This window comes from Kineococcus gypseus (assembly GCF_050871305.1).
Taxonomy (GTDB): Bacteria; Actinomycetota; Actinomycetes; order Actinomycetales; family Kineococcaceae; genus Kineococcus; species Kineococcus gypseus.
The window spans coordinates 1-57671 of record NZ_JBJLRD010000023.1 but is presented as its reverse complement, the minus strand read 5'-3'; the positions used below and the strand labels follow the sequence as shown (position 1 = coordinate 57671).

The window sequence follows — 57671 nt, the reverse complement described above, 5'->3', positions numbered from 1 at the left end:
CCAAGGGGGTCCCGGAGGACCCGGTGACCGGGGCGGCGCACTGCGCCCTGGCGCCGTTCTGGGCCGCGCGCACGGGCCGGACCACCCTGTTCGCCCACCAGGCGTCGCCGCGCGGCGGGGAGCTGACCTGCCGGCTGGTCGGCGACCGGGTGCACCTGGTGGGCTCGTGCGTGCCCTACCTGGAGGGTCACGCCGAGCTCTGACGGGCCTCCACCGGCTCCCCCGGGTCCACGGGCAGTCTGCGCCAGCCGCGCAGCACCCGGGTGGTGGTGCGCCGCGCCCCCGTCCGCAGCCGCAGGCCGGGGAAGCGCTCGAAGAGCGCGCGCAGGCCCACCTCGCCCTCCAGGCGGGCCAGCGCCGCCCCGAGGCAGAAGTGCCGGCCGGCGGAGAAGGCGAGGTGCTCGCGGGCGTTGGGCCTGCGCACGTCGAAGCGGGCCGGGTCGTCGAAGACGAGGGGGTCGCGGCCGGCGGCGCCGAGCAGCAGCACGACCCGCCGGCCGGCCGGCACGGGCCGCCCGGCGACGGTGGTCGCGCGCAGCGCGCGGCGCGAGGTCAGCTGCACGGGCGCCTCCAGGCGCAGCGACTCCTCCACGACCCCCGGCCACAGGGCGGGGTCGGCGCGGACCAGCGCCAGCTGGTCGGGGTGCTCCAGCAGCAGGTGGGTGGCCGAGCCGAGCAGGTTGACCGTCGTCTCGAACCCGGCGGCCAGCAGCAGCCCGGCGGTGGCGCGCAGTTCGCGCTCGGACAGCCGCCCGCCGCCCTCGTCGTCGGTGGCGGCGACCAGGCCGCTGAGCAGGTCCGGGCCCGGCTGGCGGCGCAGCTGCTCCAGGTGCCGGGCGATCCAGGCGTCGAAGCCGCGCAGCGCCACCTCGACGGCGCGGTGCTCGCGCCAGCCGGCGGCGACCTCCAGGGTGCCGGCCAGGCCCGCCTCGAAGGCGCGCAGTTCCTCGCGCCGGTGCGCGGGCACGCCCAGCAGCTCGGCGATGACGGCCACCGGCAGCCGCAGCGCGTAGTCGCGCACCGCGTCGGCCCCCGGCCCGCGCGCGGCGAGCTCGTCGAGCAGCTGCGCGGCGATCCCCTCCACCCGCGGGCGCAGCCCCTCCACCGCCCGGGCGGTGAACACCTTCGAGACCAGGCGCCGGTAGCGGGTGTGCTCGGGCGGGTCCACCGCGAGCATGGAGGGCGGCTCGACCGGGTGCACGGGCCGGTCGCGCTCGGTCCAGGCGGCCAGCGGCCGCAGCTGCGGCACCGGCACGTCGTGCACGGCGCTGACGCCGAAGTCCGGGCTGCCGAGCACCTCCCGCACCGCCGCGTGCGAGGCGCTCATGCTGGTGAAGGCCCCGTCGAGCAGCGGCCCGGCCGCGCGGACGCGCTCGTGGAACGCGTACGGCTCGCGCCAGGTGGCCGGGTCGGCCAGCAGCAGCGACTGCAGGTCCCCCTCGCGCGCCCCGCGCCGAACCGCCACGCGCGGCAGGCCGTGCTGCAGCCCCCAGCGCAGCGCCGAGCGCACCTCGCGCCCCACGACCGTGCCCACCGCGCTCCCCCGCCCGCTCAGGCCGGCCCGGTGCCGGGGGCGCCCGACGTGCCGGGGGCGTCGGGGGCGTCGACGGCGCCGCCGTAGCGGCGCTCGCGCCCGGCGTAGGTCTCGATCGCCGCCCACAGCGCGCGCCGGTCCACGTCGGGCCAGAGCACGTCGGAGAAGACCATCTCGGCGTAGGTGGACTGCCACGGCAGGAACCCGGAGGTGCGCTGCTCACCGGAGGAGCGCCAGAACAGGTCCACGTCGGGCATGTCGGGCTCGTCGAGGAAGCGCGCCACGGTGCGCTCGTCGACGCGCTCGGGGTCCAGCCGGCCGGCGGCGGCCTCGCGGGCGATGGCGCGCGCGGCGTCGGCGATCTCGGCGCGCCCGCCGTAGTTGACGCACATCGTCAGGGTGCACACGGTGTTGTCGCGGGTCAGCTCCTCGGCGGCCTCCAGCTCGCTGACGACGCTGCGCCACAGGCGCGGGCGGCGCCCGGCCCAGCGCACCCGCACGCCCCAGGAGTGCATCTCGTCGCGGCGGCGGCGGATGACGTCGCGGTTGAAGCCCATGAGGAAGCGCACCTCGTCGGGGCTGCGCTTCCAGTTCTCCGTGGAGAAGGCCCACGCGGACACGTGGGTCACCCCGACCTCGATGGCCCCGGCGACGACGTCGAGCAGGGACGCCTCCCCGCGCTTGTGGCCCTCGTTGCGCGGCAGGCCGCGCTGGTTGGCCCAGCGGCCGTTGCCGTCCATGACGATCGCGACGTGGCGGGGCACCAGCTCCGGCGGCAGCTGCGGCGCCCGGGCCCCGGAGGGGTGCGGCGGCGGCGCCACGACGGTGCGGGGCTGCGCCGCGGCGGCGCGGCGGGCGGCGGTGCGTCGGCCCAGGGTGCTCACGGGCCCCGAGCTTGGCACGGCGGCGCTGGGGACGGGGCGGCGGGCGGGGCGGGCGCGGTGGCGGGTGGGGCGGGGTGGCGGGTGGGGTGGCGCTCAGACGCGCTCGACGTGCCGCAGCGAGCGGATGCCGCGCTCGAGGTGCCACTGCAGGAACGCGGCCACCAGGCCGCTGGCCTCGTCGCGGCAGCGCCCGTCGGCGGTGTCGGCCGCGGCCCAGTCGCCCGTGAGCAGCGCGGAGAGCAGCTGCAGCGTGCGCGGGTCGGGGGCGGCCGAGCCCGGGGGGCGGCACACCGGGCACACCGCGCCGCCGGCGGGCACGGAGAAGGCGCGGTGCGGGCCGGGGGCGCCACAGCGGGCGCAGTCGGCGAAGCTGGCCGCGTAGCCGGCCACGGCCAGGGAGCGCAGCAGGAAGGCGTCCAGGACCATCGGGGCGGCGTGCTCGCGCCGGGCCAGGGTGCGCAGCGCCCCCACCAGCAGCAGGTACTGCTGGGTGCTGCTCTCCCCCTCGACCTCGGTGAAGCGCTCGGCGGTCTCCAGCACGGCGTGCCCGGCGGTGTAGAGGCCGTAGTCGGCGGCGAGCACCGCGCCCAGCGGGGCCAGGACGTCGACCTGTGTGACGACGTCGAGGCTGCGCCCGCGGTGCAGCTGCACGTCCACGCACGTGAACGGCTCCAGCCGGGCGCCGAAGCGCGAGGAGGTGCGCCGCACGCCCTTGGCCACGGCCCGCACGCGCCCGTGGTGGCGGGTCAGCAGCGTGATGACGCGGTCCGCCTCGCCGAAGGTGGTGGTGCGCAGCACGACCGCCTCGTCGCGGTAGCTGCGCGGTCCCCCGATCCCACCCACGCCGCCACCCTAGGCGCCACCACCGACACCGGCGCCGCGCAGCGCCGGGCGGCTCAGGCCAGCTCGAGGCGGTCGCCGCCGGCGCGGCGGGCGCGCGCGCAGGCCGCGTCGGCCGCGGCCAGCGCCTCGGCCGCCGGGGCGGGGCCCGCCGCGCCCAGCGAGGCCGTCACCCGCAGGCCGGTGGCCAGCCCCCCCCACGGCTCCTCGCGCACGGCCGCCAGCAGGCGCGCGGCCACGGCGGGCGCCTGCGGGTCGGCGCCGTCGGCGCCGTCGGCGGGCAGCAGGACGACGAACTCGTCGCCGCCGTAGCGCACCAGCACGTCGTCCTCGCGCGAGCCGGCCCGCAGCAGGGCCGCCACCCGGCGCAGCACGGCGTCGCCGACGTCCGGGCCGCGCTCCTCGTTGACCGCGCGCAGCCCGTCCAGGTCCACCAGGACGGCGCCGAAGCGCTGGTCGGGGCGCTCCAGCAGCTGCTGCAGGCGCCGGCGGTTGCCCAGGCCCGTCATGGGGTCCTCGAGCGCGGCGCGGCCCTGCCGCTCGACCTGCTCGGCCATCGCGTGCTGGCGGATGCGGTCCTGCAGCGCCTCGAAGCGGCTCTCGCGGTCCTCCCACAGCCGCGACAGGGAGATGCGCGCCAGCTCGCCCAGGGCGTCGACGGCGTCGTGGCCGCCGTGGTGGCGCACGGCGGTCTCGGCGCGCACCTTCAGGGCCGTCAGCCCCCACACGTCCAGCTGGGTGCTGGAGGAGGTGCGCTGCACGGCGGCGAGCAGCTCGCGCGCGCCCTCGTCGTCGCCGGCGCGCGAGCGCGACAGGGCCAGGCCCACGCGCGCGATCTGCGTCTCGACCAGCTCCTCGCGCTGGCGGAAGGCGGCGGCCGCGGCGCGCAGGCGGGCGCCGGCCAGGTCCGGCTCGCCGGTGCGGTGCAGCACGAAGCCCTCCACGGCGTCGGCGCGCGCGCGCATCTCCGGGTAGCCGACGCGGTCGGCCAGCTCGCGCATGCGCGCGGCGTGCTCCAGGGCGCGCGCGTAGCGCGGGCCGCTCTCGCCCCCGCGGCCGACCACGTCGAGCATCGCGCCCCAGGAGACCTCCAGCACGGCGGCCTCCTGCACGACGTTCAGCTGCACGCGCGGGGGCGGGAAGGACAGCCCGAGCATCAGGTGCATCAGCTCGTCGGCGGGTTCGAACAGCGCCAGCGCCCGCAGCGCCAGGGCCACGGACATGGTGGCCGAGAGGTGGTCGTAGGTGCGCACCGGCTGGGCGGTGACGATCAGCTGCGCCTCGGCGAGGTGGTCCATCGCCAGCGCGGTCATGCCCAGGTCCACGCGCGCCTCGGCCAGCAGCGACAGGGCCTTGGCGCGCCAGACGGGGTCGGCGCGCGGGCCCAGGCGGTGCAGCAGGTGCCCGGCCTCCTCGGCGGCCTCGGCGGCCCGGCCGAGCTGGTGCAGGGCGACGCAGCAGATGAACTGCAGGTACCGGGCGGTGCGCTCGTCGCCGGCGGCCTCGCACAGCACCAGGCCCTCGCGGGCGGCGTGCACGGCGCGCTCGCCGTAGCCGTCGAGGTAGAGCCGGTGCGCGGCCTCCGCGAGCGCGTCGAAGGGGCCGAAGGGGCCGAAGGGCTCCAGCTCGCCCCCGGCCGCCCGCACGGCGGGTCCAGCGCTGCCCACGTCGATCGCCCTCCTGTTCCGTGCGCGGTCGAGCACGGATGGTGACTGATCTTAACCGCGCCGGGGGCCCGCGCAGCCGGAACACCGGGTGCGTGCGTGTTCAACGGCCCGCGGGCGCCCCGCCGCCCCCGGTGGAGCGGGCGGCGGGGCGGAGCCGTCAGCGCAGGGCGCGGTTGACGGCGGAGACGATCGCCTTGAGCGAGGCGGTGGTGATGTTGGCGTCCACGCCCACGCCCCACAGGACGCGCTCGCCCACGGCGCACTCGACGTAGGCGGCCGCGCGCGCGTCGCCGCCCGCGGAGAGGGCGTGCTCGGCGTAGTCGAGCACGCGCACGTCCACCGGCGCCGCGGCCAGCGAGGCCAGCGCCGCGCAGAAGGCGGCGATGGGGCCGTTGCCCGTGCCGGAGACCGTGCTGACGGCGCCGGCGTCGAGCAGGTCGACCTCGAGGGCGTCCAGGCCGTCGACCTCGCTGACCGAGCGGGTCGCGCGCAGCGCGAAGCGGCCCCAGTCGGGGGTGCCCGAGGGCGAGGACGAGGGCAGGTACTCGTCGGCGAAGATGGCGTAGATCTCCGCCGCGGAGACCTCCCCGCCCTGCGCGTCGGTGCGCTCCTGCACCACGCGGCTGAACTCGATCTGCAGCCGACGCGGCAGGTCCAGCTGGTGCTCGCTCTTGAGCAGGTAGGCGACCCCGCCCTTGCCGGACTGGGAGTTCACCCGGATCACGGCCTCGTAGCTGCGCCCGACGTCCTTGGGGTCGACGGGCAGGTACGGCACCGCCCACTCCACCTCGTCCACGCCGCGCCCGGCGGCGGCGGCGTCGCGCTCCATCGCCTCCAGGCCCTTCTTGATGGCGTCCTGGTGCGAGCCGGAGAAGGCGGTGAAGACGAGGTCGCCGCCGTAGGGGACGCGCTCGCCCACCGGCAGCTGGTTGCAGTGCTCGACGGTGCGGCGGATCCGGTCGATGTCGGAGAAGTCGATCTGCGGGTCGACGCCCTGGCTGAAGAGGTTCAGCCCCAGGGTGACCAGGTCGACGTTGCCGGTGCGCTCGCCGTTGCCGAACAGGCAGCCCTCGATGCGGTCCGCGCCCGCCAGGTAGCCCAGCTCGGCCGCCGCGACGCCGGTGCCGCGGTCGTTGTGCGGGTGCAGCGAGATCAGCAGGTCCTCGCGCCGGGCCAGGTTGCGCGACATCCACTCGATGGAGTCCGCGTACACGTTGGGCGTCGTCATCTCCACCGTGGCCGGCAGGTTGACGATGACCTTGCGGTCGGGCGCGGGCTCGAAGACGTCCACGACGGCGTCGCAGATGCGCCGGGCGAACTCCAGCTCGGTGCCGGTGTACGACTCCGGGGAGTACTCGTAGTAGACGGTGGTGCCCGGGACCGTCTCCTCGTACTTGCGGCACAGCCGCGCCCCCTGCAGGGCCAGGTCGACGATGCCGTCCTGGTCCATCCCGAACACCACGCGCCGCTGCAGCACCGAGGTGGAGTTGTACAGGTGCACGATGGCCTGCTTCGCCCCGCGCAGGGACTCGTAGGTGCGCTCGATGAGGTGCTCGCGCGCCTGGGTCAGCACCTGGATCCGCACGTCGTCGGGGATCAGGTCCTGCTCGATGAGGGTGCGCACGAAGTCGAAGTCGGTGCGGCTGGCCGAGGGGAAGCCCACCTCGACGTCCTTGTAGCCCATCTCGACCAGCAGCTTGAACATCCGCAGCTTGCGCTCGGCGTTCATCGGGTCGATGAGGGCCTGGTTGCCGTCGCGCAGGTCCACCGCGCACCAGCGCGGCGCCTGCGTGATGCGCTTGCCGGGCCAGGTGCGGTCCGGCAGGTCCACGGCGATCTGCTCGTGGAACGGGCGGTACCGGTGGTACGGCATCGACGACGGCTTCTGGGTGTTCTCCACGGCTCTGGTCTCCTCCACGCGTGCCCGGGTGTGCTCGGCCGGCGCGCACGACGAGGTCCCGCGACGGGGGGACCGGCCTAGCTGGCCCCGCCGCGGCGGCGAAGGAGGAGGGTCTCCCGTCGAGCCACACGGGCACCGTACGCGCACCGGGCGCGCCTCGTCCACGCGGGGGGCGCGCCGGGGCGCCCCGGCCCCGGCCGGGGCCGGGGCGCGGGCCGCTCAGGCGTCGTCGCGCGGGTTCAGCTGCTCGGGGTCGGCGTCGGGGTCGTCCCCGGCGCCGGGGTCGGCGGCGGCGCCGTCACCGGTGCTCACCCCCCGCAGGTCGCGGGGGTTGAGCTCGGCGGGGTCGCCGTCGGGGTCGATGGGCTCGGTGCTGGGTTCGCTCACGGACCCACCTTGCACCGGCGCCGTGCCCGCGGCACCCCGGGAGCGCCCCGGTGCTCCCCCGCTCGCGGCCCGGTGGGGCTCACTTGATCGCGCCGCGGGTCACCCCGCTCATCACCCAGCGCTGCGCCAGGACGTAGACGACGATCGTGGGGGCCATGGCCATGAGGTACGAGGCGAAGGCGACGTTGTAGTCGGTGGAGAAGGCCAGCTGGAAGATCTTCTGCACGACGGGGATGGTCTGCAGCGTCTGGTCGGCGGTGATCAGCGACGGCATCATGTAGTCGTTCCAGCTGGCCAGGAAGGCGAAGATGCCGACGGTGGCGTTCATCGGGGCCAGCAGCGGGAAGACGATGCGCCAGAACACCTGCCAGGTGCTGGCGCCGTCCATGCGGGCGCTCTCCTCCAGCTCGGCCGGCACCGAGCGCAGGAAGGCGGAGTACAGCAGGACGCTGAAGGAGAGCTGGAACATCACGTGCAGCAGGGCCACGCCGCCGGGGTCGTCCAGGCCGAGCAGGGCGGTGAGCTTGACCTGGGGCAGCGCCACCACCGGGAACGGGATGAACATCGCGGCCAGCAGGTACACGTAGGAGTAGCGGAAGAGGCGGTGCTCCCAGTTGCGCACGATGGCGTAGGACGCCCAGGAGGCCAGCAGCAGGCACCCGGCGACGCTGGCGGCGGTGACCAGGGTCGAGACGGCGAAGGCGCGGGCGAAGCCGGTCAGCGTCCAGGCGTCGGCGAAGCTGGCCCAGTTCAGCGGCCACGGCGGCGCGAAGCCGGTGCCCCGCACGGCCTGCTCGGGCGTCTTGAACGCCATGACGACGGCGAAGTACAGCGGCACCAGCACGGTCAGGGAGGCCAGGGCCAGCAGGGCGGTCAGGCCCCAGCCGCGCCCGCGGCGGCGGGTGCCGACGACCTCCAGCTCGCGGCGGGGCGCGGCGCCGCGCGAGGCGGCGGCGACGGTGGCGGGATCGACGGTGGTCATCAGAGCGACACCCCTCGGCGGCGGATGATCTGCAGCTGCAGGACGGAGACGACGACGGTGAGCACGAAGAAGACCACCGCGTTGGCCATCTGGTAGGCGTAGTCGCCGCTGGTGAAGCCGGTGAAGATGGTCATGGCGACGCTGCGGGTGGCGGTGCCCGGGCCGCCGTCGGTCAGGCCGACGATGACGTCGTAGGCGTTGAGGAAGTTCTTGAAGCCGAGCACGGTGTTGATGACGACGTACCCGGCCACCAGCGGCAGGGTCACCGACCGGAACTGCCGCCAGGCGGAGGCGCCGTCCAGGGCGGCGGCCTCGTAGACCTCCTCCGGCACGGCCAGCAGGCCGGCCAGGTAGATGATCAGGGCGCTGGGCACCGCCTGCCAGGCGGTGACGAGGACGACGGCCACCCAGGCGAGGTCGGGGTTGGCGATGAGGCTCTCCTGCAGCCAGGAGATCCCCAGGGCGCCGGCCAGGGCGGGCAGCGAGCTGGAGAAGAGGTAGTTGAAGACGAAGGCGATGACGATGCCGGAGACGACCATGGGGAGGAAGAACACCCCGCGCAGCGCGGTCTTCAGGTGGATGCGCGCGTTCAGGCCCAGCGCCAGCGCCAGGGCGACGACGTTGACCAGGACGACCGTCACGACGGAGAAGCCGAGGGTGAAGGCGTACGACTGCAGGACGTTCGGGTCGCGGAAGAGCACCGCGTAGTTGGCCAGCCCGATGAACTCCCACTCCCCGTACCCGACGTAGTCGGTGAGGCTGATCACCGCGCCGACGAGCGCCGGCACGGTGATGAAGAGGGTGAACAGGGCGACGGCGGGCAGCAGGAACAGGTGCGAGGTGAGGTCGGGCCGGCGCCGGGGCGCGCTGCGGCCGGTGACGGCGAGGTCGCCGCCGGCCGTGCGCGCGCGGGTGCGCAGCCGGTGGGTGGAGACGGTGGCCACGGGATCTCCTTCGGTCTGCGGCGGGCGGGTCAGGCGGCCGAGCGGGCCGCGAGCCTGGCCCAGTCCTCGTCGATGCGGCGCAGCAGCGTGGCCCCGTCGCCGGAGCGCACCGCCTCCTGCAGGTAGTTGCCGAGCGGGATCGTCAGCGGGACGTAGGTGTTCGCGCCCTGGTAGATGCGCCCGGCCTCCAGCGCGGGCTGCAGGCCCACCAGGCGGGGGTCGCGCAGCGGCTCGGCCTCCAGCAGCGGCGAGGTCGCCAGGTTGTCGGCGTTGTAGCGCGCGATCACCTCCGGGCTCATCAGCCACTGCAGCAGCTCTCGGGCGGCCCCCTGGCGGCTGGAGGCGGTGGGGATCCACAGCGCGAGGTCGAGGTTGACGCGGGCGGCGGCCTGCCCGGGCTCCTCCGTCATCGGCAGCGGAAACGTGCCCATCGGCAGGTCCGGGTCCACCTTGGCGATCTCCCCCAGCGCCCACGGCCCCTGCAGGTACATCGCGGCCTCGCCGCGGCCGAAGGCGAGGTTGCCGTCGGCGTAGGCGCGGCTGGCGGCGTCGGGGTTGGAGTAGGACGCCAGCTGCAGCATCTTCTCCACCGGCTCGGCGAAGTCCTTCGAGAAGGAGACCTCGGCGTCCGGGCCGGCGTCGGCGCCCAGGGCGCGCAGGTCCCGGAAGAAGCCGGCGACGTCCAGGGCGCTGCCGGTGCAGTAGTCGAACAGCCCCTGCGAGAGGGTCCACACCTCCTGGTAGGTGCTGTAGAGCGGGGTGACCCCGGCCGCGCGGAACGTCTCGCACGCCTCGACCAGGGCGCTCCACGTCTCGGGGACGTCCACCCCGTTCTCCTCGAAGAGGCGCTGGTTGTGGATGACGCCGGCGGCGGCCACCGAGTACGGCAGCACGTTGGTCTGCCCCTCGTTGGTGGCGAACTGGTCGACGAGCTCCTGGTACCGCGGGTCGACGCGCTGCGCCTCGGGCAGGTCGGACAGGTCCGTCAGCACGCCGGTGGCGACGTAGTTGCCGACCTCGAGGGTGTAGTTCCACGCCGCCAGGTCCGGCGGCGCCCCGCGCACGAACTGCGGCACCAGGGGCGTCTGGGAGGAGTCGTGGACGGCGGTGACGCCGTCCTGGGAGGCGTTGAACTCCTGCAGCAGGGCGCTGAAGTACTCGATGACCTCGGGCTTGTTCTGGAAGAAGCGCACCTCCTCGCGGCCGGAGGTGCCGGCGCCGGAACCGCAGCCGGCCGCGCCGAGCGCCAGGGCGCCGACGCCGGCGGCGAGCAGCGAGCGCCGGGTGGGCGCGGGGGTCTTCGGGGTGGGTGGCACGTCGTCGTCCCTCCTCGTGGCTTCCGCGGGCGCCGTCGCCCGCGGGTGCTGCGGGGGGGGGGGGGGGGGGGGCCCCCCCCCCCCCCCCCCCGGTCCGTCCGCCGGGTCAGCGGCCGGCGCCTGCCTCGTCCTCGAGCCAGACCGTGGTCTCCCCCTCCAGCAGCGTCTCCCCGATCGGCCCGCTGGACAAGACGACGCGGCCGGACGGCAGCGGCACCGGGGTGGTGCCGAAGTTCGTCACGCACGTCCACCCGCCGGGGCGCCGGAACCCGGCGACGCCCGCGGGCAGGCCCTCGAGCCAGGTCAGCTCCTCGGGGCCCTACAGGCGGGCGCGCTCGGCCAGGGCGCGGCGGTACAGCTCCAGCGTCGAGGCCGGGTCGCCGTCCTGGACGTCGACGGCCAGGGCGCGGAACAGCTCGGGCTGCGGCAGGTGCGCCGGGCCGTCGCCGAAGCCGAAGGAGGGTTCCTGCGCGCTCCACGGCAGCGGCACCCGGCAGCCGTCGCGGCCCTTGCGGGTGCCGCCGGAGCGGTGCCAGGTGGGGTCCTGCAGGACGCCGGCGGGCAGGTCGGCGACCTCGGGCAGGCCCAGCTCCTCCCCCTGGTACAGGTAGGTGCTGCCGGGCAGGGCCAGGACGAACGCGGTGGCCGCGCGCGCCCGGCGCAGTCCGCGCTCGTGGTCGGCGGCCGGCTCGGTGCCGCCGCTGAGCAGCCAGGCCTCCTCGTCGGCGCCCTCGGGCAGCGCGTAGCGGGAGGCGTGGCGCACGACGTCGTGGTTGGAGAGCACCCACGTGGACGAGCTGCCGGTCGCCGCGGCCAGGCGCAGGTTGTCCTCGACCACGGTGCGGAAGGAGCGCGCGTCGAACGGCGAGCGCAGCAGGTCGAAGTTGAACGCCTGCCCCAGCCCCTCGGGCGAGGCGTAGCGGGCCCGGCGGTGCGCGGGCACCCACGCCTCGGCCACGGCGGTGCGCGGGGGGTCGTAGGAGTCGAAGAGGGCGCGCCACTCGCGGTAGACCTCGTGGACCTCGTCGCGGTCGAAGAAGCGGTGCGCGCCGTCGGGCAGGTCGTCGGCGCCGAGCTCGGCGGCGGTGGGCAGCGGGTGGCTGAGGTCCTTGACGAGCGCGTGGGCCACGTCGACGCGGAACCCGTCGACGCCGCAGTCGGCCCAGAACCGCAGGGTGCGCAGGTGGTCCTCGCGCACCTCGGGGTTGGCCCAGTTCCAGTCCGGCTGCTCGGGGGCGAACAGGTGCAGGTACCACTCGCCGTCGCCGACGTGCTCCCACGCCGGGCCGCCGAAGACCGCGCTCCAGTCGGTGGGCGGCAGCTCGCCGCGCTCCCCGCGACCGCGCCGGAAGACGTAGCGCTCGCGCTCGGGCGAGCCGGGTGCGGCGGCCAGCGCCTCGCGGAACCAGCGGTGCCGGTCGGAGGAGTGGTTGGGCACGATGTCGACGACCAGCCGGATCCCGGCGCCGTGCAGGGCGGCGACGAGCGCGTCGAACTGCTCCAGGGTGCCGATGCGGGGGTCGACGTCGCGGTGGTCGGCGACGTCGTAGCCGCCGTCGGCCAGCTCGGAGGGGTAGAAGGGGCTCAGCCACACGGCGTCCACGCCCAAGCGGGCCAGGTGCGGCACGCGCGCGGTCAGGCCGCGCAGGTCGCCGGTGCCGTCGCCGTCGGCGTCGGCGAAGCTGCGCGGGTAGACCTGGTAGACGACCGCCTGGCGCCACCAGGAGGTCTCGGGCGCGGCGGTGGTGCGGGTGGCCGGGGCGGTGTCGAGGACGTCCGTCACGGGTGGGTCTCCTTTGATCCGAGCACTAAATCTAAGCCGTGACTAAAGTAGAGCCGTGATCGGCGCGGGGGTCAAGGGGTGAGCGGCGGCAGGCCGGGGACGGCCGCGGCCGTGCGCAGGCTGCGCGAGGAGAACCTGCGCGCCGTGCTCGAGCACGCCTGGGACGCTGGGCGCGAGGACGGCTCCCCCGCGGCGCTCACGGGCAGCGACCTCATGGGCGCCACCGGCCTCTCGCGCGCCACCGTGCACGACGTGTGCGAGGAGCTCATCGAGCGCGGCTGGCTGCGCGAGCTGGCCAACGCCCGCTCCGCCGACGCGTACACCAAGGGCCGCCCCGCGCGCCGCTACGCGTTCGCCGCGGACGCCGGCGTCGTCGTCGGCGTCGACGCCGGCGTGCGGCGCCTGTCGGCGGCCGTGGCCGACCTGCGCGGCACCGTGCTGGGCCGCGCCTCGGCCACGGTGGACCACGACTTCGAGCGCACCGCCGTCGCCGAGCGCCTGGCCGCGCTGGAGGGCACCGCCTCGGCGGCCCTGGCCGACGCCGGGGCCGGCCCCGAGCGGGTGCTGGGCGCCGCCGTGGGCGTGCCCGCGCCCGTGAGCGCCGGCGGACGCACCGCGTTCCGCGGCAACCCCTACTGGGAGTTCACCGAGCCGGGCATCTCCGAGCACCTGCGGCGCAGGTTCGGCTGGCGCACGACGACCGACAACGACGCCAACCTCGCCGCCCTGGCCGAGGACCACCGCGGCCACGGCCGCGGCGTGCGCCACCACGTCACGCTGCTGGCCGGTGAGCGGTTCGGCGCGGGCATCGTCGAGGACGGCCGGCTGCTGCGCGGGGCCAACGGCGGCGCCGGGGAGATGGCCTACCTGGACCTCGTGGCCGGCGTGGGCTCGACCGACGGGGTGGGCAAGGTCCTGCGCGACCTGGCCCGCGCCCGCGGCGGCGGCGAGAGCGCCGAGCAGGTCCTGGCCGCCGCGCGCGAGGGCGACCGCGCCGCCCTGGCCCTGGTGCGCACCGCGGGCCGGCGCCTGACCAGGGTGGTCGCCACCCTGGCCGGCCTGGTCGACCCCGAGCGCGTCGTGCTCGCCGGGGCGGTGGCCGCCTCCGCGGCCCCGCTGGTGGACGTGGTGCGCGCGGAGCTGCCGCGCTTCGTGGCCGAGCCGCGCCCCGAGGTGCTGGCCTCGCAGCTGGGCGCGGACGTCGTCGTCCTCGGTGCGCTGGACCGCGCCGTGCAGGGGGTCCGGGCGCGGGCGCTGGACCCGGCCGGGTGAGGGCGGGCCCCCGCCCCGGGGCGAGGGCCCGCGGCGCTCAGCTGCGGTTCTGCTTCACCCGCCGCTCGACCAGGCCGAGCAGCACGTCGCTCAGCTTGCCCAGCAGCCCCAGCAGCAGGATCGCCAGCAGCACCTGGTCGGTGCGCCCGACGTTCTGGCCGTTGGTGAGCTGGTAGCCCAGGCCGATCGAGGCCGCGATCAGCTCGGCGGCCACCAGGAACAGCCAGCTCTGCGCCAGCCCCAGGCGCAGGCCGGACAGGAACGCCGGCGCCGTGGCCGGCAGCAGGATCTCGGCGAACAGCCGCACCCCGTTGCGCCCGTAGGCGCGGCCGACCTCCACCAGCGCCGGGTCCAGGTGGCTCAGCGCCGAGTGCACCGTGGTGTAGACGGGGAAGAACGCGCCGATGGCGATGAGCACCACCTTCGGCGTCTCCCCCAGACCGATCCACAGGCTCAGCAGCGGCACCCACGCCAGCGAGGGCACCGCCCGCAGCGCGCCGATCGTCGGGCCCAGCAACTGCTCGGCGGTGCGCAGCAGGCCCGTCAGCCCGCCGAGCACGACGCCGAGGCCGGCGCCCCACAGGAAGCCCAGCAGGACGCGCTGGGCGGAGATGGCGATGTTCAGCTGCAGCGCCCCGGTGCCCCACATGTCCACCGCCGCGCGCGCCACGTCCGCCGGCGGGGGCAGCTGCACGGGCGTGAAGACGCCCAGCGTGGAGGTCAGCTGCCAGGCGGCCACCAGCGCCAGCGGCACCACGGCGCCCAGCAGCCAGCGCCCGGCGCCCGGGCGGCGGCGGGCGCCCGTGCCCGCCGCCGCCGGGCGCTGCACGGCCGGCGCGCTCACGAGGAGGACCCGGCGGCCTGCTCGGCGAAGCGCGGCTCGAGCAGCCCCTCCAGCGCCGTGCGGGCCTCGTCCTCCGAGCGCACGTCGCCGTTGGCGGCCATCAGCGGGATGACCCCCTCGAGCACCGTGCGCTGCGCCTCGCCGGGCACCGGGTCGATGTCTAGGGCGGTGCGCTGGCCGAGCACCAGCTCGGCGACGCGCGGCTCCAGCTGGGCCTGCTCGGCGTACAGCGCGACCAGGTCCGCGGGGTTGGCCAGCGCCCAGGCGCGCGCCTGCTCGTAGGCGTCGACGACCTGCTGCACCAGCTCCGGGGAGCTCTCGACGAACTCCTCGCGGGCGTTGAGCACCCCGTACGTGTTGAAGGCGACGTTGCGGTAGAGCAGCCGCGAGCCGTTCTGCACCTCGGTGGCGGCCATGTTCGGGTCCAGGCCCGCCCAGGCGTCGACGTCGCCGCGCTCCAGGGCCGCGCGCCCGTCGGGGTGCTGCAGGTTGAGGATCTCCACGTCGGAGGCGGCCAGCCCGGCCTCGTCGAGGGCCTGGCGCAGGAAGAAGTACGGGTCGGTGCCGGTGGTGGCCGCGATGCGCTTGCCGCGCAGGCCCGCCACGTCGGTCACGTCGGAGTCCGGGCCGACGACCAGCGCGGTCCACTCCGGCTGCGAGTAGACGTCGACGGTCTTGACGGCCAGGCCGTTGGCGCGCGCCTGCAGCACGGCGGAACCGGCGGTGGAGGCCAGGTCGAGGTTGTCGTTGCGCAGGAACTCGTTGGCCCTGTTGCTGCCCAGCGACTGCTCCCACTGCACGGTCAGGCCGGCGTCCTCGAGGATCCGCTGCTGGCGCACCACCAGGCTCAGCGGGTTGTAGAAGGCGTAGTCGAGGCGGACGGTGCCGCCGGCGGCGGCGGCGGTGGCGCTGCCGCTGGGCGCGGGGGCGGTGCCGGTGGAGCTCTCCCCCTGCACGCAGCCGGCGGCGCCGAGGGCGACACCGCCGAGGAGGCCGCCCAGGGCGGTGCGGCGCGCGAGGGGGCGGGAGGAGCTGGGCACGGGTCTCTCCAGGGGGCAGGGCCGCCCGCGCGGTCGCGGGCGGCGGGCTCGGCGGTGCTGCGGGGCCCGCGCTGGTGCGGGCCCCGCGGTGCGGGACCCGCGCGGGGCGGGTCCCGGGGTCGGGCGCGGGATCGGTCGTGCGGGCGGGGCGAACGGGTGGGGCGAGCGGGTGGGGGTCGGCTCAGGCGTGCGCGCGCGGCACGCCCAGCAGCTCCAGCAGCTCCACCCGCAGGTGGGCCAGCGAGGAGTCGCCGCGGTCGCGCGGGCGGGGCGCGTCCACGCGCAGGTCGCGCACCACGTGGGCGCCGGGCCGGCCCTCGCGGGTGCCGAGCACCAGGACCCGGTCGGCCAGGTGCAGCGCCTCGTCCACGTCGTGGGTGACGAGCAGGACGGTGGCGCCGGTGCTGCGCTGGAGGTCGTCCAGCAGGTCCTGCACCTTCAGGCGGGTCAGGGCGTCCAGGGCCGCGAACGGCTCGTCCATCAGCAGCACGCCCGGGCGGCGCACCAGGGCGCGCGCCAGCGCGGCGCGCTGGGCCATGCCGCCGGAGACGCTCCGCGGGCGGTGCCCGGCGAAGTCGGCCAGGCCCACGCTCGCCAGGCGCTGCAGCACCTGCTCGCGGCCCTCGGCGCGCGGGGTGCCGCGGGGCAGGCCCAGGGCGACGTTGCCGGCGAGGTCGCGCCACGGCAGCAGGCGCGGCTCCTGGAAGACGACGCCCGTGCGCGCGCCGACGCCGCGCACGACCTCGCCGCCGACCTCGACGGTGCCGGAGGTGGGGGTGTCCAGGCCGGCGACCAGGCGCAGCAGGGTGGACTTGCCGCTGCCGGAGGCGCCCAGCAGGGCCACGGTGCTGCCGGGGGCGACCTCCACGTCCACGTCCGCGAGCACGTCGCGGGTGCCGGTGGGGGTGGTGAAGGCGCGGCCCACGCCGCGCAGGACGACGCCGGCGGCGTCGACCCGCTGGGCGGGGTCCACGGGGGCGGCGGTGCGGGCGGACGCGCCGGCGCGGGCTGACGCGGGCTGCGTGGGGACGGCCGGCAATGCTCCTCCATCGGTCCTGGCGTGAGCACCGCACCCCCTGTTCCGGCCAGGGAACGGGGGGAGGTTGCTGCGGCGTCGACGAGCCAGGTCTCTCGGCCGCTCTGGATGGGTGGCGTCATCAAACGCGACCCGCGCCCGCGCTGTCAAAACGGCTGCGCCCCGCCCGGGTGGCGCGGGCGGGGCGCGCCCAGCGCGTCCAGGTCCACCGCCGCGCGCGGGCGCAGCAGCACCGCGCCGGGCACGCCGGCGGCGCGCACGGCCCGCGCGAAGCGCGCGCCCGGCGCCGTCCAGCGCTCGCCCATGGTGCGCGCCAGCCCGGCGGGGGCGAACGTGCCCCAGTGCACCGGCACGGACACCCGCGGGCGCACCCGCACCACCAGGGCCGCGGCCTGCTCGGGGTCCAGGTGGTGCGGTCCCAGGGTGTGACCCCACCCGCCCACCGGCACCAGCGCGACGTCCGGCGCGCGCCCGGCGGCCGCCAGCACGGACTCCGCCAGGCCCTCGAACGCGCCGGTGTCGCCCACCGCCCACAGCAGCAGGTCCGTACCGCCCTCGGCCGCCGGGCGCGCGGGGAAGGCGCCGGGCAGGCGCACCAGGTGACCCACCGGCAGCGCGTGCGCCGGCGCGCCCGTCAGCCTGCCCAGGGTGCGGCGGCCGTCGTGGCGGGCCGGCAGCGCGGTGACGGTCAGCGGCCCGGCCGGGCAGTCGCGCACGAGCACCGAGCGCCCGACGTCCACCTCCGCCACGGCGCTGCCGCGACCGCGCAGGCGCCCCTGCAGCCAGGCGGCCGACCCGGGCGGTGCCACCACCCAGCGCGGGCGCAACCGCCGCAGCGAGGGCAGGTCCAGGTGGTCGTGGTGCAGGTGCGAGAGCAGCACCAGGGTCGGGTCGGCGGAGTGCTCCGGGTCCGGCAGCGGCGGGCGGCGGCGCAGGTGCGCCAGGGCGCCGCGCAGCACCGGGTCGGTGACCACCCGGACCCCCGCCGCGTCGAGCACCGCGGTGGAGTGCCCCAGCCAGCGCAGCCGCACCCCGCTCACCGCCCGGTGCCCCCGGTCCCCCCGGCCGCCGCGCGCGGCGGCGCCGGCGGCACCCCGGCGGGCAGCACGCCGTCGGCGCGCATCCAGCGCACGAGCTGGCGGTGCACGGCGTCGGCGCCCACCAGCAGCCGCTCCCCCGGCACGGAGGTGTCCAGCAGGTCCTCGTCGACGCCCCAGCCGGCCGGGTGCACCAGCACGGCGTCGTTCTGCTCGCCGCCCAGGCCGCCGTGGTGGGCCACCTGCTCCTCGAAGGCGTGCAGCTCGCCGGTGCGCTCGTCGAGGGCGGAGTGCACCAGCAGCGCCGGGGCGGTGCGCATGCGCATCACCCGCAGCACCTCCCCGGCGGCGCGCGGGCCGAAGGGCGCCAGCGGGTCGGTGCCGCGCACCCGCCCGGTGAGCAGCTCGCGGCGACCGCCGGCGCCCAGCACGACCGGGCCGGCCGGTTCGTGGCCGGCCACGAAGCCGATGCCGGGAGCGGCGAGCAGGCCGGGCAGCAGGGCCGGCCAGCGCCGCTCGAGCCCGGGCAGGTCCAGCCGCCCGGCGGGGGCGTCGGGCACGCTCAGCAGCGCCGTGCAGCCCGCGGCGACGACGACGGCGGCGCCCGGGCCGGCGGCCGCGTCCGCGCGCGGCTCGCGGCGCCGCCCGGCGCGCGCTGCTCGCGCGGCTCGCCCGGCGGCGCCCGCCGGGGTCAGGTCGCGCAGCAGGACGCCGAGGCGGCCGCGCGCCCCCTCCCCCGCCACGGGGGCCACCACCGGCGCGGGGGCGGGGCGGCCGCGCCCGACGAGGTCGGCCACGAGCTGCTGCACCGTGCGCCCGGCGAGCTGGCGGAACGTCGGGCCCTGCGCCTGCCCGTGGTCGGAGACGACCACGACGCGGTAGTCGCGCGGGGCGGCGGCGGCCACGGCGGCCAGGGTGCCCAGGGCGCGGTCCACGCCGGCGAGCGCGTCCAGGGACTCCGCGCGGGCGGCGCCGGCGTGGTGGGCCACCTCGTCGTAGTCGAGGAAGTCCACGAAGACCACCGGGCGCCCGGCGGCCAGCTGCTCGGCCACCAGCGCCACGTCGAGGTCGCGCAGCAGCGCGGTGGTCAGCGCCCGCAGCAGCACCGACCGGCCGCGGCGGCGCACGCGCGGCTCGACCCCGCGCACGCGCTGCTGCCGGCCCTGGTGCAGCTCCCTGACCACCTCCCCCGCGGTCAGCACCAGGCTGCGCGCCAGCCCGAAGGGGCGCAGCACGTAGCGCAGGTAGGGGCGGCCGGAACCGCCGCCGCGGGAGGTGGAGACCACCAGGTGCGCGTGGGCGCCCTCACCGGAGAAGACGGTGCCGACGCCGGCGCCGCCGTGCGCCAGCAGCCCCTCGCGGCCGGCGGCGCGGGCGGCGCGCACCAGCCGCTGCTCGACGACGGCGGCGTCGGCCGGCCGGTTGGCCACGAGCACGCGCCCCAGCTGCGGGTCCCACCAGCGGAAGGCGGGCACGTCCTCGGTGGTGCCGTGCAGCAGGCCGGCCTGGCTGGCGGGCGTCGTCGACGGCAGGGGCGCGCGCCAGCCGGTGGCGCGGTGGCTGCCGGTGCGCAGCCACCGCGCGATCGTGGGCAGCGTGCCGGCGTGCACCCCGAAGCGCAGCAGCGGCAGGGACAACCCGTCGACCTGCACCACCAGCAGGCCGGGCGGCGCCTCGCCGTGCGGGCCGGGGCGCTGCCGGCGCAGCAGGTCGCCGACCACCCAGCTGCTGTCGCCCACCCCGAGGAGCCGGCGGGCGACGACCGCCACCAGGCCCGTGACCAGGTACACCTGCCACAGCGCCCCCGCGCCGCGCAGGTCCAGCCCCGGCAGCGCCGTCAGGGCGGTGTGCAGCACCAGCAGCTGCACCGCCACGCCCAGCAGCACGGTCAGCGCCGGGCCGGCCACCCGCACCAGCGGGGCGAGCACGGGGCGCACCACCACGTCACCGGCCAGCAGCAGCGCCGAGGAGGCCAGCAGCCACAGCGGGGAGCTGTACTGCAGCGCGGGGACGACCTGGGCGCTGATCCACAGCGCCGCCGCGGTGGGCACCACGCCGAGGACCGCGTCGCGCGCGTCCCGGGCGCTCAGCAGGCGGCGGCGCCTCCCGCGGGCCGGCCGGCGGCCGGGGGCGCCGGGCACGCCAGGCACGCCGGACCCACCTCAGAAGCCCAGGCGCTGCAGCTGCTTGGGGTCGCGCTGCCAGTCCTTGGCGACCTTCACGCGCAGGTCCAGGTGGCAGCGCTCGCCCAGCAGCGCCTCGATGGAGCGGCGCGCGCGGGTGCCCACGTCCTTCAGGCGCGCGCCGGCGCGGCCGATGACGATGCCCTTCTGGCTCTCGCGCTCGACGTACAGCCACACGTGGACCTCCAGCAGGCCGTTCTCGCGGCGGCCCACCTCCTCGACCACGACGGCCAGGGAGTGCGGCAGCTCGTCGTGCACGCCCTCTAGCGCCGCCTCGCGCACCAGCTCGGCGATCATGACGTTCTCGGGCTCGTCGGTCAGCTCCCCGTCCGGGTACAGCCGCGGGCCCGGGGGCAGGTGCGACAGGAGCACGTCGGCGACGACGTCGACCTGCTCGCCGGTGACGGCGGAGGCGGGCACGACGTCGGCGAAGCCGCCCAGCAGCTCCTCGCCCAGCGCGCTGACCGCCAGCAGCTGCTCGGCCACGCGCTCGGGGCGCACCTTGTCGGTCTTGGTCACCAGCGCCACCTTCGTCGAGCGCGGCACGGCCCCCAGCGCCTCGGCGATGTAGCGGTCCCCGGGGCCGACGCGCTCGTCGGCGGGCACGCACATCGCCACGACGTCGACCTCGGCCAGCGTCTCGTGCACCAGGTCGTTCAGGCGCTGGCCCAGCAGGGTGCGCGGGCGGTGCAGGCCGGGGGTGTCGACGAGGACGAGCTGGGCGTCGGGGCGGTGCACGATGCCGCGCACCGCGTGGCGGGTGGTCTGCGGGCGGGTGGAGGTGATGGCGACCTTCTGCCCCACCAGGGCGTTGGTCAGCGTGGACTTGCCGGCGTTGGGCCGGCCCACCAGGCACGCGAAGCCGGAGCGGTGCACGGCGGCCGCACCGGCCGCACCGGCCGCACCGGCCGCACCGGCCGCAGCACCGCCCCCGCCGGTCGGTTCAGCCACGCGTCCGCCCCCCGCTCACCAGTTCGGCCTCCGGCTCGTCCCCGCCGGCGGCGGGCCGGGCGCGCTGCACCAGCACCGTGCGCACCCGGTTGCGCCGGCCGCCGCGGCTCTCGGCCTGCAGCCGCAGCCCGTGCACCTCGGCCGCCGAGCCGGGCACGACGACCTCCCCGAGGGTCTTGGCGAGCAGGCCGCCGACGGTGTCGACGTCCTCCTCGTCGATCTCCAGGCCGAACAGCTCGCCGACCTCGTCGACGGCCAGGCGCGCCGAGACGCGGTAGCCGCCGTCCTCGAGGGCCTCCACGTCCGGGGCGCCGCGGTCGTACTCGTCGGCGATGTCGCCGACGATCTCCTCGATGGCGTCCTCGATGGTCACCAGGCCGGCGGTGCCGCCGTACTCGTCGACCACGACCGCCACGTGCGTGGTGTCGCGCTGCATGCGCTTGAGCAGGTCGTCCACCGGCAGGCTGTCGGGCACGAACACCGCCGGGCGCGCGACGTCCTCCACGGCGGTGGCCCGCGCGGCGGCGGGGTCGTCGTGGAAGCGGCGGGCGACGTCCTTGAGGTAGAGGACGCCCAGGACGTCGTCGGCGTCCTCGCCCACGACGGGCGCGCGCGAGAAGCCCGAGCGCAGCAGCAGGTCCTCCGCCTCGTGCAGGCCGGTGCCGCGCCGCAGCGAGACGACGTCGGTGCGCGGGACCATCACCTCGCGCACCCGGGTGTCGCCCAGCTCGAAGACCGAGTGGATCATGCGGTGCTCGCCGGCCTCGACGACCCCGGTCTCCCCCGCCAGCTCGACGATCTCGCGCAGCTCGGTCTCGGAGGCGAACGGGCCGTGCGGGGTGCCGCGGCCGGGGGTCACGGCGTTGCCCACGAGGACCAGGCCGTGCGCCACGGGGCCCAGCAGCCGGCTCAGCGGCCCCAGGACGGGCGCGGCCAGCAGGCCCACCGTCTCCGCGTGCAGCCGGCCCAGGGTGCGCGGGCCCACGCCCACCAGCACGAAGTCCAGCGCGGACATGCCCAGGCCGGCCACCAGCAGCACCGACCACCACGCGTCGAACCAGGTGGCGGCCACGACGGTGACGCACACGGCCGCCAGCGTCTCGAGGACCACGCGCAGCAGGGTGCACACGGTCAGCACCGGCGCGGCGGAGTCCAGCACCCGCAGCAGGGCGCCGGCCCCGCGGCGGCCGTCGGCCTCCAGCTCGCGCGCGCGCCGGCGCGAGGTGCCGCCCAGGGCCGCCTCGGCCGCGGCCACCAGGCCCGCGGCCACCACGAGGGCGAGCGCCAGCAGCAGCAGGGGGACGACGGGGGCTCCCACGGCGCCGGCCCTCAGCCCTGCGACCCGGCGCCGGGCAGCGCCCGGTGCCCCACGGTGGGCGTCGGGTCGCCGGGGCGGCCGATGCGCGCCAGGAAGCCGAGCACCAGGCGGCGCTGCAGCGTGAACATCTCGCGCTCCTCCTCCGGCTCGGCGTGGTCGTAGCCGAGCAGGTGCAGCACGCCGTGGGTGACCAGCAGCAGCACCTCGTCGGCGGTGGCGTGCCCGGAGGCCGCGGCCTGGGCGGCGGCCACCTGCGGGCACACCACGACGTCGCCGAGCAGGCCCGGCTCGGAGGTGCGCCCCTCGCGCCCGGGGCGCAGCTGGTCCATGGGGAAGGACATGACGTCGGTGGGGCCGGGCTCGTCCATCCACTGCTCGTGCAGCCGGGACATCGCCTCGGGGTCGACCATGAGCACGGACAGCTCCGCCAGCGGGTGCACGTGCATCTCGTCGAGCACGTGGCGGGCCAGCGCCGCCACCTCCACGGTGTCCACGCCGCGGCCCTCGGCGAAGCTGCTCTCGTCGACGACGTCGATGCTCACGCGCGCCTCACCGCCGGACCCGCTGCTCGCGCTGCCCGCCGCGCGCCGGCGGGCGGGCCTCCTCCCAGCGGCCGTAGGCGTCGACGATCTCCGAGACCAGCCGGTGGCGCACGACGTCGGTGCTGGTCAGGCGGGAGAAGTGCACGTCCTCGATGCCCTCGAGGATGTCCTGGACCACGCGCAGGCCCGACTCGGTGCCGCTGGGCAGGTCCACCTGCGTCACGTCGCCCGTGACGACGATCTTGGAGTTGAACCCCAGGCGGGTCAGGAACATCTTCATCTGCTCGGGCGAGGTGTTCTGCGCCTCGTCGAGGATGATGAAGGCGTCGTTGAGGGTGCGCCCGCGCATGTACGCCAGCGGCGCCACCTCGATCGTGCCCGCCGCCATCAGCCGCGGGATGGAGTCGGGGTCGAGCATGTCGTGCAGCGCGTCGTACAGCGGGCGCAGGTACGGGTCGATCTTGTCCGTCAGGGTGCCCGGCAGGAAGCCGAGGCGCTCGCCGGCCTCGACGGCCGGGCGGGTCAGCACGATGCGGTTGACCTGCTTGGCCTGCAGCGCCTGCACGGCCTTGGCCATCGCCAGGTACGTCTTGCCCGTGCCGGCCGGGCCGATGCCGAAGACGACCGTGTGCGCGTCGATGGCGTCGACGTAGTGCTTCTGGTTGACCGTCTTGGGCCGGATGGTGCGCCCGCGGCTGGAGAGGATGTTCAGCGTCAGCACGTCCGCGGGGCGCTCGCTGCCGGTGCCGGCGGCCTGCGCGCGCAGCATGGCCACCGAGCGCTCCACCGCGTCCGGCGACAGCGGCTGGCCGGCGGCGAGCACGGCGAGCATCTGGTCGACCAGGCGCTCGACGAGGGCGACCTCGCCGGTGGAGCCGGTCACGGTGATCTCGTTGCCGCGCACGTGCACGTCGGCGCGGTCGAAGGCGCGCTCGAGCATGCGCAGCAGCTCGTCGCGCGGCCCCAGCAGGGAGACCATCGGCACCTCGGGGGGCACGACGACGACGTGGCGGGCGGTGGCCGCCGGCTCGAGGCCGGCCACGCCCGCGGCGGGCCCCTGGGCGGGGGTGGTGGGGTCGTTGCTGGCCATGGTCGGCCCGGTGGGCCGTTCGCCTCCGGAGTGAGGGGTCGCTGTCGTCCCAATCGTAGCGAGCGGGCCCGACGGCGCCCGCCCGCGCCGTGGGCCGCGCTCGCGCCGTGGGCCACACTCGCGCCGTGGGCACCACGGGCACGGGCGGCACGGCGGGCGGCACGGCGGGCGGCGCGGCGGGCGCGGCGGCGGTGCGCGCACGCGCGGCGGTGCTGGGCCGCGGGGAGGTGCCCGCGCACGCGCCCGCGCTGCGCGCCGACGACGCCGGCGCGGCCCGCGGCGACGGCTGCTTCGAGACGCTGCGGGTGCTCGGGCGCGCCGGTGCCGGGCCGCTGGTGCAGCACCTGGAGGCCCACCTGGAGCGCCTGGCGGCCTCGTGCGCGGCGATGGACCTGCCGGTGCCGGACCGCGCGGCCTGGCGCGCGCTGGCCGCGCTGCTGAGCGACGGGGTGCCCGCCGGCGCGGAGGCGGTGCTGCGCCTGGCGGTGACCCGCGGCGCGCCCGGCGCCGGGCCCACGGGCGTGGCGACCCTGGCGCCGGTGCCGCCGGCGCTGCTGCGCCAGCGCGCCGAGGGGGTGCGGGCGGTGGTGCTGACGACGGGCACCGACGCGCGCGCCCACGCCCGTGCGCCCTGGCTGCTGGGCGGGGTCAAGCACCTCTCCTACGCGCTCAACGCCGCGGCCCTGCGCGAGGCGGCGCGCCGCGGGGCCGACGACGCGGTCCTGGTGGACGTGCGCGGGCTGCTGCTGGAGGCGCCCACCGCCTCGCTGGTGTGGTCCTGCGGCGGGGAGCTGCGCACCCCCCGCACGGCGGGCACGGGCGTGCTGCCGGGCACCGTGCAGCGGGCGGTGTTCGCCGCGGCCGGCGCCGAGGGGGTGCCCGCCCGCGAGGTCGACGCGGGCGTGGCGGACCTGCTGAGCGCGGACGCGGCGTGGCTGACCTCCAGCGTGCGCGGGGTCGTGGAGCTGACCGCGCTGGACGGCGCCGCGCCGGCCCGCGACGCGGCGCTGAGCGCGCGGGTGCGCCGCTGGGCGGGCTTCTGAGGCCCCGGCGCGCTCACCGGTGCTGCGCCGCCACCGGCTCGGCGGCGGCGGCGGCGGAGCCGGTGGACCCGGTGGACCCGGTGGGCCCGGTGAGCACCGCGCGCAGCGAGGCGCCGGCCTTCAGCAGCGCCTCCTCGTACTCCTCGCCGGGGTCGGAGGCCAGCACGACGGCGCCGCCGGCGCCGGCCGTCCACTGCCCGCCGGAGCGCACGAGCGTGCGGATGACGACGTTGAGGTCCACCGCGCCGGTGAGCGAGAAGTAGCCGATCGCCCCGGAGTAGACGCCGCGGGCGCGCTGCTCGAGGCGGTCGACGACCTCCATCGTGCGCAGCTTCGGCGCCCCGGTCATCGACCCGGCGGGGAAGCAGGCGCGCACGGCCTCGACCGCGGAGGTGCCCGAGCGCAGGTGCCCGCGGACCGTGGAGACGAGCTGGTGCACGGTGGCGTGCGTCTCGGTCGCCATCAGCGCCGGCACGCTCACCGTGCCGACCTCGCACACCCGGCCGAGGTCGTTGCGCAGCAGGTCGACAATCATGAGGTTCTCGGCGCGGGTCTTGGCGCCGGTGCGCAGCCCCCGGCGCAGCTCCTCGTCCTCGCGCGGGGTGCGCCCGCGCGGGGCGGTGCCCTTGACGGGCCGGGCCTCCGCCCAGCGGTCGCGGTCGATCGTCAGGAACCGCTCCGGGGAGGCGCAGGCGACCTCCACGCCGGCGTCCGCCAGGCGCAGGTAGGCGGCGTAGGGGGCGGGGTTGACCCGCCGCAGCCGCCGGTACGCCTCCAGGCCGTCGCCGGCGGCCGGCACGCGGGCCTCGGCGGTCAGGCACACCTCGTAGCTCTCCCCGGCGCGCAGGGCCTCCTGGGCGGCGACCACGCGCGCCTCGTACTGCTCGCGCGTGCGGTCCAGCAGCGGCGCGAGGACCTCCTCGCCCAGCGCGGGCGCCGCGGCGGGCTCGACCCGGCCGGCGGCCGGCACCGGCGCCAGCGCCGCGGCGGTGCGCTCCAGCCAGCCCTCGGCGCCGGCGCGGGCCGCGGCCCCCCCGGCGGCCGGGGCCAGCGCCACCAGGTGGGTGCGGCCCAGCTCGTGGTCCACGGCCACGAAGCGGTCGGCGAACACCCAGGCGGCGTCGGGCGAGGGCGCGCGCCGCGGCGTCGGCGAGCCGCAGTCGGCGCGCAGCTCGTAGCCGAGGTAGCCCACGAACCCGCCGGCGAAGTCGAAGGGCAGGTCCTGCGGGCGGTCGGCGGGCTCGACGCGCCGCCGGGCCAGCTCGCGCTCGAGGTGCTCGAAGACGGTGCCCGGCACGCGGCGCTCGCCGGCGCGGTCGCGCACGACGACGGCGCCCTCGCCGACGCGGTAGGTGACGACCTCGGCGGCCGGGCCCTCGGCGTCGCCCAGGAAGGAGAAGCGCCCGGTGCCGGGGCCGGGGCGCGCGCTGTCGAGCCAGTACGCGTGCCCGCCGCCCGCGTCCAGGCGCGTGAAGGCCTCCTCGGTGTCCACGGCCCGCTCCAGCACGCGGGTCAGCAGGCGGTAGGTCGTGCCCGCACCGCCCGCCACCGCGCCGCCCGCCACCGCACCGGCCGGCGGGGCGGCGGGCGGGGCGGGGACCCGCACGGCCGCCGCGCCGCGCGCGGTGCGCAGGAAGGAGCGCACGATCGCCGCGCCGTGCTCGCTCTCGACCGACTCGGGGTGGAACTGCACCCCGTGGAACGGCCGCCCGGTGTGCCGCACCCCCATGACGACGCCGTCCTCGGCGCGGGCGGTGACCACCAGCTGCGGCGGCAGCGGCTCGGGCACCGCCAGGGAGTGGTAGCGCACCGCGGCGAAGCCCTGGGGCAGGCCCTCGAAGACGCCGGTGCCGTCGTGGTGGACGCGGGTGACGTGCCCGTGCCGCGGCTGCGGCGCGAGCACCACGGCGGCGCCGGCGGCCAGCGCGATGCCCTGGTGGCCCAGGCACACCCCCAGGACGGGCACCCGCGCGCGCGCCAGCACGTGCGCGCACAGGCCGAAGTCGCGCTCGCGGCCGGGGTGGCCGGGGCCCGGGGAGAGCACCACGGCGTCCACGCCGTCCAGGTCCAGGTCGTGCGGCGCCACCGCGTCGTTGGCCAGCACCACCGGTTCGGTGCCGCCCACCTGCGCCAGCAGCTGGAAGAGGTTGTACGTGTACGAGTCGTGGTTGTCGACGAGCAGGACGCGCATCGGCGGCCTCCCTCCCTGCGGCGGCGCCCCGCGGTGCCGCTCGCCTCAGCCGCGGTCCGGCACGACGGTGCGGTCCAGCGGCTCCGGCTGGGCCGGCTGCACGCTGTCGGAGGGGAAGTCCGCCAGGTCGCCGTGCTCGGCGCGGTCCCACTCGTCGAACGTCAGCCCGCTCTGCAGGTAGACCACCAGCAGCCGGGTCAGCCCGACGAGCCCGTCCAGGTGGGTGCGCTCGTGGCCGTGGCTGGACTCCAGGCCGAAGCCCAGCAGCGCCGCGCGCGCCTCCATGCCCGCCTCCAGGGCGGGGGCGGCGTCGGAGCGGTAGTGCCGGTACACGTCGCGCACCGCGGGGATGCCGTGCGCGCGCGCCAGGGCGTGCAGGCGGCGCGAGAGGTGGTAGTCGAACGGGCCGGTCATGTCGAGCATGCCGACGCTGACGAGGTCCTCGCGCGAGGTCTGCCCCTCGGCGACGACGGCGTTGTCCACGGCCACCAGCTCGGCGAGGTCGGGGGCCAGGCCGTGGGTGGCGCCGAAGCCGACCTCCTCGCCGATCGTCACGAGGAACTGCGCGGTGACGGCCAGCGGCAGGTCCGCGTCGCGCAGCGCCTTCAGCGCGGTCAGGCACGCGGCCAGGCCGGCCTTGTCGTCCAGGTGGCGCGACTTCACGTAGCCGGCGCGGGTGATCTGCGGGGCGGCGTCCAGGGCGACGAAGTCGCCGACCTCCACGCCGAGGGCGCGCACGTCGGCGGCGGTGCCCACGGGCTCGTCGATGCGCACCTCGACGACCTCCCAGCCCACGCCCTGGGTGTCGATCTCGTCGCCGAAGGTGTGCCCGGAGCTCTTCAGCGGCAGGACGGTGCCGGTGTACACGGCGTCGAAGTCGTCCGTGAAGATCGTCACGTGGGCGCCCTCGGAGAAGCGGGCGCTGTGGCTGCCCACGGGCACGACCTCCAGGCGGCCGTTGTCCTTCACGCGCTTGACCATCAGCCCGATGGTGTCGGCGTGCACGACCACGGCGCGGCGCACCACGTCGGTGCGCCCGCGCAGGGTGGCGCGCAGGATGCCGCGTCGGGTCAGGTCGAAGGGCACCCCGAGCGCCTCGATGCGCTGGCCCACGAGCTGCATCACCGCGTCGGTGCGCCCCGAGGGGCTGGGGGTGCGCAGCAGCTCCATGAGCGTGGCGGTCAGGTACTCCACGTCGACGGGGGCGTCGACGGTGCCGGCGGCCACGTCGGGCGCCGCGGTGCTGCGGTGCTGGGGGCGGTCGGTGCTGCTCACGGCGTCGATACTGCCGCCTGGCGGTGCCCGCGCCCCAGCCGGGGCGCGCCCGCTCAGGACTGCTCGGCGGGGCAGGCGTGGGCGGTGCGCCCGGCCAGCGCGGCGTGCTGCTCGCGCGCGTGGCGGTGCAGCAGGTGTCCCTCGGGCACGCGCCCGTCCTCGCCCGCGGCCCGCGGGCCCGCCTCCCCGTGCTGCGGGTGGCGCCGCGGGTGGGCGACGTTACGGTGGGCCGGGTGCAGCGCGACGCCGACCCGCGCGACCCCGACCGGCGCGAGCGCCCCGGCGATCGCGACCTGGACGTCGTCGTCTTCGGCGCCTCCGGGTTCGTCGGCCGCCTGGTGGCCGCGCACCTGGCCGAGCACGCCCCGCCCGGCACCCGGGTGGCGCTGGCCGGGCGCGATCAGCGGCGGGTGGGGGCGGTGCGCGCGGGCCTGGGGCCGGCCGCGGCCGGCTGGCCGGTGCTGACCGCCGACGCGGCCGACGACGCGGCGCTGCGCGCGCTGGCCGGGCGCACCCGCGTGCTGGTGAGCACCGTGGGCCCCTACCTGCGCCACGGGCTGCCGCTGGTGCGCGCGTGCGCCGAGGCCGGCACCCACTGCGCGGACCTGACCGGCGAGGTGCTCTTCGCCCGCCGCAGCGCCGACGCGTTCCACGACGTCGCCCGCGCGAGCGGGGCGCGGATCGTGCACTCGTGCGGGTTCGACTCCGTGCCCTCTGACCTGGCGGTGCTGCTGACCCACGAGCGCGCCGTCGCCGACGGCGCCGGGGCCCTGACCGACGCGGTGCTGGAGGTGCCCTCGGCGCGCGGGGGTTTCAGCGGCGGCACCGTGGACTCCCTGCGCCTGCAGCTGGACACCGCCCGCGCGGACCCGGCCGCGCGGGCGCTGCTGGCGGACCCGTACGCGCTCAGCCCCGACCGCGCCGCCGAGCCGGACCTGGGCCCGCAGCCGGACGTCACCCGCCCCGCGCGCCGCGCGGCGGACGGGGTGTGGACCGCGCCGTTCGTCATGGCGCCGTGCAACACCCGCGTGGTGCGCCGCAGCAACGCCCTGCTGGGCCACGCGTACGGCCCGCGCCTGCGCTACCGGGAGGTGGTGGCCCTGAGCGGCCCGGCCGCGCCGGTGGCCGCCGTCGCGGTGACGGGGTTCCTGGGCGCGGTCGCCGGGGCGCTGGCGCTGCCGGCGCTGCGCCCGCTGGTGGACCGCGTGCTGCCGGCGCCGGGCAGCGGGCCCGGTGAGCGCACCCGGCGCACCGGGCGCTTCCGCGTCGTGCTGGACGCGCGCACCGACGGCGGGCGCCGCTACCTGACGACGGTGGCCGCGCAGGGCGACCCCGGCTACGCCGCCACCGCCGTCATGCTCGGCGAGGGCGCCCTGGCGCTGGCCCTGGACGGCGAGCGACTGCCGGCCGCGGCGGGGGTGCTCACCCCGGCCACCGGGATCGGCACCGTCCTGGCCGAGCGGCTGCGCGCGCGGGGCTTCACCCTGCGCACCGACGAGGTGCGCGGCGAGGTCCGCGCCGGCGAGGTCCGCACCGGCAACGTCCGCACCGGGCCGGGCGGCGGGGCGCGCGGCGAGGAGGGGTGAGGGCGCCGTGCCCGTGCTGAGGACGCCCGCGCTGGACCTGGCGTTCCGCGACACCGGCCCCGCCGGCGCCCCGGCGGTGCTGCTGCTGCACGGCTGGCCGGACGCCGCCCGCGGCTGGGACGCGGTGGTGCCGGCGCTGGTGGGGGCCGGGTTCCGCGTCGTCGTGCCGGACCTGCGCGGCACCGGGGACACGGTGTTCCGCTCCCCGGCGACCCTGCGCGACGGCACCGCCGCCGCGCTGGTGCGTGACGCCCTGGACCTGGCCGACGGCCTGGGGCTGGAGCGCTTCTCCGTCGTCGGGCACGACTGGGGCGCGCGCGCGGCGTACCAGCTCGCCGTCGTCGCCCCGCGGCGGGTGCGCTGCGCGGCCGCGCTGGCGCTGGCGTACCAGCCGCGCGGGGAGTTCTCGGTGCCGTCCTTCGCGCTGGCCCGGCCGTTCTGGTACCAGTGGCTGATGTTCCTCGACGCCGGCGTCGAGGCGGTGCGCGCGGACCCGGTGGGTTTCGCGCGCGAGCAGTGGGCCACCTGGAGCCCGCCGGGCTGGTGGGACGAGGCGGAGTTCACCGCCACCGCGCGCGCGTTCGAGAACCCGGCGTGGACGGACGTGACGCTGAACGCCTACCGCACGAGGTTCCTGCCCGGCGAGCCGCGCGATCCGCGCCACGACGACGTGCGGGCGGCGGTGGCCGCCACCGAGCGCGTCGGCGTGCCCGTGCTGGTGCTGCACGGCGGCGCCGACGCCTGCGACCCGCCGGTCACCTCCGAGGGCCTGGAGCCGTTCTTCGACGAGCACCGCCGCGTCGTGCTCGACGGCGTGGGGCACTTCCCGCACCGCGAGGCGCCCGGCGACGTGGCCCGGCTGGTGCTGGAGCACCTGCGGCGGCACGGGCGCTGAGGCGGGCGCCCGCCCGGCTCAGCGGGCCGCGCGCCGGGTCTCGGGGAAGAGCAGGTCCAGGAAGCGCTGCGCGGTGGGGCGCGGCTCGTGGTTGGCCAGGCCGGGGCGCTCGTTGGCCTCGATGACGACGTGCTCGGGCCCGGAGACGTCCGGCACGAGCAGGTCCAGGCCGGTCACCGGGATGCCGATGGCGCGGCTGGCGGCCACCGCGGCGTCGACGAGGTCGGGGTGCAGGTCGTCGGTGACGTCGTCGATGGTGCCGCCGGTGTGCAGGTTCGCGGTGCGGCGCACCTCCAGCCGCCGCCCGCGCGGCAGCACGTCGTCCATCGAGAACCCGGCCTCGCGCACGACGGCCTCGGTGGTGGCGTCCAGCGGGATGCTGGACTCCCCGCCGGTGGCGGCCTGGCGGCGCCGGCTCTGGCGCACGACGAGGGTGCGCACGTCGTCGCTGCCGGTGCCGATGACGGCGGCCGGGCGGCGCACCGCGGCCGCGACGACCTCGTGGTCGATGACGAGGACGCGCAGGTCCTCGCCGGCCACGAGCTCCTCCACCAGCACGTCGGGGCAGTGCGCGGCGGCCTCGGCCACCGCGCGCCGCAGCGCCCCGCCGTCCGCGGCGCCCACGGTGATGCCCTTGCCCTGCTCGCCGCGGGCGGGCTTGACCACGACCGGGCCGGTCTCGGCGATGAGGCGCTCCGCGGCGGCGAGGCCGCGCTCGTCGGCCAGGGGGTCCGGGCCCAGCTCCACCGCGCGCGGCACGCGCACGCCGGTGGCGGCCAGCAGCCGGCGGGTGACGCGCTTGTCGTCGCAGCGGCTCATCGCCACCGCGCTCGTCAGCTCCGAGAGCGACTCGCGCGTGAGCAGCGAGCGCCCGCCGAACGTCAGGCGCATCTCCCCGCTGGGGGCGTCGGTGACCTCCACGCGCACCCCGCGGCGCAGCGCCTCGTCGGCGACGATGCGCGCGTAGGGGTTCAGCTCGCCGAGGTGCTCCGGCTCCGGGGAGAACAGCCGCCGGTTGATGGGGTTCTTGCGCTTGACCACCACGGGCGCGGCCGGGCGGAACCCCAGCCGCCGGTACAGCCCGATGGCGCCGTCGTTGTCGTGCAGCACCGACAGGTCCAGGATGGCGCGCCCGCGGGCGATGTAGCGCTCGGCCAGCACCCGCAGCAGCGCCTCGCCCGTCCCGCGCGGCGCCTCCTGCGGGTCGGCGGCCAGGCACCACAGGCTGGCGCCCTCGTCGGGGTCGCCGAAGGCCAGGACGTGGTCGACGCCGGTGACGGTGCCCACGACGCGGCGGGTGCGGGTGTCCTCGGCGACCAGGTACGTGAACGTGCGGGTGCGGTGGTTGGCCCACATGACGTCCGGGTCGGAGGTGACCATGCCGTTGGAGGCGTACAGGCGGTTGACCTCCTCCAGCTCGGAGCGCTCGCGCACCATGCGCACGAAGACGTCGTGGTTGCGGTCGCGCGGCGGGCGGTAGCCGGACAGGTCCAGCCGGAACGTGATGGAGGGGTCCAGGAACAGCTCGTGGGGCGCCAGCCCGACGAGCACCTGCGGCTCGCGCACGTACATGGCGATGTCGCGCTCGCCGGTCTCCTCCGCGCGCAGGGCGTCGACGACGTCGCGCTGGTCGGCGAACGTCTGCCCGAACACCAGCCGGCCCCAGCCCATGTCGAGCGCGACGTCGCTGGCCATGCCGCGCGTGAAGTGGCTGGGCGGGCGCTGCCAGGTGCGGCTGGAGATGGTCGGCACCTCGCTGCTGCGGTTGCGCAGCCCGGCCACCCTCCCGCGGCGCCGGAACCCCGTGGACCCCATGCTCCCCCCGCCCGCTCAGTCGATCCCGTGCTGCTGCAGCCACAGCTCCAGCAGGCCCAGCTGCCACAGCTTGTTGCCCCGCAGCGGGGTGAGCTCGGCGTTGGGGTCGCGCACGAGCTCGGAGACCTGCTCGGGGCGGAAGAGCCCGCGCCGGCGCGCGGCCTCGCTGGTCAGGGCGTCCTTGACCAGGCCGAGGACCTTGCCCTGCAGGTGGGTGATGGCCGGCACGGGGAAGTACCCCTTGGGCCGGTCGATCACCTCGCGCGGGATGACGCGGTAGCCGACGCGCTTGAGCACGCCCTTGCCGCCCTCGGCCAGGTGCAGCTCCGGCGGCACCGCGGCGGCCAGCTCGACCAGCTCGTGGTCGAGGAACGGCACGCGCGCCTCCAGGCCCCAGGCCATCGTGGTGTTGTCCACGCGCTTGACGGGGTCGTCGACGAGCATGACCTCGGTGTCCAGGCGCAGCGCGGCGTCCACGGCGGTCTCGGCGCCGGGGCGGGTGAAGTGCTCGCGCACGAACTCCAGCGACGGGTCGTGCTCGAGCGTCCACCGCGGCTGCAGCACCTGCGCGACGCCGGCGTGGTCGCGGTCGAAGAACGCCCGCGCGTACGCGGCGACGCCCTGCTGCGGGCTCAGCCCGGCCAGCGGCGGGTACCAGTGGTAGCCGCCGAAGACCTCGTCGGCGCCCTGCCCGGACTGCACCACCTTGATGCTCTGCGAGACCTGCCGGCTGAGCAGGTCGAAGGCGACGACGTCGTGGCTGACCATCGGCTCGTGCATGGCGCCGATGGCGTGGCCGAGGGCGCCGACGAGCTCGTCGCCGGTGACGCGGATGCGGTGGTGGTTCGTGGCGTAGCGCTCGGCGATGACGTCGGAGTAGGCGAACTCGTCGCCCTCGCGCCCGCCGACGGACTCGAAGCCGATGGAGTAGGTGGCCAGGTCGCTCTGCCCCTCCTCGGCGAGCAGGCCGGTGATGAGGCTGGAGTCCAGCCCGCCGGAGAGCAGCACCCCCACCGGCACGTCGGCGACGGTGCGCCGGCGCACGGCGGCGCGCAGCGACTCCAGGACCGCGTCCTCCCAGTCGCGCTCGGAGAACCCGGCGAACTCCTCGCGGCGCACGTGCTGGGGGGCCCAGTAGCGGTGCTCGCGGCTGCGGCCGTCGGCCTCGACCACGCGCACGGTGGCCGGCGGGAGCTTGCGCACGCCCTTGAGGATCGTCAGCGGGGCGGGGACCACGGCGTGCCAGGTGAGGTAGTGGTGCAGCGCGACGGGGTCGATGGTGGTGTCGACGTCGCCGGCGGCCAGCAGCGCCGGCAGCGAGGAGGCGAAGCGCAGCCGGCCGGGCGCCTCGGCCAGGTACAGGGGCTTGACGCCCAGCCGGTCGCGCATGAGCACCACGCGCCCGGAGTCCCGCTCGTGCAGCACGACGGCGAACATGCCCTTGAGGTGGTCCACCACGTCGGTGCCCCAGCGGTGGTACCCCTTGACGATCACCTCCGTGTCGGAGGTGGAGGTGAAGCGGTAGCCGTGCCCGATGAGCTCCTCGCGCAGCTCCCGGTAGTTGTAGATGCAGCCGTTGAAGACCGCGTGCAGACCCAGCTCGGGGTCCACCACGGGCTGCGAGCCGCACACCGACAGGTCGATGATGGACAGCCGCCGGTGCCCGAAGGCGACCCGGCCCTGCGCCCAGTAGCCCTCCCCGTCCGGGCCCCGGGGCGCCAGCGGCTGCGACATCCGCTGCACCGCGCCGATGTCGGCGGGACGTCCGTCGAAGGTGATCTCACCGCACAAGCCGCACATGCCGCACCATCCAACCCGTCGATCAGCCGGGCGGCCAGGCGAAGCCCCGGCCGCCGAGGACGTGCCCGTGCACGTGGGGCACCGACTGCCCCACGTCCTCGCCGGTGTTGAAGACGAGCCGGAAGTGCCCGCCGCAGCGCTCGTCGGCCACGCGCTGGGCGACCTCGACCAGGCGGGCCAGCGTCGCCGGCGCCGCGGCGGCGAGGTCGGCGACGGTCTCGTGCCGCTCGCGCGGCACCACGAGCACGTGCACGGGGGCCTGCGGGTCGGCGTCCTCGAAGGCGACGACGAGCTCGTCGGAGTGCACGACCGTCGCCGGCAGCTCGCCGGAGACGATCCGCAGGAACAGGTCGGCCGGGGCGCTGCCGTTGCGCCTGCCGCTGGTGGGCGCGCTCATGCGCGGGAGGGTACCCGCGCGACCGGTCCCCCGCCCGGGCGCCCGCCTCCCCCGTCCGGGCGATCCCCTCCGGTTGTATGTCAACCGTGACCGCTCGTCGCTCGTCGTACCGGTGTGGAGATGCTCAGGGCACGGCGCGCCGTGGTTGACCGCCAGGTCGGCCCGCGGCTGCGCGTCGTGCGCCACGGGCGCGACGGCACCGACGGCACCGACCCCGACGACCCGCGCACGTGGGACGCCGACACGGCGGTGACGGTCCTGTACGCCGCGCACTGGCGGCGCCTGGTGGCGCTGGCCGCCGAGTTCACCGGCGAGACGTCCACCGCCGAGGAGGTGGTGCAGGAGGCGTTCGTGGCCCTGCACCGGCGCTGGCGGCGGCTGGACGACCGGGCCGCCGCCGTGGCGTACCTACGCCAGGCGGTGGTCAACGGCGCGCGCGACGTGCTGCGGCACCGCGCGGTGGCCGACCGCAGGCGCCCGCTGCCCGACCCGGCCCCCGAGGGGCCCGAGGAGCGCGCGGTGCGCTCGGCCGAGCACCGCTCGGTGCTGGCCGCGCTGGACGCCCTGCCGGCGCGCCAGCGCGAGGTCCTCGTCCTGCGCTACTCCGCCGACCTGTCCGAGCAGGACATCGCCGAGGCCCTGGGCATCAGCCGCGGGGCCGTCAAGACGCACGCCCACCGCGGGCTGGCGGCGCTGCGCGCCGGCCTGGGCCGCCAGGAGGAGACCCCGTGAGCCACGATCCCGACGACCCGGCGGACGCCGACCCGGTGGACGCCGACCCGGTGCACGCCGACCCGGTGCACGCCGACCCGGTGCACGCCGACCCGGTGCACGCCGGGCCCCTGCCCGACCCGGGCACCGACCCCGTGGCGCGCGCGCTGCGCGACGCCCTCGCCGCGCGCGCCGACGCCGTCCAGCCCGCCGACCGCCTCCAGGAGATCCGCATGAGCACCACCGCCCGCCGCCGCTCGAGCCGCGCCTGGGCCGCGGCGACCGCGGCCGCCGCCGTCGTCGTCGTGGGCGGGGGCACCGCCCTCGCCCTGACCCGCGGCGAGGACGCCTCGGTGCGCACCGTCGCCTCGCGCACCTCCGCGCCCACCGCCGAGGACCCGGCCACCACGCCGCCGCCGGAGCCGGCCACCGAGGCGCCCGTGCCCGCGGAGCCGCCGCAGGAGCCCGCCGCCACGTCGACCCCGGCGGCGCCGGGCACCGGCGCCCCGGCCCCGTCGACCACCGCCCCGGCCCCCGCCACCGGCCCCGCCCTGCCCTCCGGGGCGCGCAGCGTGCCGGTGTACTGGCTGGACGGCGCGAGCGGCAGCACGTGGCTCTTCCGCGAGTACGTCGAGGCCGCCGGCGAGGGCGACGACGCCGACCGCGCCCTGGCCGCGGTGCTCGGCGGGGACCCGGCCGACCCCGACTACGCCACCGCGTGGGCGGCGGCCGGGCCCTCCGGCGTCAGCCGCGCCGGCGACCGCCTCGTCGTGGACCTGCCCGCCGGCGCCGCGCCGGGCTCCCTGGAGGCCCCGCAGGCGGCCGCCGCCGTGCAGCAGCTCGTCCACACCGTCACCGCCGCGGCCTCGGAGGACCTGCCCGTGGAGATCCGCGTCGACGGCCGCGCCGAGCCGGTGCTGTTCGGGCACGCGGTGCCCGAGACGGTCTCGCGCGCCCCGCAGGCGGAGGTCCAGGCGCCGGCGTGGATCACCTCGACGGACACCTCCACGCCCGGGCAGGTCGTCGTCGAGGGCGTCGGCTCCGGCTTCGAGGGCACCCTGCTCTACGTCGTCACCGACGCCACCGGCGCGGAGGTGGCGCGCGGGCCGGTGCAGGCCGGCGCCAACGGGGCGTTCGCGGAGTTCTCCGTGACGATCCCGCTGCCCGCGGGCGAGCACGTCGTGGAGGTCCTGCGCCCGGACGAGTCCGGCGGCGAGGCCGGCACCACGCCCCCGGGCGACACCAAGGCCGTCACCGTGCGCTGAGGCCCCGCGGGGCCGACCGGAGCGGTGCGGTGAGGACCCTCGGGGGGTCCTCACCGCACCACCGCGCTCGGGCGGCGGGCGCCGTCGGGCGGCGGTGGGCGGCGGTGGGCGGCGGTGGGCTCAGCGGCCGCCGAAGCGCCCGCGCAGCTTGGAGAAGACGCCCTGGTGGGCCGGTGCGAGCCGGCCGGCCGGGCGCACCTCCCCGCGCAGCTCGGCCAGGCGGCGCAGCAGCTCCTCCTGCTCGTCGTCGAGGTCGCGCGGGGTGCTCACCTCCAGGGTGACCTGCAGGTCCCCGCGGCCGGCCGAGCGCAGGTGCTCCACGCCCTTCTGCTTGAGGGTGACGACCTCGCCGGCCTGCGCGCCGGGGCGCACCTCGACCTCCTCGGTGCCGTCGAGGGTCTCCAGCGGGATCGAGGCGCCCAGCGCGGCGGCCGTCATGGGCACCTCCAGGGTGCACAGCAGGTCGTCCCCGCGGCGGGTGAAGACCGGGTGCGGGCGCTCGTGCACCTCGACGTAGAGGTCGCCGGGCGGGCCGCCGGCCGGGCCCACCTCGCCCTGCGAGGCGAGCTGGATGCGGGTGCCGGTCTCCACGCCCGCGGGCACGCGGATGGTCAGCGGGCGGCGCGCGCGCACGCGCCCCTCGCCGGAGCACTCCTGGCACGGCGAGGGCAGCACGGTGCCGAAGCCGTGGCACGTCGGGCACGGGGAGGTCGTCATGACCTGCCCGAGCAGCGAGCGCACCACGCGCTGGACCGAGCCCTGGCCGTGGCAGATGTCGCAGGTGGCCGGCTCGGTGCCCGGCTGGCAGCAGGTGCCCTTGCAGGTCGGGCACAGCACGGCGGTGTCCACCTGGATCTGCCGCTCGCCGCCGAAGGCGGCCTCGGCGAGGTCGACGTCGACGCGGATCAGGGCGTCCTGGCCGCGCTGGGTGCGGCTGACCGGCCCGCGCCCGCCGCCGGCGCCGCCCTGGCCGAAGAAGGCGTCCATGATGTCGGAGAAGCCGAAGCCCTGGCCGAAGCCGGCGGCCCCGCCCTGGGCGCCGCCGCGGTCGTACTGCGCGCGCTTGTCGGGGTTGGAGAGCGTCTCGTACGCCTGCGAGACCTCCTTGAAGCGGTCGCCGGCGTCGGGGTCGGAGGTGACGTCCGGGTGGAGCTTGCGCGCCAGCTTGCGGTAGGCGCGCTTGATGTCCTCCGCGGAGGCGTCCCTGCTGACGCCGAGGACGTCGTAGTAGTCGCTCACGAGGTGCTCAGGTCTCCCGTCGGTCGGGTCGTGGGTGGGTCGCGGCGACCGGGTCGGTCACTGGGACAGGATGCGCGAGACGTAGCGGGAGACCGCCCGCACCGCCGCCATCGTCGTGGGGTAGTCCATGCGGGTCGGGCCCAGCACGCCCAGGCGCGCCAGCACCTCCCCCTCGCCGTAGCCGCTGGTCACCACGGACGTCTCGGGCAGGCCGAGGTGGAGGTTCTCCGCGCCGATGCGCACGGTCAGCGCGCCGCGGTCGCCGGTGCCCTCCTCGGTCATCTCCTGCACCAGCCGCAGCAGCACCACGTGCTCCTCCAGCGCCTCCAGCACGCTGCCCAGGCTGGCGGACAGGTCGGCGCCGGAGCGCACGAGGTTCGCCGTGCCGGCGATGACCACGCGCTCCTCCAGCCCGGCGCTCAGGCAGTCGCCCAGCGCGGCGACCACCTCGGCGGTGACGGCCATCTCCCCGGGGGTGCTGGACTGCACCACGGCGGTGAGCTCCTCGCGCGCCTGCTTCAGGCGCTTGCCGGCCACGGCGGCGTTGACGCGGTCGCGCAGCGCGGCCAGCGTGCCGGGCAGGGCCTGCGCGTCGGTGGCCGAGCGCACGTCCACCACGCGCTGCTCGACGCGGCCGGTGTCGGTGATGAGCACCAGCAGGGCGCTGCGCCCGCCCACCGGCACCAGCTCCACGTGCCGCACCGCCGCCCGCGAGAGCGAGGGGTACTGCACGACGGCGGCCTGGCGGGTGATCTGCGCCAGCAGCCGCACCGTGCGGTCGACCACGTCGTCGATGTCGACGGCGCCGTCGAGGAAGGCCTGGATGGCGCGGCGCTCGGCCGGGGACATGGGCTTGAGGCTGGCGAGGCGGTCGACGAAGAGGCGGTAGCCCTTGTCGGTGGGGATGCGCCCGGCGCTGGTGTGGGGCTGGGCGATGTAGCCCTCCTCCTCCAGCACCGCCATGTCGTTGCGGATCGTCGCGGGCGAGACGCCCAGCCGGTGGCGCTCGACGAGGGCCTTGGACCCCACCGGCTCGTGGGTGGCCACGTAGTCCTCGACGATGGCGCGCAGCACGGCGAGCCTGCGGTCGTCGCTCACACCCCACCTCCACTCGGTGCACGGCCGGCGGCCGCCCGCTGGCACTCCGGACGACCGAGTGCCAAGTCTAGGCCAGCGCGCCTCCGCCGCGCCGCCCCCGGCGCTGGTTAGCGTGCGGCGGGTGAGCAGGGACGAGCGCCGCGCCGACCGCTACGGCAGCGACGTGCTGTCCTCCGACCCGCACCCGCGCCGGCCGGCGCACCGCGAGGAGCGCGCCGAGCGCGGCCTGGTCGTGGAGGACGTCGAGACCGGCTGGGTCGGCGCGGTGGTGCGCGTGGAGAAGAGCGGCGGCGTGCACGTCGTCGTGCTGGAGGACGCGCGCGGGCGCACCCGCACCTTCCCGCTGGGGCCGGGCTTCTGGGTGGACGGGCAGCCGGTGCGGCTGGTGGCGCCGAGGGGCCCCGCGGCGCCCGCCGCGCCCACCCGCACCGCCAGCGGCTCGCTCGCGGTGGCCGGCGCCGCCGCCCGCACCGCGCGCGCCTCGCGCATCCTCGTCGAGGGCCGCCACGACGCGGAGCTGGTGGAGCGGGTCTGGGGCGACGACCTGCGCGTGGAGGGCGTGGTGGTGGAGGTGCTCGACGGCGTGGACGACCTCGACGCCGCGGTGCGCTCCTTCGGCCCGCGCCCGGGGCGGCGCATCGGGGTGCTGGTGGACCACCTGGTGCCCGGCTCGAAGGAGTCGCGCACCGTCGCCTCCGTCGGCGCGAGCCCGCACGTGCTCGTCGTGGGCCACCCCTTCGTCGACGTGTGGCAGTCGGTGCGCCCGCAGCGCCTGGGCTGGGAGCGCTGGCCGGTGATCCCGCGCGGCACGTCGTGGAAGCACGGGGTGCTCGCCGAGCTGGGCTGGGCGCACGCCACGCAGGCCGACGTCGCGTACGGCTGGAAGCGGATCCTGGGCACCGTGCGCAGCTACGCCGACCTCGAGCCGGCGCTGCTGGCCCGCGTGGAGGAGCTGGTGGACTTCGTCACCGCCGACGCGGCCGACCGCTGAGGCGCCCGCCTCCCCCGCCGGTCGCACCCGGGACCCTCCCGCGGGAGGACGACACCCGCCCGCGCGCGCGGCAGGATCGTGCCCAGCAGCCGCACCGACGCCCGGAGGACACCGTGAGCGACCCGCACCAGCAGCCCAGGCCGGACTTCACGAAGGCCCCGCACGAGCAGCCCGGGGACCCGTACGCCCACGGCGGGCAGGACGGCTGGGGGCAGCAGCCCCACCCGGAGCAGCAGCCGTACCCGTACCAGCCGTACCAGGAGCAGCCGTACCCGCAGGAGCAGCACCAGCAGCAGTACGCGCCGTACCCGCAGCACCAGCAGCCCTCGGCGATGTCCGTGCAGGACGAGCGCACCTGGGCGGTGCTGTCCCACGTCAGCTCCCTGCTGGTGTGGGTGGGCCTGCCGGTGGTCGGCCCCCTGGTGCTCTTCCTCGTCTTCAAGGACCGCAGCCGGTTCGTGCGCGAGCACTCCGCCGAGGCGCTGAACCTGAACATCTCGATGCTGCTGTACGGCCTGGGCCTGACCGTCGTGGCAGCGCTGCTGGCCCTGTTCACCTTCGGGCTCTCGTTCGCGCTGCTGGGCCTGCTGCCCGTGGCGACGACCGTCCTGACGGTGCTCGCCGCCGTCGCGGCGAACTCCGGCCGGGCGTACCGCTACCCGGCGGTGCTGCACCTGGTGCGCTGAGGGGCCGCTCAGCCGGCCAGCGCCCGCACGGTCGCGACGCGCTCGGGCAGCGCGGGCGCCAGCGGGGCGAGCGCCAGCGTGCTCACGCCCGCGCGGGCGTAGTCGTCCAGGCGCGCGCGCAGCGTCCCGGCGGGGCCCACGAGGCAGGTGGCCTCGAGGAACCCGTCGGGCACCGCGGCGGCCGCGGCGCGGTGGTCCCCGGCGAGGAACGTCTCCTGCACCTCGTCCACGGCGTCGGAGAAGCCCAGGCGCCGGGCCAGGTCGGCGTAGAAGTTCTGCGAGCGCGAGCCCATGCCGCCCAGGTACAGGGCCACGTGCCGGCGCACCGGTGCCTCGGCCTCGCGGCGCGCCGCGCCGGTGGCGCCGGTGAGCAGCACCGGCACCGAGGCGCACACGTCGAACCCCCGCGCGGGCTGCGGGGCCGTGCGCCTCGCCCGGCCGGCGGCCAGGGCGGCGAACTGCTCCCCGCACGCCTCCGGCGCCAGGAACACCGGCAGCCAGCCGTCGGCGACCTCCCCGGCCAGCGCGACGTTGCGCGGGCCGACGGCCGCGAGGTAGACGGGCAGGTCCGCCCGGGCGGGCAGGGCCAGGCGCAGCGGCACCCCGGGGCCGTCCGGCAGCGGCAGGCGCACGTGCTCGCCCTCGAAGCGCAGCGGGCGCCGGGCGAGCACCTCGCGCACCACGGCCACGTGCTCGCGCGTGCGCGCCAGCGGCGCGGCGAAGCGCTGGCCGTACCAGCCCTCGGACACCTGCGGGCCGGAGACGCCCAGCCCGAGGCGGAAGCGCCCGCCGGACAGGGCGTCCAGGGTGGCCGCGGCCATCGCCGTGGCCGCCGGCGCGCGGGCGGGCACCTGCAGCACCGCCGAGCCCAGCGCGATGCGCGAGGTCTGCGCGGCCAGCCAGCCCAGCACGCTGACGGCGTCGGAGCCGTACGCCTCGGCCACCCACGCGCTGTCGCAGCCGGCGTCCTCGGCGGCGCGCGCCAGGGCCAGGGCGTCGCCGGCCGCGGCGGCCGCGTCGGGGCCGGTGAGGTAGCCGAGGTTCACCCCGAGGCGCACGGCACGACGGTAGCCCGGTCGCCGCGCGCCGCCAGCAACCGCGCCCACGCGGCGGGGGTGCGCCCGTCGTCCACGGGCGTGTAGAGCACCACCTGCAGCCCGGGCTGGTCCGCGGGCGCGAGCTGGTGCTGCTCGAGCAGCAGCTCCCCGGTGTCCGGGTGGCTGAAGAGGCGCTCGCGGGAGGTGAAGCCGCGCACGTCGTGGTCGCTCCAGCCGGCGCGGAACTCCGCGCTCTCGGTGCGCAGGCGCCGCACCAGCGCGGCCACCGCCGGGTCGCCCAGCCGCGGGCCGGCCTCGGCGCGGAACTCGGCCAGGAAGCGGCGGCTGTCCTCCTCCCAGCGCGGCAGCAGCCGGCGCACGTACGGGTCGGTGAAGACCAGCCGCAGCAGGTTGCGCTGCGGCTCGGGCACCGCGGCGATGCCGGGGTAGAGCGCGGCGTAGGCGTCGTTCCAGCCCACGATGTGCCAGTCGGCGGCGATCGCGAAGCCGGGCAGGCCCGCCTGCGCGTCCAGCAGCCGCTGCACGTGGGCCGGGGCCGTGCGCGCCGCGGCGCCGGTCGGCGGGGGTGCGGAGAAGCCGGCCAGCGAGAGCAGGTAGGCGTGCTCGGTGCCCGACAGGCGCAGGGTGCGGGCCAGCGCGTCGAGCACCTGGCGGGAGGGGTGCACGTCGCGGCCCTGCTCCAGCCACGTGTACCAGGTCACCGAGATGCCCGCGAGGGTCGCGACCTCCTCGCGGCGCAGGCCCGGGCTGCGCCGGCGCGCGCCCTCGGGCAGGCCCAGGTCGGCCGGGGCCAGCTGGGCGCGGCGGCTGCGCAGCAGCGCGCCCGCCTCCCGGCGCTGCGTCTCGCTGGCCACCGCCGCATCGTAGTGGTGCCGGTACCAGCACCAGCGCCGTCTTCCTCGTGTCGGGGGCACCGGGCACAGTGGCGCCATGCCCACCCTGAGATCCCGGACCGTCACGCACGGCCGGAACATGGCCGGTGCCCGCGCGCTGCTGCGCGCCGCCGGCGTGGCGCGCGAGGACTTCGGCAAGCCGATCGTCGCCGTCGCCAACAGCTTCACCGAGTTCGTGCCCGGCCACACCCACCTGCAGCCGGTGGGGCGCATCGTCTCCGAGGCGATCCACGCCGCCGGCGGCGTGGCGCGCGAGTTCAACACCATCGCCGTGGACGACGGCATCGCCATGGGCCACGACGGGATGCTCTACTCCCTGCCCAGCCGCGACCTCATCGCCGACTCGGTGGAGTACATGGTCGAGGCGCACCGCGCCGACGCCCTGGTGTGCATCAGCAACTGCGACAAGATCACCCCGGGCATGCTCATGGCCGCGCTGCGCCTGGACATCCCCACGGTCTTCGTCTCCGGCGGGCCCATGGAGGGCGGCACCGCCGTCCTCGTCGACGGCACCGTGCGCAGCCGGCTGAACCTCGTCTCCGCCATCGCCGACGCCGTCGCCGACGACGTCTCCGACGAGGACATCGCCCGCATCGAGGAGGCGGCCTGCCCCACGTGCGGCTCCTGCTCGGGCATGTTCACCGCGAACTCCATGAACTGCCTGACCGAGGCCCTCGGCCTGGCCCTGCCCGGCAACGGCTCGGTGCTGGCCACCCACACCGCGCGCCGCCGCCTCTACGAGGACGCCGGGCGCACCGTCGTGGAGATCGCGAAGCGCTGGTACGAGCAGGACGACGCGAGCGTGCTCCCGCGCAACGTCGCCTCGCGCGCCGCCTTCGACAACGCCATGTCGCTGGACATCGCCATGGGCGGCTCGACCAACACGATCCTGCACCTGCTGGCCGCCGCGCAGGAGGCGGGGCTGGACTACACGCTGCACGACGTCGAGCAGCGCTCGCGGCAGGTGCCGTGCCTGACGAAGGTCGCCCCCAACGGCACGTACCTCATGGAGGACGTGCACCGCGCCGGCGGCATCCCCGCCATCCTCGGCGAGCTGGACCGCGCCGGGCTGCTCGACCACGACGTCACCACGGTGCACTCCGCCTCGATGGCCGAGTGGCTGAAGACCTGGGACGTGCGCGGCGGCTCCCCCTCGCCGGAGGCCGTGGAGCTCTTCCACGCCGCGCCCGGCTGCGTGCGCTCGGCGCAGGCGTTCTCGCAGTCGGAGCGGTGGAAGTCGCTGGACACCGACGCCGCGGGCGGCTGCATCCGCGACGTCGCGCACGCCCACTCCGCCGACGGCGGCCTGGCGGTGCTGCGCGGCAACCTCTCCCCCGACGGCGCGGTGGTCAAGACCGCCGGCGTGGACGAGTCCATCTGGACGTTCTCCGGTCCGGCCGTGGTGGTGGAGTCCCAGGAGGACGCCGTCGAGGCGATCCTGTCCGGGCGCATCGGCGCCGGCGACGTGGTCGTCATCCGCTACGAGGGCCCGCGCGGCGGCCCGGGCATGCAGGAGATGCTCTACCCCACCTCGTACCTGAAGGGCCGCGGGCTGGGGAAGGTGTGCGCGCTGGTCACCGACGGGCGCTTCTCCGGGGGCACCTCGGGGCTGTCCATCGGGCACGTCTCCCCCGAGGCGGCCGCCGGCGGCACCATCGCCCTCGTCGAGGACGGCGACACCGTCGTCGTCGACATCCCCCACCGCGTGCTGCACCTGGACGTGCCCGACGAGGTGCTGCGGCGGCGCCGCGCCGCGCTGGAGGCCGGGCGCGGCTACCGCCCCGCCGCGCCGCGCCCGCGCAAGGTCTCCACGGCGCTGAAGGCGTACGCAGCGCTGGCGCTGTCGGCGGACAAGGGCGCCGTGCGCGACGTCGGCCGGTTCGGGGACGGCGCCTGAGCACCGTCCGGCGCACCCGGCGCCGCGCGCACTTGGAGCCGCGCAGCAGCGCGCGGTTGGAGCTGCGCGCGGCGCCGGGGTAGGACGGGGGCGTGTTCAGCGCCGACCCCGCCCACGCCACCCTGCTCGGCCGGATGGCCCAGGAGGGGGAGTCGCCGCTGGCCGTGCTGCCCCTGGCGGGCGGGGCGTTTGGCGCCTCGAGCGCCGGTGCGCTGGCCCTCAGCGCCCGGCGGCTGTGGCTGACCCAGCCGCAGCTGCTCGGCGGGCCCTCCACCGCCTCGGTGCCGCTGGCGTCCGTGGGCGCGGCGGGCGTGAGCGCGAAGCGGCCCCTGCTGGGCGGGCCCGGCGCCGTGCGCGTCGAGCTTGTCGTCGACGGGCGCGCGCTGCGGTTCACCACCCGGGCCGGGCGCGCGGCCGCCGAGGAGTTCCTGCGCGCCCTCGACGCCGCGCGCTGAGCGCGCCGTGCCCCCCGCAGTGGGGACGCGCCCGGGGCTCCAGCTCCGCACCCGGCGGGCCGATGCCCCTGGTGGAGCGCCCGCACGAGGTGGGCCGCGGGAGTGCGGGTGCGGAGGCCACGATGGCGCGGACGACGACGGCGGGGACGACGACGGTGGGGACGAGCGGCCGTGACCGCGACGAGCGGCGCCGCAAGGTGGTCCTGACGGCCCTGGTGGCCGCGGCCGTCACGGCGGTGGCCACCCAGGGCAGCGAGGCGACGTTCACGGCGACGGCCTCGCGCGGGCACTCGATCACCACCGGGAACCCGATGCTCGTCCTCGGCCTCACCGGCACGCCCGCCAACCGCCTCGGCGTCGACGTCACCGGCCTGATCCCCGGCGGCACCGCCCAGCGCTCCTTCGACCTGCAGAACACCGGCAGCTACACCCTGACCAGCTACACCCTGAGCACCACGGTCACGACGTCCTCCCTGCTGGACACCGACACCACCAACGGCCTGCAGGTGAAGCTGGAGCGCTGCAGCGTGCCGTGGGTGGAGTCCGGCACCCTGCCGAACTTCAGCTACACGTGCGGCCCCGCCTCCAGCCCCGGCACCACGACCACGGTCGTGCCCCTGAGGCCCATCTCCTTCACCAACGTGCCCGTCACCGGCATGGTCTCCGCCGCCCCCACCGGCACCGACCACCTGCTGCTGACCGAGCAGCTGCCCGCCACCGCGGGCAACAGCTTCCAGAACCTCACCAGCGCGGTCACCTTCACCTTCAACGCCTCCTGAGGGGGTCCCCGTGGCCCACGTGCTCCCGGGGCCGCGCCGCAGCGGGTCCACCCTGCTGCTGGCGGTGGCGCTGCTCGTCCTGGCCGCCTGCCTGCTCGCCGGCCGCGCCGGCTACCAGCTCGTGACGCTGGAGACCGGCTCGATGGCGCCGGCGCACCCGGCCGGCAGCCTGCTCCTGGAGCGCGAGCAGCCGCTGGAGGACCTGCGGGCCGGGCAGGTCATCACCTTCCGCGCCCCCACGCCGCGCGGGCAGACCCTGACGCACCGCGTCACCGACGTGCAGCGCACCGCGGACGGCTCCGTCGTCGTGCGCACCCGCGGCGACGCCAACGCGGGCGAGGACCCCTGGGACGCCGTCGTCGGCGACGACCGCGTCTGGCGCGTGGTCGGCGGCGTGCCGCACGCCGGCGCGGTGCTCTCGGCCGCACGAGGTGTCGCCGGCACCCCCACCGCGCTGGTGCTGGGTGCACTGGTGGCGCTGGCCGTGGTCTGGCTGCCCGCCGGGCGCCGCACCGACCGCCGGGGTGAGCGCCCGGGTCCGGGCCCGTGCTGGAGCGGGCGCCGTCGCCGCAGCGCCGGGCGGGTGCGCCCGCTGGCGCGCCGCGCCACGGCCGCCTCCGCCGTCGCGGCGCTGGCCGTGACCGCCTCGGCCACCGCCGCCGAGGCGGCCTGGGACACCTCCGTCGCGCGCGGGCACGCCGTGCGCAGCGCGCGCCTCGTCACGCCGTCCATCGTCAGCGTGCGCGACGGCTGCCTGTTCGCGGGCGGGACCAACCGCGACCAGGTGGTCGTCACGTTCACCGCGGCGGCCGACGACCGCCGCGCCGTGCGCGTCGAGCGGCGCACCGTCAACGGCAGCGGCGGAGGGTCGTGGGCGGTCGTGGGCACCCTCGCACCGGGCGCGACCACCTTCGCCGACCCGACCGTCGCCTTCCTCACCCGCTACGGGTACCGCCTGACCCACACCGCCGGGCCGTGGTCGGGCACCACGTCCGGCGAGGTGCAGATCCTGACCGTGCCCAACTGCCTGTGAGGCCCGACCGCCCGCGAGGCCCGACCGCCTGTGAGGCCCGACCGCCTGTGAGGCCCGACCGCCTGTGAGGCCCGACCGCCTGTGAGGCCCGACCGCCCGTGAGGCCCGCCGCGCGCCGGGGCCGCCGCGCGCCGGGGCCGCCCGCCGGGCACGGGGTGCGGGGGCTCAGCCCAGCAGCGCGCGCACCACCGCGTCGGCCAGCAGCCGGCCGCGGCGGGTCAGCGCCCAGCGCCCGCCGCCGAGCCCCTCCAGCAGCCCGTCGGCCACTAGCGCGGGTGTGGCGGCCACGGCGGTGCCGCCCCACCACGCCGGGTCGAAACCCTCCGCCAGCCGCGAGCGCAGCAGCACGTCCTCGACGCGGCGGTCCTGCTCGGAGAGGACCTCGCGGGCGTGCGCGGGGCTGTGCCCGCGCTCGAGGCGGCCGGCGTACGCGACGGGGTGCTTGACGTTCCACCAGCGCACCCCGCCGACGTGGCTGTGCGCGCCGGGGCCGACGCCCCACCAGTCGCCGCCGCGCCAGTAGGCGAGGTTGTGCCGGCAGGCGAACTCGGCCTTGCGGGCCCAGTTGCTCACCTCGTACCAGGAGAACCCGGCGGCGGTCAGGGCGTCGTCGACGAGCTCGTACTTCTCCGCCTCGTCGTCGTCCTCGGGGGCGGGCACCTCCCCGCGGCGGATCCGCGCGGCCAGCCGGGTGCCCTCCTCGACGATGAGGGCGTAGGCCGAGACGTGGTCCGGCTCGCACGCCAGCGCCTCGTCCAGGCTGCGGCGCAGGTCGCCGGTGGACTCCCCCGGCGTGCCGTAGATGAGGTCCAGGCTGACGTCGAGGCCGGCCGCGCGGGCCCAGCGCACCGCCTCGGGCACCCGGCGCGGGTCGTGGGTGCGGTCCAGCACCGCCAGCACGTGCGGCACCGCGGACTGCACGCCGAAGGAGACGCGGGTGAACCCGGCCGCCGCCAGCGTCGCCAGCGCCGCGGGCGTCACCGAGTCGGGGTTGGCCTCGGTGGTGACCTCCGCGCCGGGCTCGAGCCCGAAGCGCTCGCGCACCGCGGTGAGCATCGCGGCCAGGTCGTCCGCGGGCAGCAGGGTGGGGGTGCCGCCGCCGAAGAAGACCGTGGAGGCCGGGCGGGCGGCGTCGCCGAGCACGCGCGCGGCCAGGTCCACCTCGGCCGCGGCGGTGGCGGCGTAGGCGGCCTGCGAGGCGCCGCCGCCGAGCTCGGTGGCGGTGTAGGTGTTGAAGTCGCAGTAGCCGCAGCGCACCGCGCAGAACGGCACGTGCAGGTAGACGCCGAAGGTGCGCCCGGCGGCGCCGGCCAGGGCGGCGGGCGGCAGGGCGCCGTCGGTGGGGACGGCCTCGCCGTCGGGCAGGGAGCTCGGCACCCCTCCAGTGTCACCCCGCGCCGGACCCCCGCCGGACCCCCGCAGGACGCGCGCCGGACGAGCGCCGGACGCGCGCGGCACCACCCGTCCGGGTGCCCGTGGCGACGCTCCAGCACCGCCCGGCGGCGGCGGGTGAGCACCGGCCCGGCGCGCCGCGGCCCGGCGTGCGCGCACCCCCCGGCGGGCCGACCATGTGCGCATGTCCGGCAACGACGTCAGGGAGACAGCCCAGCAGGGACAGCGCTTCGCCGAGCGGCACGAGGGGACGGTGAAGCGGCTCGGGCGGGCCGGCGTGGCCGCCGAGGGCGTGGTCTACCTGCTGGTGGCGTGGCTGGCGCTGCAGGTCGCGCTCGGCGGCTCCGGCGGCAGCGCCGACTCCTCCGGGGCCCTGGGCCGCGTCGCCGCGCAGCCCTTCGGCAAGGTGCTGCTGGCGCTGCTGGCGCTGGGGTTCCTCGCGATGGTCGCCTGGCAGGTGCTCGCCGCGGTCGCCGCGGAGAAGACCTCCCAGCGCGTCAAGGCCGTGGCCAAGGCGCTCGTGGCCGCCGCGCTGGGCGTCTCCAGCGCCCGGTTCCTCCTCGGCGGGGGCTCCTCCGCCGGTCAGCAGCAGCAGGGCCTGACCCAGCGGGTGCTCGAGGCCCCCGGCGGCCCGGTGCTCGTGGTGCTCGCCGGGCTCGTGGTCGTCGGCATCGGCGTGGCCCTCGTGGTGCGCGGGGTGCAGAAGAAGTTCGAGGACAAGGTCGAGGGCTCGCTCTCACCGGCCCTGACCGCCCTGGGCGTGGCCGGGTGGGTCGCGCGCGGCGTCGCGTTCGCCGTCCTGGGCGCCCTGGTCGTCGCCTCCTCGCGCGGCGACACCGCGAAGTCCCGCGGCCTGGACGCCGCCTTCCGCGAGATCGCCTCGCAGCCGTTCGGCACGGTGCTGCTCGTGCTCGTCGCCCTGGGCCTGGCCGCCTACGGCGTCTTCCAGCTGCTCACCGCGCGCCGGCGCCGCCGGGCCTGAGCGCACCGCGCCCGGCCCGGCCCCGCACGGGGACGGGCCGGGCGCGTCCTCAGCCGCGGCGGGTGACCGCCTCGCGGTGGGCCCCGGCCAGCGCGAGCGCGGCCGCCAGCACCGCTGCGCCGAGCACCCACGCCGCGTGCACCGCGGGGTGCTGCGGCGCGAGCCCGCTGAGGGCGGCCACGTCGCGCTCGTCGGCGACGGCCAGCAGCACCAGCTGGCCGAAGTGGTGCGTCGGCAGCCAGGGCGCCACGTCCCGCAGCACCGCGGGCAGCTCGGACAGCGGCACGAAGAAGCCCGAGGCGAACGACAGCGGCAGGAACACCAGGTTGGTGATGACCACGGCGACCCGCGGCCGCACCAGGAAGGCGATCGCGACGCCCAGCGGGCTGCACACGAGCACGCCGGCGACCAGCAGCGCCCCCAGCGCCGCCCACCGGGCCGGCTCCAGGCGCACCCCGCCGACGGCGGCGGCCAGCGCGCACAGCCCGAGCACCATGAGCAGCGCGTGCACCAGCGCGCCGCCGAGCTTGCCCACCAGGTAGGCGCTGGTGGGCACGGGGGTGGCGGCCAGGGTGCGCAGCCAGCCGCGTCCGCGGTCCTCGGCGACCTCCTCGCCGACGACGGCGACGCCCAGGGTCAGGGCGCCGTAGCAGCCGATGCCCGCCAGGACGACCAGGCCGGCGCCGGTGCCCCCCGGCATCGTGCGCCCGGCGTTCGGCAGCCCGAAGACGGCGTAGAGCACCGCGGGCAGCGCCACGCCCAGGACGGCGAGCTCCGGGCTGCGCAGCCCCGCGCGCACCTCGGTCGCGGCGGCCAGCGCGTACAGGCCCGCGCGCGAGCCGGTGGGGCGCACGGTGCTCCCCGCGCCCGTGCTCGCGCCCGCTCTCGTGCTCGCGCTCACCGGTGCCCCCCTCCCGCGACGGCGGGCGCCGCCAGGTGCACGAACGCGGCCTCGAGGTCGCCGCCGAGCGCCAGCGACGCCGGTGCGCCGTCGGCCACGACCCGGCCGCCGGCCAGGACCACGGCCCGGTCGGCGAACGCGGCCACCTCGGCGAGGTCGTGGGTGGCGAAGAGCACCGTCGCCCCGCCGGCGGCCGCGGCGCGCGCCTGCTCCCAGAACGCGCGCCGCGAGAGCACGTCCATCGCCGCGGTCGGCTCGTCCAGCAGCAGCAGCTCCGGCTGCCCCACCAGCGCCAGCGCCAGCAGCAGCCGCTGGCGCTCACCGCCCGACAGGGCGGTCACCGTGCGCCGGGCGCGGGTGCCCAGCCCGGTGCGGGCCAGCACCTCGTGCACCTGCAGCGCCCGGGGGTGGGCGCGGCCCACCAGGCGCACCAGCTCGCGCACGGTGACCTGCTCGGGCAGGCCGGCGGACTGCAGCATCGCCCCCACCCGTCCCCGCGCCGCCCCGGGCGGCCCGCCGAGCACCTCCACGCGCCCGGCCGTGGGGCGCACCAGGTCCAGCAGCAGCTCGAAGGTGGTGGTCTTGCCCGCGCCGTTGGCGCCCAGCAGCGCCACGACCAGGCCCCGCTCGACGCGCAGGTCCAGCCCGTCCAGGGCCCGCACGTCGCCGTACGACTTCACCACCCCGCTCATCGCGATGACGTCCACCGCGCACCTCCCTCCTGCGGGCACGAGGGTGCGCGCCGCCGGGCGCGCCCCGGCAGTGCCGGAGGTCACCGCCGCCGGCCGTGACCTCCGGCACGGGTCGCGCGGGCGCCGGCGCCCCTACGCTGCACGCGTGCCCACCCGCGCCGGGGACCGTCTCCTGGCCGCGACCGGACTGACCGCCGTCGCGGCGGTGGGGGCCGCCACCGCCCTGGAGCCGTGGGCCGGCGCCCCGTGGGCGCTGGGTCCCTGGTGGGCCGCCTACGCGCTCTTCACCGCCGCGTTCGTCGCCGACGACGCCGCCGGGCGGCTGCCCGCGCCCGCGCGGGCGCGCCGGCCGTCGGCCCGGGCGCTGCTGGCGGTGCAGGTGGCCGCGGCCCTGGCGGCGTGGTCGCTGGCGCCCGCCGCCGGCTGGACGGCGGTCCTGTTCGTCGTCACCGCCGTCTCGGCCGCCTACGCGCTCGGGCCGACCGGCACCGCCGTCCTCGTGGCCGCGCAGTGCGCGGCGGTGGTGGCCGGCACGGCGCTGGCCCACGGCGAGGCGGGGCGCGCCGCCGTGGTGGGGCTGGTCTACGGCGCCTTCCAGGTCTTCGCCGTGCTCGTCGTGCTGGCGGGGCGGCGCGAGGCCGAGCAGCGCGCCGCGCTGGCCGCGGCCCACGCCGAGCTGCGCGCCGCCGCCGCGCTGCTGGCCACCTCCGCGCGCGACGCGGAGCGGCTGCGCATCTCGCGCGACCTGCACGACGTCGTCGGGCACGGGCTGACCGCGCTGGCGCTGGAGCTGGAGGTCGCCTCGCACCGGGTGGACGGCCCCGCCGGCGAGCACGTCGAGCGCGCCCGCTCGATCGCCAAGGACCTGCTGGCCGACGTGCGCCGCGCGGTCGGCGGCCTGCGCGGGCAGGTGCGCGGCCTGGAGGCGGCGCTGCGCGAGGCGGCCGGGGACCCGCCGGGCCTGGAGGTGGACCTGGCCGTGCGCGAGGAGGTGCCGCTGGACCCGGAGCGGGCGCTGGTGGTGGTGCGCTGCACCCAGGAGCTGGTGACCAACGCGCTGCGCCACGCCGGCGCGCGCCGGCTGCGCGTGGACGTCGTCGCCGGCGCCGCGGGCGTGCACCTGGTCGCCGAGGACGACGGGCGCGGCAGCGGGCGGCTGCGGCTGGGCAACGGCCTGAACGGCGTGGTCGAGCGCGTGGAGGACGCCGGGGGCAGCGTGCGCTTCCGCACCGCCCCGGGCCGCGGCTTCCGCGCCGAGGTGCGGGTGCCGGCGTGATCCGGGTGGCGCTCGTGGACGACCAGACGCTGGTGCGCCAGGGCGTGCGCAGCCTGCTGGAGCTCAGCGACGAGGTCGAGGTGGTCGGCGAGGGCGCCGACGGCGACGAGGCGCTGGCGCTGGTGGCCCGCGGCGACGTCGACGTGCTGCTGCTGGACCTGCGCATGCCGCGGCGCGACGGGATCTCGGCGCTGGAGGCGATGCGCGAGCGCGGCGACGCGGTGCCCGTGCTGGTGCTGACGACGTTCGACGACGACGAGCTGGTGCTGGCCGCGCTGCGCGCCGGGGCGCGCGGCTACCTGCTCAAGGACGTCACCCTCGAGCAGCTCGTGGGGGCGGTGCGCGCCCTGGCCGCCGGCGGCACGCTGCTGCTCCCGGCGCTGACCGAGCGCCTGCTGCGCGCGGCGGCGGCGCGGCCGGCGGCACCGGCGGACCTGGGCGCGCCCGAGCCGCTGACCCGCCGCGAGCTGGAGGTGCTGCGCCTGCTGGCGGCCGGCTGGTCCAACAAGGAGGTCGCCGCGGCCCTGCACCTGGCGCCGGGCACGGTGAAGAACCACGTCACCGCGGTGCTGCTCAAGCTGGGCGTGCGCGACCGCACCCGCGCGGTGCTGCGCGCCCTGGAGCTCGGGCTGCTCGAGGGCGGGCACGGCGGCGGGGCGCGGCGGCGGTAGCGTGCCGGGCGTGCCGGACGCCCCCGAGACCGACCGCTGGGTCCTGCCGGAGGAGGACGAGCCGTGGTCGCTCTCCCTCGTCGTGCGCGTCGAGCGCGACCCGGTGCCCGCGCACACCGACGTCCTCGTCGCCGCGGCGCGCGCCGTGGTGCTGCTGCTGACCGACGCGCGCACCACCGCGCCCGGCGGGGAGTTCCACGACGCCGTCGCCGCCTGGCGCGGCCGGCGCATCCGCAAGATCACCCGCCGGGCGCGCGGGGTGCGCTGGGAGCGCACCGCGCAGCTGCCGCACGTGGAGGCGCGCAGCGGCGACGCGCTCGTGCGCGCCTTCGCCCCGCACCCGCGCGAGGAGGTCCCCGAGCCGCTGCGGCCGCTGCAGGTCGGCGGGCTGGACCTGGACGACCCGGAGGGGTTCCGGCCCGCGCCGCCGGCGCCGGGGCTGCTGACGGTGCGGCTGTGCCCGGACGTGCGCATGAGCACCGGCAAGGCCGCCGCGCAGGTCGGGCACGCCGCCCAGCTGGCGTGGGAGCAGCTGCCCGCCGCGGCCACCGCCGCGTGGGGCGCGGGCGGGTTCGGGGTGCGGGTGCTCACCGGCGCACCGGTGCTGCCGGCCGCCTCGCGCGTGGACGTGCGCGACGGCGGGTTCACCGAGGTGCCCCCGGGCACCGTGACGACCAGTGCGGGTTTCGAGGGCTGAACCCCGCGCCGTCGCGCAGCGTGTCGCCGCCGTGGCACCGCACGGACGGGGTCCCGCGATCCAGCCCCGCGGGCGACGCGGCGGCGTCCGGGCAGCGTCCTGACAGGTGATCGCCGCTCCCGTGACCCCGTGGGGGGGCGCGGTTAGCTTCAGCTCGGCGGACCCGCCCGAGGGCGCGGGACGCCGTCCTGCTGGAGCGACGTGGCCGGAGCGTGCAGATGAGCAGCGTGACAGCGGATCCGACGGGGGCCGGGAGCACCGCGGCGGGGAGCGCCACCGCGGCGGGGACGGCCACCGCGGCGGGGACCGCCGCGCGGGTCCCCCACCAGGTGGCCCGGGCGCAGGGCGGGGCCGCGGGGGCCGAGGTGGTCACCACCGTCGCCGTGGTCGTGTGCACCTACACCGACGCGCGCTGGGACCTGCTGTGCCGGGCGGTGGAGTCGGTGCAGCACCAGACGCTCGCGCCGCGCCGGCTGGTGCTGTGCGTGGACCACAACCCCGAGCTGGCCCGGCGCTGCCGGCGGCGCTGGCCCGAGGGCGGCGAGCACGGCGCGGTGCGCGTGGAGGTCGTGGAGAACCGCTACGCCGGGCGGCTGGGCTCGGCGCGCAACACCGCCGTGGAGGAGGTGGGCGCCGACGCCGACGTCGTGGCGTTCCTCGACGACGACGCCGCCGCCGACCCCGGCTGGCTGGAGACGCTGCTGCGGGTGTACCAGGAGGACCCCGCGGCCCGGGCCGTGGGCGGCGCACCGCTGCCGGTGCTGGAGACCGCGCTGCCGCGCTGGTTCCCGCCGGAGTTCCACTGGGTGTTCGGCTGCCACTACCGCGGCCTGCCCACCCGGCGCGCCCCGATGCGCCACCTCATCGGCGCGAACATGTCCGCGCGCACCGACGTGCTGCGCGAGGTGCGCGGCTTCCACGCCGACGACCACGACGACATGGACCTCTCGCACCGCGTCGCGGCCGCCCACGGCGCCGCGTCGGTGCTGTACGAGCCGCGCGCGCAGGTGCGCCACTTCGTGCCCGCGCACCGGGTGACGTGGAACTACTTCTGGCGCCGCTGCTACGTCGTCAACCGCGAGAAGGTGCGCGCGCTGCGCGACATGGGCGACGCGGGCAACCTCGGCGCGGAGCTGGAGTTCGTCGCCGACGCCGCGCGCACGGTGCTGGGCAGCGTGGGCCGGGCGCTGCTCGGACGGCCGGCGGGCCTGGCGCCCAGCGCGGCGATGGTCGCCGGGATCGGCCTGGCCGGCCTGGGCAACGTGCACGGCCGCCTGGCGATGCTGCTGGGCCGCACCCCGCCGGCGCGCACCCGCGGCCTGCCGGCGTGAGCACCAACCTGGTGGTCGGCTCCGGGCCGGCCGCGGTGGGCGTGGCGCTGCGCCTGCTGGCCGAACCCGGCCAGGAGGTCGTGCTCGTGGACCTGGGCGGCACGCTGGAAGACGGCCACCGCGCCGCCGCGCAGCGCATGGCCGCCACCGGCGCCGACGGCTGGGACGCCGGCGACCTGGACCTGGTGCGCGCGCAGCCCGTCGCGCACGACGGCGGCCGGCTGCCGCAGAAGCGCAGCTTCGGCTCGGACTACCCGTTCCGCGACCTGGGCCAGCTCGCCGGCGTCGTGGCCACCGGCGGCGCGAACCGCTCGCTGGTCTCCTCCGCCGTGGGGGGTTTCTCCACCGTGTGGGGCGCGCAGGTGATGCCGTTCTCGCGCAGCACGTTCGAGCGCTGGCCGGTCGGCTGGGCGGACATGGAGGACAACTACCGCGCGGTCCTGCGGGAGGTCCCGCTGGCCGCCGAGCACGACGACCTCGCGGAGCTGTTCCCGCTGCTGGGCCCGGCGCAGCCGCTGCCGCCGCTGTCCGAGCGCACCCGGCGGGTGCTGGGTTCCGCCGCGCGCCACCGCGGTGCGCTGCGGCGCGCCGGGGTGACCGTCGGCCGCGCCCGCCTGGCGCTGCGGCCCGCGGCGTGCACCTCGTGCGGGCTGTGCATGACCGGCTGCCCCTACGGGCTGGTGTACTCCGCCGCGCAGAGCGTGGAGCGGATGCGCGCGCGCGGCGCGCTGACGCACCGCACCGGCCTGCTGGTGCGCCGGGTCTCGCAGGAGGACGGGCGCGCGCACGTGCTGGCCCGCGAGCTGGCCACCGGGCGCGACGTGCGCCTGAGCGCGGACCGGGTGTTCGTGGCCTGCGGGGGTGTCGGCACCACCCGCGTGGTGCTCGCCTCCATGGCCCGGCCCCCGCGGGAGGTGCGCATGGCCGAGTCGGTGCAGTTCGCGCTGCCGTTCCTCTCGCGCCGGGCGGTGGGCGACCCGCGCCGGGCGGAGCTGCCGGGGTTCACCCTGAACCAGTTCAACGTGCTGGTCGACTTCGGCGACGAGGGGTACGACACCTCGCAGGTGCACTGCTACCCGTACAACCCGGCCGTCCTGGCCGCGCTGCCCGCGCCGCTGCGGCACCGCCTGGCCGCACCGGCGACCGCGCACCTGCTGCGCCGGCTCACCGTGGGCCTGGGGTACCTGCCCTCCTGGGCCTCCCCGCACGTGCGCCTGTCGGTGGGGGCGCGCACCGGCGACGGCCTGCCGGGCGTGACCGTCTCCACCGGCGGCCCGGACGGTTCGGCGGCGTACGCGGCCGTGCTGCGCCGACTGGTGCGCGCCGCGCCGCGGCTGGACCTGTGGCCGGTGGCGGCGGCGGGCAGCGTGTCGGGCGCGGCCAAGAGCTACCACTTCGGCGGCAGCTTCCCGCACGCGGCGGGCACCTCGGCCACGACCACGGACCGGCTCGGGCGCCTGCCGGAGTGGGACCGGGTGCACCTGGTGGACGGCTCGGTGCTGCCCTCGGTGCCCTCGACCACCTTCACGCTGACCGTCATGGCCAACGCGCACCGCATCGCCGACGAGGTGCTGCGCCGGCCGGAGGTGCGCGCGGGCGGCCGCTCCGGCGACCTCGCCGCGCTGCCCTGACGGTCCCCCCGCGCCCGGGGCCCGCGGTGCGGGGGTCGTTGACGCCCCTCCCCACGAGTGGTTACTTTCCGTCAACGGCGAAATACTCGTCGTAGGCTCCTTCGGGGGGTACGCCGTCGCGCCCCCCGACGCTCCGGAAGGAACCCCCCGTGAAGCGCACCGCCCTGCTCGCACCCCTGGCCGCCCTGGCCCTCACCCTGCCGGGCGCGGCCGCCGCCTCCGCCGCTGCGCCCGAGGTCCGCGTCGCCGACGCCGGCGCCGACGCCCTGCCGGGGCAGTACGTCGTCACCCTGCACGAGGGCGCCGACGCGCGCGGCCTGGCCCGCGCCCTGCAGGTCTCCCCGCGCCACGTCTACAGCAGCGCCCTGGACGGTTTCGCCGCCGCGCTCACCGACGGGCAGCTGAAGGCGTTGCAGCGCAACGCCTCGGTCGCCGCCATCGAGGAGGACCGCAGCGTGCGCGCCGACGCGACGCAGAGCATCACCACCGCCGGGCTGCACGGCCTGGACCGCATCGACCAGCGGGCGCTGCCGCTGTCGGGCGGCTACACCTACGGCACCGGCGCGGCCGGCGTCACCGCCTACGTCATCGACACCGGCATCGACACCAGCCACCCCGACTTCGCGGGGCGCGCCCGCAACGTCTACGACGCCCTCGGCGGCGACGGGCGCGACTGCAACGGGCACGGCACGCACGTGGCCGGCACGATCGGCGGCGCCACCCACGGGGTGGCCAAGGACGTGCAGCTGCGCGGCCTGCGCGTGCTGGGCTGCGACGGTTCCGGCAGCACCGCGGGGATCGTCGCGGCCGTGGACTGGGTGCGCGCCAACCACGTCCCCTCCGCCGTGGCGAACCTCTCCCTGGGCGGGGGGTACTCCGCGGCCCTGAACACCGCGGTGAGCAACCTGGCCGCCGCCGGGGTGGCCGTCGCGGTGGCCGCCGGCAACGAGTCGCAGGACGCCTGCCGGGTCTCGCCCGCCTCGGCGTCCGGCGTCGTCACCGTCGCCGCCTCCGACCGCACCGACACGCGCGCGTCGTTCTCGAACTTCGGCTCCTGCGTGGAGACGTACGCGCCGGGCGTGGCCGTGACCTCCACCTGGCTGCGCGGCGGGACGAACACCATCAGCGGCACCTCGATGGCCAGCCCGCACGTGGCCGGCGTCATGGCGCTGTACAAGGGCCGCAACGGCGACGCGGCCTCGGCGACGGTGAACTCCTGGATCGTGTCCAACGGCACCGCGAACGTGGTGCGCTCGAACCCCTCCGGCACCCCGAACCGCCTGCTGTTCAAGGCCTCCCTCTGAGGCGGCACTCCACGACGCGCGCCCCGGGGGGGCCCGGGGGGGGGGGGGGGGGGGGGGGGGGGGGGGGGGGGGGGGGGGGGGGGTTGGCGTTTTTTTTTTGGTTTTCGGCGGCCGGGCGGGTGGGAATCCGGGCGATT

50 protein-coding genes, 1 pseudogene and 1 riboswitch (1 of these 52 running past the window's edge) are annotated in these 57671 nt (G+C 77.3%); of the genes and pseudogenes, 20 read left to right on the top strand and 31 right to left on the bottom strand.

Translation table 11 applies throughout. The annotated features are described in order from the left end of the window. On the top strand, positions 1-203 hold the 3' portion of the coding sequence (locus tag ACRYMN_RS10865; protein ID WP_432494853.1) for a PhzF family phenazine biosynthesis protein. The gene continues 595 nt to the left of window position 1, outside the view; 203 of the gene's 798 nt are visible here — the last part of the coding sequence; its start codon lies off the left edge, out of view; it ends in the stop codon at positions 201-203. Here the strand turns inward: ACRYMN_RS10865 and ACRYMN_RS10860 are convergent. The 10 genes and pseudogenes from ACRYMN_RS10860 to ACRYMN_RS10815 form a co-directional block, all read right to left on the bottom strand. Continuing rightward, a complete protein-coding gene (locus ACRYMN_RS10860; RefSeq protein ID WP_432494851.1) occupies positions 188-1534 on the bottom strand; it encodes a cytochrome P450 in 1347 nt (448 codons plus the stop codon). The two genes, ACRYMN_RS10865 and ACRYMN_RS10860, sit on opposite strands and share 16 nt — an antisense overlap. A gap of 17 nt (positions 1535-1551) precedes the next feature. Next, a complete protein-coding gene (locus tag ACRYMN_RS10855; RefSeq protein ID WP_432494877.1) occupies positions 1552-2409 on the bottom strand; it encodes an isoprenyl transferase in 858 nt (285 codons plus the stop codon). Positions 2410-2511: 102 nt separating this feature from the next. Then, positions 2512-3261: a DNA repair protein RecO gene (recO, locus tag ACRYMN_RS10850; protein ID WP_432494849.1), complete on the bottom strand. Its 750-nt coding sequence runs from the start codon at positions 3259-3261 to the stop codon at positions 2512-2514. Between the two features lie 53 nt (positions 3262-3314). Next, complete coding sequence (locus ACRYMN_RS10845; RefSeq protein WP_432494847.1) at positions 3315-4925, bottom strand: GGDEF domain-containing protein; 1611 nt, start codon at positions 4923-4925, stop codon at positions 3315-3317. Between the two features lie 157 nt (positions 4926-5082). Continuing rightward, positions 5083-6825 (bottom strand): 2-isopropylmalate synthase, encoded by a 1743-nt coding sequence (gene leuA, locus ACRYMN_RS10840; protein ID WP_432494875.1) that lies wholly within the window; start codon positions 6823-6825, stop codon positions 5083-5085. 219 nt (positions 6826-7044) lie between these two features. Then, complete coding sequence (locus tag ACRYMN_RS10835) at positions 7045-7212, bottom strand: hypothetical protein (protein ID WP_432494845.1); 168 nt, start codon at positions 7210-7212, stop codon at positions 7045-7047. Positions 7213-7291: 79 nt separating this feature from the next. Then, positions 7292-8194 carry a carbohydrate ABC transporter permease gene (locus tag ACRYMN_RS10830; protein WP_432494843.1) on the bottom strand — a complete coding sequence of 301 codons (903 nt, stop codon included), beginning with the start codon at positions 8192-8194 and terminating at the stop codon, positions 7292-7294. Continuing rightward, positions 8194-9114: a carbohydrate ABC transporter permease gene (locus ACRYMN_RS10825; RefSeq protein ID WP_432494873.1), complete on the bottom strand. Its 921-nt coding sequence runs from the start codon at positions 9112-9114 to the stop codon at positions 8194-8196. Before ACRYMN_RS10825 ends, ACRYMN_RS10830 begins: the two co-directional genes overlap by 1 nt. Positions 9115-9167: 53 nt before the next feature. Continuing rightward, positions 9168-10454 carry an ABC transporter substrate-binding protein gene (locus ACRYMN_RS10820; protein WP_432494841.1) on the bottom strand — a complete coding sequence of 429 codons (1287 nt, stop codon included), beginning with the start codon at positions 10452-10454 and terminating at the stop codon, positions 9168-9170. A gap of 106 nt (positions 10455-10560) precedes the next feature. Continuing rightward, positions 10561-12237, bottom strand: a pseudogene (locus ACRYMN_RS10815) (glycoside hydrolase family 13 protein). A 78-nt stretch (positions 12238-12315) separates the two neighbouring features. Here ACRYMN_RS10815 and ACRYMN_RS10810 point away from each other — a divergent pair. Further along, the gene (locus tag ACRYMN_RS10810; RefSeq protein WP_432494839.1) at positions 12316-13509 is read left to right on the top strand and encodes an ROK family protein; all 1194 of its coding nucleotides are present in this window, start codon (positions 12316-12318) and stop codon (positions 13507-13509) included. Between the two features lie 37 nt (positions 13510-13546). On the opposite strand, the gene ACRYMN_RS10805 is transcribed toward ACRYMN_RS10810, so the two are convergent. The 9 genes from ACRYMN_RS10805 to ACRYMN_RS10765 all read right to left on the bottom strand — a co-directional run bounded on the left by ACRYMN_RS10805 (position 13547) and on the right by ACRYMN_RS10765 (position 23550). Further along, on the bottom strand, positions 13547-14353 hold the full coding sequence (locus ACRYMN_RS10805; RefSeq protein WP_432494837.1) for an ABC transporter permease: 807 nt from the start codon (positions 14351-14353) through the stop codon (positions 13547-13549). Then, positions 14350-15393 carry an aliphatic sulfonate ABC transporter substrate-binding protein gene (locus ACRYMN_RS10800; RefSeq protein ID WP_432494835.1) on the bottom strand — a complete coding sequence of 348 codons (1044 nt, stop codon included), beginning with the start codon at positions 15391-15393 and terminating at the stop codon, positions 14350-14352. The genes ACRYMN_RS10805 and ACRYMN_RS10800 overlap by 4 nt, the downstream gene beginning before the upstream one ends. A gap of 181 nt (positions 15394-15574) precedes the next feature. Beyond that, positions 15575-16366 (bottom strand): ABC transporter ATP-binding protein, encoded by a 792-nt coding sequence (locus ACRYMN_RS10795; protein ID WP_432494833.1) that lies wholly within the window; start codon positions 16364-16366, stop codon positions 15575-15577. A gap of 70 nt (positions 16367-16436) precedes the next feature. After that, positions 16437-16544: riboswitch (SAM riboswitch) on the bottom strand. Positions 16545-16575: 31 nt separating this feature from the next. Beyond that, positions 16576-17469, bottom strand: coding sequence for an MBL fold metallo-hydrolase (locus ACRYMN_RS10790; protein WP_432494831.1), 894 nt, complete (start codon positions 17467-17469; stop codon positions 16576-16578). Next, a complete protein-coding gene (locus ACRYMN_RS10785; RefSeq protein ID WP_432494829.1) occupies positions 17466-19616 on the bottom strand; it encodes an alkaline phosphatase family protein in 2151 nt (716 codons plus the stop codon). Before ACRYMN_RS10785 ends, ACRYMN_RS10790 begins: the two co-directional genes overlap by 4 nt. A 12-nt stretch (positions 19617-19628) precedes the next feature. Beyond that, the gene (gene era, locus ACRYMN_RS10780; RefSeq protein ID WP_432494871.1) at positions 19629-20525 is read right to left on the bottom strand and encodes a GTPase Era; all 897 of its coding nucleotides are present in this window, start codon (positions 20523-20525) and stop codon (positions 19629-19631) included. A gap of 67 nt (positions 20526-20592) precedes the next feature. Further along, positions 20593-21918 (bottom strand): hemolysin family protein, encoded by a 1326-nt coding sequence (locus ACRYMN_RS10775; protein ID WP_432494827.1) that lies wholly within the window; start codon positions 21916-21918, stop codon positions 20593-20595. A gap of 11 nt (positions 21919-21929) precedes the next feature. Next, on the bottom strand, positions 21930-22460 hold the full coding sequence (gene ybeY, locus ACRYMN_RS10770) for an rRNA maturation RNase YbeY (protein WP_432494825.1): 531 nt from the start codon (positions 22458-22460) through the stop codon (positions 21930-21932). 7 nt (positions 22461-22467) lie between these two features. Next, complete coding sequence (locus ACRYMN_RS10765; protein ID WP_432494823.1) at positions 22468-23550, bottom strand: PhoH family protein; 1083 nt, start codon at positions 23548-23550, stop codon at positions 22468-22470. A gap of 125 nt (positions 23551-23675) precedes the next feature. Between ACRYMN_RS10765 and ACRYMN_RS10760 the strand changes: the two genes are divergently transcribed. Further along, positions 23676-24593: an aminotransferase class IV gene (locus tag ACRYMN_RS10760; protein ID WP_432494821.1), complete on the top strand. Its 918-nt coding sequence runs from the start codon at positions 23676-23678 to the stop codon at positions 24591-24593. A gap of 13 nt (positions 24594-24606) precedes the next feature. Here the strand turns inward: ACRYMN_RS10760 and pabB are convergent, their stop codons facing one another. Both pabB and ACRYMN_RS10750 read right to left on the bottom strand, forming a co-directional pair. Further along, on the bottom strand, positions 24607-26784 hold the full coding sequence (gene pabB, locus ACRYMN_RS10755) for an aminodeoxychorismate synthase component I (protein ID WP_432494819.1): 2178 nt from the start codon (positions 26782-26784) through the stop codon (positions 24607-24609). A gap of 45 nt (positions 26785-26829) precedes the next feature. Beyond that, positions 26830-28011, bottom strand: a complete 1182-nt coding sequence (locus ACRYMN_RS10750) for an osmoprotectant NAGGN system M42 family peptidase (RefSeq protein ID WP_432494869.1) — start codon at positions 28009-28011, stop codon at positions 26830-26832. A 281-nt stretch (positions 28012-28292) separates the two neighbouring features. On the opposite strand from ACRYMN_RS10750, the gene ACRYMN_RS10745 reads away from it, so the two are divergent. Together ACRYMN_RS10745 and ACRYMN_RS10740 are read left to right on the top strand one after the other, a co-directional pair. Then, the gene (locus tag ACRYMN_RS10745; RefSeq protein WP_432494817.1) at positions 28293-29645 is read left to right on the top strand and encodes a saccharopine dehydrogenase family protein; all 1353 of its coding nucleotides are present in this window, start codon (positions 28293-28295) and stop codon (positions 29643-29645) included. 7 nt (positions 29646-29652) lie between these two features. After that, the gene (locus ACRYMN_RS10740; RefSeq protein WP_432494815.1) at positions 29653-30540 is read left to right on the top strand and encodes an alpha/beta fold hydrolase; all 888 of its coding nucleotides are present in this window, start codon (positions 29653-29655) and stop codon (positions 30538-30540) included. Positions 30541-30558: 18 nt separating this feature from the next. Here ACRYMN_RS10740 and ngg read toward each other — a convergent pair whose 3' ends face one another. The 3 genes from ngg to ACRYMN_RS10725 are packed head-to-tail and all read right to left on the bottom strand — an operon-like array spanning position 30559 to position 34552. Continuing rightward, a complete protein-coding gene (gene ngg / locus ACRYMN_RS10735) occupies positions 30559-32355 on the bottom strand; it encodes an N-acetylglutaminylglutamine synthetase (protein ID WP_432494813.1) in 1797 nt (598 codons plus the stop codon). Between the two features lie 15 nt (positions 32356-32370). Then, complete coding sequence (locus ACRYMN_RS10730) at positions 32371-34155, bottom strand: N-acetylglutaminylglutamine amidotransferase (protein ID WP_432494811.1); 1785 nt, start codon at positions 34153-34155, stop codon at positions 32371-32373. Between the two features lie 22 nt (positions 34156-34177). Beyond that, positions 34178-34552 (bottom strand): HIT domain-containing protein, encoded by a 375-nt coding sequence (locus ACRYMN_RS10725; protein WP_432494809.1) that lies wholly within the window; start codon positions 34550-34552, stop codon positions 34178-34180. 141 nt (positions 34553-34693) lie between these two features. Between ACRYMN_RS10725 and ACRYMN_RS10720 the strand changes: the two genes are divergently transcribed. Together ACRYMN_RS10720 and ACRYMN_RS10715 are read left to right on the top strand one after the other, a co-directional pair. Further along, a complete protein-coding gene (locus ACRYMN_RS10720) occupies positions 34694-35284 on the top strand; it encodes an RNA polymerase sigma factor (RefSeq protein WP_432494807.1) in 591 nt (196 codons plus the stop codon). After that, on the top strand, positions 35281-36528 hold the full coding sequence (locus tag ACRYMN_RS10715) for a Gmad2 immunoglobulin-like domain-containing protein (protein ID WP_432494805.1): 1248 nt from the start codon (positions 35281-35283) through the stop codon (positions 36526-36528). The genes ACRYMN_RS10720 and ACRYMN_RS10715 overlap by 4 nt, the downstream gene beginning before the upstream one ends. Before the next feature lie 120 nt (positions 36529-36648). On the opposite strand, the gene dnaJ is transcribed toward ACRYMN_RS10715, so the two are convergent. Together dnaJ and hrcA are read right to left on the bottom strand one after the other, a co-directional pair. Continuing rightward, positions 36649-37767 carry a molecular chaperone DnaJ gene (gene dnaJ, locus ACRYMN_RS10710; RefSeq protein ID WP_432494803.1) on the bottom strand — a complete coding sequence of 373 codons (1119 nt, stop codon included), beginning with the start codon at positions 37765-37767 and terminating at the stop codon, positions 36649-36651. 57 nt (positions 37768-37824) lie between these two features. Continuing rightward, on the bottom strand, positions 37825-38865 hold the full coding sequence (gene hrcA, locus ACRYMN_RS10705) for a heat-inducible transcriptional repressor HrcA (protein WP_432494801.1): 1041 nt from the start codon (positions 38863-38865) through the stop codon (positions 37825-37827). 112 nt (positions 38866-38977) lie between these two features. Between hrcA and ACRYMN_RS10700 the strand changes: the two genes are divergently transcribed. Continuing rightward, positions 38978-39856, top strand: a complete 879-nt coding sequence (locus ACRYMN_RS10700) for a DUF3097 family protein (RefSeq protein ID WP_432494799.1) — start codon at positions 38978-38980, stop codon at positions 39854-39856. 113 nt (positions 39857-39969) lie between these two features. After that, entirely contained in the window at positions 39970-40542 is a 573-nt protein-coding gene (locus tag ACRYMN_RS10695) for a DUF4870 domain-containing protein (protein ID WP_432494797.1), read from the top strand. An 8-nt stretch (positions 40543-40550) separates the two neighbouring features. Here ACRYMN_RS10695 and ACRYMN_RS10690 read toward each other — a convergent pair whose 3' ends face one another. Next, positions 40551-41600: an LLM class F420-dependent oxidoreductase gene (locus ACRYMN_RS10690; RefSeq protein ID WP_432494795.1), complete on the bottom strand. Its 1050-nt coding sequence runs from the start codon at positions 41598-41600 to the stop codon at positions 40551-40553. Then, entirely contained in the window at positions 41585-42454 is an 870-nt protein-coding gene (locus tag ACRYMN_RS10685) for a helix-turn-helix transcriptional regulator (protein ID WP_432494793.1), read from the bottom strand. The genes ACRYMN_RS10690 and ACRYMN_RS10685 overlap by 16 nt, the downstream gene beginning before the upstream one ends. Positions 42455-42530: 76 nt before the next feature. Here ACRYMN_RS10685 and ilvD point away from each other — a divergent pair, with 76 nt between their 5' ends. From ilvD to ACRYMN_RS10665, 4 genes are all read left to right on the top strand, one after another. Then, positions 42531-44390, top strand: a complete 1860-nt coding sequence (ilvD, locus tag ACRYMN_RS10680; RefSeq protein WP_432494791.1) for a dihydroxy-acid dehydratase — start codon at positions 42531-42533, stop codon at positions 44388-44390. Between the two features lie 92 nt (positions 44391-44482). Further along, positions 44483-44845 carry a hypothetical protein gene (locus ACRYMN_RS10675; RefSeq protein ID WP_432494790.1) on the top strand — a complete coding sequence of 121 codons (363 nt, stop codon included), beginning with the start codon at positions 44483-44485 and terminating at the stop codon, positions 44843-44845. A gap of 122 nt (positions 44846-44967) precedes the next feature. Beyond that, on the top strand, positions 44968-45624 hold the full coding sequence (locus ACRYMN_RS10670; RefSeq protein ID WP_432494788.1) for a TasA family protein: 657 nt from the start codon (positions 44968-44970) through the stop codon (positions 45622-45624). A gap of 10 nt (positions 45625-45634) precedes the next feature. Then, positions 45635-46657: a signal peptidase I gene (locus ACRYMN_RS10665; protein WP_432494786.1), complete on the top strand. Its 1023-nt coding sequence runs from the start codon at positions 45635-45637 to the stop codon at positions 46655-46657. A gap of 165 nt (positions 46658-46822) precedes the next feature. Here ACRYMN_RS10665 and hemW read toward each other — a convergent pair whose 3' ends face one another. Next, positions 46823-48034, bottom strand: coding sequence for a radical SAM family heme chaperone HemW (hemW, locus tag ACRYMN_RS10660; protein ID WP_432494784.1), 1212 nt, complete (start codon positions 48032-48034; stop codon positions 46823-46825). Between the two features lie 199 nt (positions 48035-48233). Between hemW and ACRYMN_RS10655 the strand changes: the two genes are divergently transcribed. After that, positions 48234-49031: a DUF1206 domain-containing protein gene (locus ACRYMN_RS10655; RefSeq protein ID WP_432494782.1), complete on the top strand. Its 798-nt coding sequence runs from the start codon at positions 48234-48236 to the stop codon at positions 49029-49031. Between the two features lie 49 nt (positions 49032-49080). Here the strand turns inward: ACRYMN_RS10655 and ACRYMN_RS10650 are convergent, their stop codons facing one another. Together ACRYMN_RS10650 and ACRYMN_RS10645 are read right to left on the bottom strand one after the other, a co-directional pair. After that, positions 49081-49932: an ABC transporter permease gene (locus tag ACRYMN_RS10650; protein ID WP_432494780.1), complete on the bottom strand. Its 852-nt coding sequence runs from the start codon at positions 49930-49932 to the stop codon at positions 49081-49083. Continuing rightward, positions 49929-50639 (bottom strand): ABC transporter ATP-binding protein, encoded by a 711-nt coding sequence (locus ACRYMN_RS10645; RefSeq protein ID WP_432494778.1) that lies wholly within the window; start codon positions 50637-50639, stop codon positions 49929-49931. Before ACRYMN_RS10645 ends, ACRYMN_RS10650 begins: the two co-directional genes overlap by 4 nt. A 130-nt stretch (positions 50640-50769) precedes the next feature. Here ACRYMN_RS10645 and ACRYMN_RS10640 point away from each other — a divergent pair, with 130 nt between their 5' ends. The 6 genes from ACRYMN_RS10640 to ACRYMN_RS10615 all read left to right on the top strand — a co-directional run bounded on the left by ACRYMN_RS10640 (position 50770) and on the right by ACRYMN_RS10615 (position 57534). Next, positions 50770-51900: a sensor histidine kinase gene (locus tag ACRYMN_RS10640; protein WP_432494776.1), complete on the top strand. Its 1131-nt coding sequence runs from the start codon at positions 50770-50772 to the stop codon at positions 51898-51900. Then, on the top strand, positions 51897-52571 hold the full coding sequence (locus ACRYMN_RS10635) for a response regulator (protein WP_432494774.1): 675 nt from the start codon (positions 51897-51899) through the stop codon (positions 52569-52571). Before ACRYMN_RS10640 ends, ACRYMN_RS10635 begins: the two co-directional genes overlap by 4 nt. A 10-nt stretch (positions 52572-52581) precedes the next feature. Continuing rightward, complete coding sequence (locus tag ACRYMN_RS10630) at positions 52582-53268, top strand: hypothetical protein (protein ID WP_432494772.1); 687 nt, start codon at positions 52582-52584, stop codon at positions 53266-53268. A gap of 218 nt (positions 53269-53486) precedes the next feature. After that, the gene (locus tag ACRYMN_RS10625; protein WP_432494770.1) at positions 53487-54599 is read left to right on the top strand and encodes a glycosyltransferase family 2 protein; all 1113 of its coding nucleotides are present in this window, start codon (positions 53487-53489) and stop codon (positions 54597-54599) included. Then, a complete protein-coding gene (locus tag ACRYMN_RS10620) occupies positions 54596-56230 on the top strand; it encodes a GMC family oxidoreductase N-terminal domain-containing protein (protein WP_432494768.1) in 1635 nt (544 codons plus the stop codon). The genes ACRYMN_RS10625 and ACRYMN_RS10620 overlap by 4 nt, the downstream gene beginning before the upstream one ends. A gap of 149 nt (positions 56231-56379) precedes the next feature. Continuing rightward, positions 56380-57534, top strand: coding sequence for a S8 family peptidase (locus ACRYMN_RS10615; protein WP_432494767.1), 1155 nt, complete (start codon positions 56380-56382; stop codon positions 57532-57534). Positions 57535-57671 lie beyond the last annotated feature (137 nt).

Excerpts from the sequence above, each read along its gene's own strand:
- ACRYMN_RS10625 (WP_432494770.1), top strand. The coding sequence starts at position 53,487 with ATGAGCAGCGTGACAGCGGATCCGACGGGGGCCGGGAGCACCGCGGCG.
- ACRYMN_RS10730 (WP_432494811.1), bottom strand. The coding sequence starts at position 34,155 with ATGTGCGGCTTGTGCGGTGAGATCACCTTCGACGGACGTCCCGCCGAC.
- ACRYMN_RS10725 (WP_432494809.1), bottom strand. The coding sequence starts at position 34,552 with ATGAGCGCGCCCACCAGCGGCAGGCGCAACGGCAGCGCCCCGGCCGAC.
- ACRYMN_RS10765 (WP_432494823.1), bottom strand. The coding sequence starts at position 23,550 with ATGGCCAGCAACGACCCCACCACCCCCGCCCAGGGGCCCGCCGCGGGC.
- ACRYMN_RS10655 (WP_432494782.1), top strand. The coding sequence starts at position 48,234 with ATGTCCGGCAACGACGTCAGGGAGACAGCCCAGCAGGGACAGCGCTTC.
- pabB (WP_432494819.1), bottom strand. The coding sequence starts at position 26,784 with ATGCGCGTCCTGCTCGTCGACAACCACGACTCGTACACGTACAACCTC.
- ACRYMN_RS10830 (WP_432494843.1), bottom strand. The coding sequence starts at position 8,194 with ATGACCACCGTCGATCCCGCCACCGTCGCCGCCGCCTCGCGCGGCGCC.
- ilvD (WP_432494791.1), top strand. The coding sequence starts at position 42,531 with ATGCCCACCCTGAGATCCCGGACCGTCACGCACGGCCGGAACATGGCC.
- ngg (WP_432494813.1), bottom strand. The coding sequence starts at position 32,355 with ATGGGGTCCACGGGGTTCCGGCGCCGCGGGAGGGTGGCCGGGCTGCGC.
- ACRYMN_RS10670 (WP_432494788.1), top strand. The coding sequence starts at position 44,968 with ATGGCGCGGACGACGACGGCGGGGACGACGACGGTGGGGACGAGCGGC.